General features: G+C 67.8%; 55 protein-coding genes (1 of these 55 only partly in view). 25 read left to right on the top strand and 30 right to left on the bottom strand.

Translation table 11 applies throughout. The features are described from left to right. From O3X23_RS35800 to O3X23_RS35790, 3 genes are all read right to left on the bottom strand, one after another. A protein-coding gene (locus tag O3X23_RS35800; RefSeq protein WP_269276853.1) for a hypothetical protein crosses the window boundary here: on the bottom strand, positions 1–346 show its 5' portion. It extends 254 nt beyond the left edge of the window; 346 of the gene's 600 nt are visible here — the first part of the coding sequence; its start codon is at positions 344–346; its stop codon lies off the left edge, out of view. 430 nt (positions 347–776) lie between these two features. Continuing rightward, a complete protein-coding gene (locus O3X23_RS35795) occupies positions 777–1,550 on the bottom strand; it encodes a DUF6193 family natural product biosynthesis protein (protein ID WP_269276852.1) in 774 nt (257 codons plus the stop codon). Between the two features lie 284 nt (positions 1,551–1,834). Then, positions 1,835–2,041, bottom strand: coding sequence for an Imm32 family immunity protein (locus tag O3X23_RS35790; protein ID WP_269276850.1), 207 nt, complete (start codon positions 2,039–2,041; stop codon positions 1,835–1,837). Positions 2,042–2,315: 274 nt separating this feature from the next. On the opposite strand from O3X23_RS35790, the gene O3X23_RS35785 reads away from it, so the two are divergent. The 3 genes from O3X23_RS35785 (at position 2,316) to O3X23_RS35775 (ending at position 4,254) form a co-directional block, all read left to right on the top strand. Next, complete coding sequence (locus O3X23_RS35785) at positions 2,316–2,804, top strand: hypothetical protein (RefSeq protein WP_269276849.1); 489 nt, start codon at positions 2,316–2,318, stop codon at positions 2,802–2,804. Position 2,805: 1 nt separating this feature from the next. Further along, positions 2,806–3,171: a tyrosine-type recombinase/integrase gene (locus O3X23_RS35780; RefSeq protein WP_269276847.1), complete on the top strand. Its 366-nt coding sequence runs from the start codon at positions 2,806–2,808 to the stop codon at positions 3,169–3,171. Positions 3,172–3,558: 387 nt separating this feature from the next. Next, positions 3,559–4,254 (top strand): hypothetical protein, encoded by a 696-nt coding sequence (locus tag O3X23_RS35775; RefSeq protein ID WP_269276845.1) that lies wholly within the window; start codon positions 3,559–3,561, stop codon positions 4,252–4,254. Between the two features lie 251 nt (positions 4,255–4,505). Here O3X23_RS35775 and O3X23_RS35770 read toward each other — a convergent pair whose 3' ends face one another. Both O3X23_RS35770 and O3X23_RS35765 read right to left on the bottom strand, forming a co-directional pair. Continuing rightward, positions 4,506–5,267 (bottom strand): hypothetical protein, encoded by a 762-nt coding sequence (locus O3X23_RS35770; RefSeq protein ID WP_269276843.1) that lies wholly within the window; start codon positions 5,265–5,267, stop codon positions 4,506–4,508. A 724-nt stretch (positions 5,268–5,991) separates the two neighbouring features. Continuing rightward, positions 5,992–6,866 (bottom strand): IS5 family transposase gene (locus O3X23_RS35765; RefSeq protein WP_443048079.1). Its coding sequence is split into 2 segments (ribosomal slippage): positions 5,992–6,509 and positions 6,509–6,866, totalling 876 coding nucleotides; the frame shifts between segments, so codons are not numbered across the junction. A 199-nt stretch (positions 6,867–7,065) separates the two neighbouring features. Here O3X23_RS35765 and O3X23_RS35760 point away from each other — a divergent pair. Beyond that, the gene (locus O3X23_RS35760; protein ID WP_269276838.1) at positions 7,066–7,428 is read left to right on the top strand and encodes a DoxX family protein; all 363 of its coding nucleotides are present in this window, start codon (positions 7,066–7,068) and stop codon (positions 7,426–7,428) included. Between the two features lie 308 nt (positions 7,429–7,736). Here the strand turns inward: O3X23_RS35760 and O3X23_RS35755 are convergent, their stop codons facing one another. The 3 genes from O3X23_RS35755 to O3X23_RS35745 all read right to left on the bottom strand — a co-directional run bounded on the left by O3X23_RS35755 (position 7,737) and on the right by O3X23_RS35745 (position 9,804). Beyond that, entirely contained in the window at positions 7,737–8,603 is an 867-nt protein-coding gene (locus O3X23_RS35755; RefSeq protein ID WP_269276837.1) for an SDR family oxidoreductase, read from the bottom strand. Between the two features lie 65 nt (positions 8,604–8,668). Next, a complete protein-coding gene (locus O3X23_RS35750) occupies positions 8,669–9,139 on the bottom strand; it encodes a hypothetical protein (protein WP_269276835.1) in 471 nt (156 codons plus the stop codon). Between the two features lie 146 nt (positions 9,140–9,285). Continuing rightward, the gene (locus O3X23_RS35745) at positions 9,286–9,804 is read right to left on the bottom strand and encodes a MarR family winged helix-turn-helix transcriptional regulator (protein ID WP_269276833.1); all 519 of its coding nucleotides are present in this window, start codon (positions 9,802–9,804) and stop codon (positions 9,286–9,288) included. A 352-nt stretch (positions 9,805–10,156) separates the two neighbouring features. Between O3X23_RS35745 and O3X23_RS35740 the strand changes: the two genes are divergently transcribed. Then, the gene (locus tag O3X23_RS35740) at positions 10,157–10,669 is read left to right on the top strand and encodes a GNAT family N-acetyltransferase (protein WP_269276831.1); all 513 of its coding nucleotides are present in this window, start codon (positions 10,157–10,159) and stop codon (positions 10,667–10,669) included. 73 nt (positions 10,670–10,742) lie between these two features. Here O3X23_RS35740 and O3X23_RS35735 read toward each other — a convergent pair whose 3' ends face one another. Beyond that, positions 10,743–11,087: an alpha-amylase gene (locus O3X23_RS35735; RefSeq protein WP_269276829.1), complete on the bottom strand. Its 345-nt coding sequence runs from the start codon at positions 11,085–11,087 to the stop codon at positions 10,743–10,745. 511 nt (positions 11,088–11,598) lie between these two features. Between O3X23_RS35735 and O3X23_RS35730 the strand changes: the two genes are divergently transcribed. Both O3X23_RS35730 and O3X23_RS35725 read left to right on the top strand, forming a co-directional pair. Next, the gene (locus O3X23_RS35730; protein ID WP_269276827.1) at positions 11,599–12,006 is read left to right on the top strand and encodes a carbohydrate-binding module family 20 domain-containing protein; all 408 of its coding nucleotides are present in this window, start codon (positions 11,599–11,601) and stop codon (positions 12,004–12,006) included. Then, positions 11,993–12,493: a hypothetical protein gene (locus O3X23_RS35725; RefSeq protein WP_269276826.1), complete on the top strand. Its 501-nt coding sequence runs from the start codon at positions 11,993–11,995 to the stop codon at positions 12,491–12,493. Before O3X23_RS35730 ends, O3X23_RS35725 begins: the two co-directional genes overlap by 14 nt. A gap of 167 nt (positions 12,494–12,660) precedes the next feature. Here O3X23_RS35725 and O3X23_RS35720 read toward each other — a convergent pair whose 3' ends face one another. Next, complete coding sequence (locus O3X23_RS35720; RefSeq protein ID WP_269276823.1) at positions 12,661–13,170, bottom strand: hypothetical protein; 510 nt, start codon at positions 13,168–13,170, stop codon at positions 12,661–12,663. Positions 13,171–13,414: 244 nt separating this feature from the next. On the opposite strand from O3X23_RS35720, the gene O3X23_RS35715 reads away from it, so the two are divergent. Then, a complete protein-coding gene (locus O3X23_RS35715) occupies positions 13,415–13,861 on the top strand; it encodes a hypothetical protein (RefSeq protein WP_269276821.1) in 447 nt (148 codons plus the stop codon). 138 nt (positions 13,862–13,999) lie between these two features. Here the strand turns inward: O3X23_RS35715 and O3X23_RS35710 are convergent, their stop codons facing one another. Next, on the bottom strand, positions 14,000–15,424 hold the full coding sequence (locus O3X23_RS35710; RefSeq protein WP_269276819.1) for a cellulase family glycosylhydrolase: 1,425 nt from the start codon (positions 15,422–15,424) through the stop codon (positions 14,000–14,002). A 379-nt stretch (positions 15,425–15,803) separates the two neighbouring features. On the opposite strand from O3X23_RS35710, the gene O3X23_RS35705 reads away from it, so the two are divergent. Then, the gene (locus O3X23_RS35705; protein ID WP_443048078.1) at positions 15,804–16,889 is read left to right on the top strand and encodes a lytic polysaccharide monooxygenase auxiliary activity family 9 protein; all 1,086 of its coding nucleotides are present in this window, start codon (positions 15,804–15,806) and stop codon (positions 16,887–16,889) included. A gap of 263 nt (positions 16,890–17,152) precedes the next feature. On the opposite strand, the gene O3X23_RS35700 is transcribed toward O3X23_RS35705, so the two are convergent. Further along, positions 17,153–17,857 (bottom strand): 2-phosphosulfolactate phosphatase, encoded by a 705-nt coding sequence (locus O3X23_RS35700; protein ID WP_269276817.1) that lies wholly within the window; start codon positions 17,855–17,857, stop codon positions 17,153–17,155. A 979-nt stretch (positions 17,858–18,836) separates the two neighbouring features. On the opposite strand from O3X23_RS35700, the gene O3X23_RS35695 reads away from it, so the two are divergent. Next, positions 18,837–20,021, top strand: a complete 1,185-nt coding sequence (locus O3X23_RS35695; protein WP_269276815.1) for a type III polyketide synthase — start codon at positions 18,837–18,839, stop codon at positions 20,019–20,021. Positions 20,022–20,040: 19 nt separating this feature from the next. Here the strand turns inward: O3X23_RS35695 and O3X23_RS35690 are convergent, their stop codons facing one another. From O3X23_RS35690 to O3X23_RS35680, 3 genes are all read right to left on the bottom strand, one after another. Next, positions 20,041–22,215, bottom strand: coding sequence for a SpoIIE family protein phosphatase (locus O3X23_RS35690; protein WP_269276813.1), 2,175 nt, complete (start codon positions 22,213–22,215; stop codon positions 20,041–20,043). A 171-nt stretch (positions 22,216–22,386) separates the two neighbouring features. Then, complete coding sequence (locus O3X23_RS35685; RefSeq protein WP_269276811.1) at positions 22,387–23,337, bottom strand: FAD-dependent oxidoreductase; 951 nt, start codon at positions 23,335–23,337, stop codon at positions 22,387–22,389. Between the two features lie 223 nt (positions 23,338–23,560). Beyond that, the gene (locus O3X23_RS35680) at positions 23,561–27,277 is read right to left on the bottom strand and encodes a SpoIIE family protein phosphatase (RefSeq protein ID WP_269276809.1); all 3,717 of its coding nucleotides are present in this window, start codon (positions 27,275–27,277) and stop codon (positions 23,561–23,563) included. 617 nt (positions 27,278–27,894) lie between these two features. On the opposite strand from O3X23_RS35680, the gene O3X23_RS35675 reads away from it, so the two are divergent. Next, positions 27,895–28,743 (top strand): C40 family peptidase, encoded by an 849-nt coding sequence (locus O3X23_RS35675; protein WP_269276806.1) that lies wholly within the window; start codon positions 27,895–27,897, stop codon positions 28,741–28,743. An 81-nt stretch (positions 28,744–28,824) separates the two neighbouring features. Here O3X23_RS35675 and O3X23_RS35670 read toward each other — a convergent pair whose 3' ends face one another. Both O3X23_RS35670 and O3X23_RS35665 read right to left on the bottom strand, forming a co-directional pair. Beyond that, on the bottom strand, positions 28,825–29,286 hold the full coding sequence (locus O3X23_RS35670; protein ID WP_269276804.1) for a DoxX family protein: 462 nt from the start codon (positions 29,284–29,286) through the stop codon (positions 28,825–28,827). A gap of 191 nt (positions 29,287–29,477) precedes the next feature. Further along, positions 29,478–30,269 carry an SDR family NAD(P)-dependent oxidoreductase gene (locus tag O3X23_RS35665; protein WP_269276803.1) on the bottom strand — a complete coding sequence of 264 codons (792 nt, stop codon included), beginning with the start codon at positions 30,267–30,269 and terminating at the stop codon, positions 29,478–29,480. A gap of 63 nt (positions 30,270–30,332) precedes the next feature. On the opposite strand from O3X23_RS35665, the gene O3X23_RS35660 reads away from it, so the two are divergent. The 3 genes from O3X23_RS35660 (at position 30,333) to O3X23_RS35650 (ending at position 33,161) form a co-directional block, all read left to right on the top strand. Next, positions 30,333–31,742 carry an amidase gene (locus O3X23_RS35660; RefSeq protein ID WP_269276801.1) on the top strand — a complete coding sequence of 470 codons (1,410 nt, stop codon included), beginning with the start codon at positions 30,333–30,335 and terminating at the stop codon, positions 31,740–31,742. 74 nt (positions 31,743–31,816) lie between these two features. Then, complete coding sequence (locus O3X23_RS35655; RefSeq protein WP_269276799.1) at positions 31,817–32,386, top strand: TetR/AcrR family transcriptional regulator; 570 nt, start codon at positions 31,817–31,819, stop codon at positions 32,384–32,386. A gap of 151 nt (positions 32,387–32,537) precedes the next feature. Next, positions 32,538–33,161 carry a hypothetical protein gene (locus O3X23_RS35650; RefSeq protein ID WP_269276797.1) on the top strand — a complete coding sequence of 208 codons (624 nt, stop codon included), beginning with the start codon at positions 32,538–32,540 and terminating at the stop codon, positions 33,159–33,161. Between the two features lie 109 nt (positions 33,162–33,270). On the opposite strand, the gene O3X23_RS35645 is transcribed toward O3X23_RS35650, so the two are convergent. Beyond that, complete coding sequence (locus O3X23_RS35645) at positions 33,271–33,576, bottom strand: hypothetical protein (RefSeq protein WP_269276795.1); 306 nt, start codon at positions 33,574–33,576, stop codon at positions 33,271–33,273. Positions 33,577–33,785: 209 nt separating this feature from the next. Between O3X23_RS35645 and nadE the strand changes: the two genes are divergently transcribed. Then, positions 33,786–34,625 carry an ammonia-dependent NAD(+) synthetase gene (gene nadE, locus O3X23_RS35640; RefSeq protein WP_269276794.1) on the top strand — a complete coding sequence of 280 codons (840 nt, stop codon included), beginning with the start codon at positions 33,786–33,788 and terminating at the stop codon, positions 34,623–34,625. 114 nt (positions 34,626–34,739) lie between these two features. On the opposite strand, the gene O3X23_RS35635 is transcribed toward nadE, so the two are convergent. The 3 genes from O3X23_RS35635 to O3X23_RS35625 all read right to left on the bottom strand — a co-directional run bounded on the left by O3X23_RS35635 (position 34,740) and on the right by O3X23_RS35625 (position 37,519). After that, on the bottom strand, positions 34,740–35,699 hold the full coding sequence (locus O3X23_RS35635; RefSeq protein WP_269276793.1) for a hypothetical protein: 960 nt from the start codon (positions 35,697–35,699) through the stop codon (positions 34,740–34,742). Between the two features lie 214 nt (positions 35,700–35,913). After that, positions 35,914–36,456, bottom strand: a complete 543-nt coding sequence (locus O3X23_RS35630; protein ID WP_269276792.1) for a hypothetical protein — start codon at positions 36,454–36,456, stop codon at positions 35,914–35,916. Positions 36,457–36,898: 442 nt separating this feature from the next. Continuing rightward, positions 36,899–37,519, bottom strand: a complete 621-nt coding sequence (locus tag O3X23_RS35625; protein WP_269276790.1) for an L-threonylcarbamoyladenylate synthase — start codon at positions 37,517–37,519, stop codon at positions 36,899–36,901. A gap of 229 nt (positions 37,520–37,748) precedes the next feature. On the opposite strand from O3X23_RS35625, the gene O3X23_RS35620 reads away from it, so the two are divergent. After that, positions 37,749–38,192, top strand: a complete 444-nt coding sequence (locus tag O3X23_RS35620; protein WP_269276788.1) for a hypothetical protein — start codon at positions 37,749–37,751, stop codon at positions 38,190–38,192. After that, a complete protein-coding gene (locus tag O3X23_RS35615; protein ID WP_331283988.1) occupies positions 38,189–38,527 on the top strand; it encodes a transcriptional regulator in 339 nt (112 codons plus the stop codon). Before O3X23_RS35620 ends, O3X23_RS35615 begins: the two co-directional genes overlap by 4 nt. Before the next feature lie 97 nt (positions 38,528–38,624). On the opposite strand, the gene O3X23_RS35610 is transcribed toward O3X23_RS35615, so the two are convergent. Further along, positions 38,625–39,743 (bottom strand): LysR family transcriptional regulator, encoded by a 1,119-nt coding sequence (locus tag O3X23_RS35610; RefSeq protein WP_269276786.1) that lies wholly within the window; start codon positions 39,741–39,743, stop codon positions 38,625–38,627. Here O3X23_RS35610 and O3X23_RS35605 point away from each other — a divergent pair. The 4 genes from O3X23_RS35605 to bdeA all read left to right on the top strand — a co-directional run bounded on the left by O3X23_RS35605 (position 39,705) and on the right by bdeA (position 43,517). Further along, the gene (locus tag O3X23_RS35605) at positions 39,705–41,156 is read left to right on the top strand and encodes an MFS transporter (RefSeq protein ID WP_269276784.1); all 1,452 of its coding nucleotides are present in this window, start codon (positions 39,705–39,707) and stop codon (positions 41,154–41,156) included. The two genes, O3X23_RS35610 and O3X23_RS35605, sit on opposite strands and share 39 nt — an antisense overlap. Before the next feature lie 39 nt (positions 41,157–41,195). Continuing rightward, positions 41,196–41,540 carry a hypothetical protein gene (locus O3X23_RS35600; RefSeq protein WP_269276782.1) on the top strand — a complete coding sequence of 115 codons (345 nt, stop codon included), beginning with the start codon at positions 41,196–41,198 and terminating at the stop codon, positions 41,538–41,540. Positions 41,541–41,741: 201 nt separating this feature from the next. Further along, on the top strand, positions 41,742–42,245 hold the full coding sequence (locus O3X23_RS35595; RefSeq protein ID WP_269276780.1) for a hypothetical protein: 504 nt from the start codon (positions 41,742–41,744) through the stop codon (positions 42,243–42,245). Between the two features lie 390 nt (positions 42,246–42,635). Beyond that, complete coding sequence (gene bdeA / locus O3X23_RS35590; RefSeq protein ID WP_269276778.1) at positions 42,636–43,517, top strand: bis(hydroxyethyl) terephthalate hydrolase; 882 nt, start codon at positions 42,636–42,638, stop codon at positions 43,515–43,517. 298 nt (positions 43,518–43,815) lie between these two features. On the opposite strand, the gene O3X23_RS35585 is transcribed toward bdeA, so the two are convergent. The 3 genes from O3X23_RS35585 to O3X23_RS35575 all read right to left on the bottom strand — a co-directional run bounded on the left by O3X23_RS35585 (position 43,816) and on the right by O3X23_RS35575 (position 46,806). Next, positions 43,816–44,682 carry a transporter substrate-binding domain-containing protein gene (locus O3X23_RS35585; protein WP_269276776.1) on the bottom strand — a complete coding sequence of 289 codons (867 nt, stop codon included), beginning with the start codon at positions 44,680–44,682 and terminating at the stop codon, positions 43,816–43,818. Between the two features lie 50 nt (positions 44,683–44,732). Further along, the gene (locus tag O3X23_RS35580; protein ID WP_269276774.1) at positions 44,733–45,314 is read right to left on the bottom strand and encodes a hypothetical protein; all 582 of its coding nucleotides are present in this window, start codon (positions 45,312–45,314) and stop codon (positions 44,733–44,735) included. A 367-nt stretch (positions 45,315–45,681) separates the two neighbouring features. Continuing rightward, a complete protein-coding gene (locus O3X23_RS35575) occupies positions 45,682–46,806 on the bottom strand; it encodes an NADH:flavin oxidoreductase (RefSeq protein ID WP_269276772.1) in 1,125 nt (374 codons plus the stop codon). Between the two features lie 382 nt (positions 46,807–47,188). On the opposite strand from O3X23_RS35575, the gene O3X23_RS35570 reads away from it, so the two are divergent. After that, on the top strand, positions 47,189–48,064 hold the full coding sequence (locus O3X23_RS35570; RefSeq protein WP_269276770.1) for a class I SAM-dependent methyltransferase: 876 nt from the start codon (positions 47,189–47,191) through the stop codon (positions 48,062–48,064). A gap of 187 nt (positions 48,065–48,251) precedes the next feature. Continuing rightward, complete coding sequence (locus O3X23_RS35565) at positions 48,252–49,883, top strand: hypothetical protein (protein ID WP_269276768.1); 1,632 nt, start codon at positions 48,252–48,254, stop codon at positions 49,881–49,883. 105 nt (positions 49,884–49,988) lie between these two features. On the opposite strand, the gene O3X23_RS35560 is transcribed toward O3X23_RS35565, so the two are convergent. The 3 genes from O3X23_RS35560 to O3X23_RS35550 form a co-directional block, all read right to left on the bottom strand. Further along, complete coding sequence (locus O3X23_RS35560) at positions 49,989–50,504, bottom strand: hypothetical protein (RefSeq protein WP_269276766.1); 516 nt, start codon at positions 50,502–50,504, stop codon at positions 49,989–49,991. A 102-nt stretch (positions 50,505–50,606) separates the two neighbouring features. Beyond that, complete coding sequence (locus O3X23_RS35555; protein WP_331283987.1) at positions 50,607–51,152, bottom strand: GNAT family N-acetyltransferase; 546 nt, start codon at positions 51,150–51,152, stop codon at positions 50,607–50,609. A 155-nt stretch (positions 51,153–51,307) separates the two neighbouring features. Next, complete coding sequence (locus O3X23_RS35550) at positions 51,308–53,020, bottom strand: NlpC/P60 family protein (RefSeq protein ID WP_269276762.1); 1,713 nt, start codon at positions 53,018–53,020, stop codon at positions 51,308–51,310. 697 nt (positions 53,021–53,717) lie between these two features. Here O3X23_RS35550 and O3X23_RS35545 point away from each other — a divergent pair. Further along, complete coding sequence (locus O3X23_RS35545; RefSeq protein ID WP_269276760.1) at positions 53,718–54,239, top strand: hypothetical protein; 522 nt, start codon at positions 53,718–53,720, stop codon at positions 54,237–54,239. A 176-nt stretch (positions 54,240–54,415) separates the two neighbouring features. Here the strand turns inward: O3X23_RS35545 and O3X23_RS35540 are convergent, their stop codons facing one another. Then, positions 54,416–55,162, bottom strand: coding sequence for a class I SAM-dependent methyltransferase (locus O3X23_RS35540; RefSeq protein ID WP_269276758.1), 747 nt, complete (start codon positions 55,160–55,162; stop codon positions 54,416–54,418). 109 nt (positions 55,163–55,271) lie between these two features. Continuing rightward, entirely contained in the window at positions 55,272–55,700 is a 429-nt protein-coding gene (gene tnpA, locus O3X23_RS35535; RefSeq protein ID WP_269276756.1) for an IS200/IS605 family transposase, read from the bottom strand. Between the two features lie 54 nt (positions 55,701–55,754). On the opposite strand from tnpA, the gene O3X23_RS35530 reads away from it, so the two are divergent. Then, a partial coding sequence (locus O3X23_RS35530) for a helix-turn-helix domain-containing protein (protein WP_269276855.1) occupies positions 55,755–55,923 on the top strand: 169 nt, incomplete at its 3' end.

The following is a 55,923-nucleotide window of genomic DNA, read 5'->3' as shown; positions in this document are numbered from 1 at the left end:
GAAGCATTCGGCGGCGCGTGGGGGAAGCGTTCGAGGCTAATCGGGCACGATCGAGGGGGCGCGGCCGGTCGGAGTACTTGAAGGGGAAAAGCGCGTGATCGTTGATAACTGCGTACTCATACCCGCGCACGTCCCGCACGGCTTCACCCAGCTCCCGTGCTGCGTCCGCAAGGTTCTCGCGTACTGCCTCCGCCAGAGTGGCACCGTAAGGGCTTCGCTTCTTCAGCCGGGCCGTTAGGTGCACAGCGTGAGCCCTCGCGTGGGCCCTGGCCAACTGCATGGGAACGGCCGCGGAGAGCTGGGCGGCTTGTTCTCCGAATCGTTCCGCCGCCCACGTCGTGGGCACGACCTGATCGTCACCTAACGCGGACATCTAGCGTCTCCCTCCCCGGGCTGTTCACCTCTCAACTGTGTGACACGTAGGCGAAGTGCACACAAGGGAGCGATCCGGCCACAGAGGGGAGAAATGTATAGAGAGACCGGCCAGAAGGGCGCGGCCCTGGAAGACGAGCGCGGCAACCCCGTGGCGACCTCGTACGGCCCTCACCAGTTGAAGTCACTCTTTGCCCGTGGTGGACCTGAGGGGGTTCGAACTACGGGTGGGGGTCGATCCGGTGCCGTCTCGTGGCTACGGCCCTCTACCCAAGGGGGCTCATTCCGTCGATGAGTTACCCCGAATATTCAGGGGCAGTGTTCGCTTGGCAAGGCTTTCTTGCCACCCGCACGCCGCACGTACGCTCGGATCGGGTGCGCCTGGTTGGGCCATGCCGTTGATGTCACTGATATCCGGGGGCAGGGTGCGGCCAGCCTCCCTCGGTCGCCGGACCACTGCCAGCGGGAACGTTCGCGGCCACCAACGCTGCGGCCTCGCGAGCGCTCAGGCCGGAACCAAGCACGCGTGACGGTATGTGCGGCGACCACCGCGACCAGTGAAGAACCACGTTCCACAGACCGCCTCCGCCTGGCACAACACCCGGCACCTCCGCGTAGAACGGATCCTTGGTACTGCTGAGAAGGCTGAACTCACCGTGCGACGGAAAGGGGAAGAAGACGCGCAGGGTCGGCTGCGCATACAGGGCCTCGGCCACTTCGGCGTCGCCCAGCCTGATCAACGGCGAGCGCTCAAGATTCAGCCTCCAAGCGGTCGACACCACCCTCCCAGGAGGCGCCGCATCCAGAGGATTGGTCGCTAGCAACATCCACTCACGGCGTAGTTGACCGGGCGTTGCCCCATCACGCCAGGCGTGCAGGATGGCGTCCACCACCGCGAGGTCATCGGTGCTGCCGAATGCACACCAAGGCATTCCGGAGTCCGTGGAAATCTCGATGCGGAACTCGCGTTCGTTGGCATTGGTGGCGTATACGGCGAACCGTGCCTCACCACGTGTGGTGCATGCGGCAACCGCGGGGTCGTACCCCTCGACGGGATCCATAGGACCGGCACCGTGCCCGCGGCGAGCCGCCTCGCCAGCCAGCGCTTCCCGCAGACTTCCTGACGCCGCTAGCTCTGGATAAAGGTCGGACAGCGCTTCGTTTGAATGTTCGTTCATGCGCTTACCGTATGCCGCAGGAACGACGCCGGCCGCGAGTGCGGGAGCTGGCGCATCCTCGCCGTGGCCAGCGGCTAATCACCCACGTGAAGCGGCAACGGGGATCGAACGCACGTAGCTAGTTTGGAAGACCAGGGATACGGATGTCGGCCGACCTGGGAAGCGTCTGACCTGGCCCGGAGCGGAACCGTCGCCGTGATTCCCCGTGAGTCCCCGCCGGATCCCGTTAGACCGGGCACGGATCGGGCACGAGGCCCACCCAGACACGCTCGACCGAAAGCGCTCTACAACGTCTCGTCTCGGGCCAGGATCAGACTGATTGATCCCTCTTCGAGGTTGATGCCGCCTTCTAGGTGCTCGTGGTACCCATCACGGAGATCGGGTTCCGCAAGGCCATGAAGTCGCTCGGCAAGGTCCCGTAGCCCGGCCGCGTTGGCCGCAATGGTGATCTCCGTGGCAGAGCCGTACACCGTGATCCGAGGTTCATCCATGGCGTCACGCTACAGCCGGGGCGGTGGACTCTTGTCGGGCAAGGCAAGGTCGCCATGAGTCCACGAACCCCTCGATGCGAACTACCGGCGCGACGGTCGCTGAGGTCTGCGGGGCTGGTCAGTCAAGGGCCTGGGGTCGCTGAGGGTTGGCCACGGTCGCGATGGTTGCTGTACTTCGCTGCGGTACAGCGCGTGCTCGCCAGCTGCGGACTGGAACAGTGGTCAAGTGGGGAGGATTCGTTGACTATCCACGGTGTCGCATGGGGGCAGGCGCATGGACGCAGGCACAGTCATAGCTGTTGCAGCAACAGTCATAGCCCTCGGCTCGTTCTGGGTCAGCTATACACAGGCCAGGGACAGCAGGCGCCACAGCCGCCAGTCAGTAAGGCCCGCGCTTCAGATGCGTCGTGTCAGGCACTACAAGGGCACCGAAGCAGGGCTTAACGTCGTCAACGCCGGTCTTGGTCCTGCCGTCGTGACGAGGTCTGTGGTGCGGTTGGACGGGGAATTCCTCGGAGAGTGGGACTATCACACTCATCAACTCCTACGGGACTCGCTTCCCGCGCGACCCAAGGCGCACTCCATGCGCTCAGGTGCCATGATGCTGCCGGGGCAGTCCACCTGGTTGCTGTCTCTTGACGTGTTCCACGATGACCAGCATGAGTGGTTCTGGGATCTCATCACTAGACGCCTTGTGATCGAGATCTGCTACGAATCCCTCTACGGCGGCGAAGATTTCAGTGTGACGCCACCGGAGCTTTGAAATGGTCCTCGGCGGCCACTCGCCCCAGCTCCCATCCCGTCTGCCGTCGACCCACACACCGTGGAGCGGGCGTGCTTCAGGGCCTCAAGCCGTGGCGCACTCACTGCCATCTCTCCGGCTTGCATATTTGCGGCGTCCCGGGCTCACGTGGATGGCCGATGCCGGGGTTCCGCTGCACGTGCTCCGCAAGATCGCTGGGCACGGTTCGCTGACCACTACACAGCGGTACCTGCACCCCGACAAGCGGTGCATCGAGATGGCCGGCGCCGCCCTCGGCGCGCACCTGGCGGTCGGTCGTTCGGAGGCTCCTGGTCCCAAAGTGGCCCCGGAGGAGGTGCCTCAGCGGCATCTGCGGATCGTCCGGTAGCGCCCGATCGGGGTAACGCAAAAGCCCGCTGACCTGGAGGAATCCTCCAACTCAGCGGGCTTTCAGCACCGTCGGGACGACAGGATCTGAACCTGCGACCCGGACCCCCAGCTCATAGGTTCAAGGGTTTCCGCAGATCAGAGGCACTTTGGGTCCCGTCCAACCGTTCACTTGAGCTGGCTCTGTTCGCTCACGCGCACAACGTGTGGGTCCGAAAGTGGTCCCACTCCAGGCTCAAACCTGAACGGGCCTCGCAGGACCTTGACGAACCCTAGGGCTCATTTGTGTCCCGACATCGCCAACCCTCGGTCGCCGCAGAGGGCTCGGTGGGAAGATGGCGCCATGCTCGCGAGCCTACTACCCGGATTGCGCGACCTAAGGACCCCCTTGAGCGTCGGCTATTCATGGATCATACTTCTCTGGATATCATTCCATGATAAAATTCCAAGAAAAGGCGAGGCGAGTGGAATTTGGGCATCCTTGTATCAATTGATTGACACCTTCGGGAAGGCGTCAGCAATTGCCGCCCTGAGCTTCATTGCTTACATCTTGGGCAGCATGACCGAAGTGAAAACTCCACGGATATTCGGCTATGCCCAGAAGATCGTAATCCGAGTGCGGCCTACGTACGACTTCGATTGGGTAACCAAGCAGGCGCTTCTAGACCTCGCAATGAAGGTCTCAATCCAGGCGCGTAAGCGGTGGGAACGGGCGGGCAAGAGCCCCGCCGAGGTCAGGGAGTTGATTACCAGCTCCATGAGCTCCCTAAATAAACTGGAACGTGAGCGGGAGCAGCTAGCCACGCGTCTCCACGCTAAGAATGCCGAGCTATTCGGCGATCATGACAGAAAAGCGGCCGAGGCGGGGTTCCGAATAAATATGGGAATCTCAATCCTGGCGGGTTCCATCCTCGTGGGAGCGACACAACAAGCACTTGCCTTCCTTTTCGTACCGATTTCAATCTGGCTCCTATGGCGAGGATGCGACCACTACCGACAGTCAAATGATGTTCTGATCCAGGCGATAATGGTTGATGAGATTCACTCATCAACGGTCGTACAGAACATGTACCCTCCGGAGTGAGGGCAATTTGTCTACCCTACGCCGCCTCCTTTCTCCCATCCCGTCTGCCGTCGGCCCGCACGTATGTGGACCGGGCGTGGTTCCTGGCGTCCAGGTGGAGCGCGCCGCTGTAGGAACGACCTGGACGCCAGGGGCCACTACTCTCAGCCGGCATCACTCGCACATATTGGCCCCGTAGCCCCCCAAATTCCTCAGGAATAGGCGTCATCAAAGCCCCGCGACGCGAGAGGAAGCCCCACTCTCCATGGTCTTCACTGATCAGCCATGCGGCTCAGAGCGGATCGCAGCACCTCGTCGTCTTGTTCATGGCGCCAAAAGACGAAGTCTACTGAAACCCCTGCCGCGCGCGCCTCTTCAATCGCCGTGCGAGCAGGCTGGGTAAGGGGCCTATTGGCGACCAAGATGACTCTTCTATCGGCCGCAGCTATGCCAATGCACTGTTGGACATCCTTGGCCAAGATCAACCTCTGGTTGGATCTGAACTTGATAACGACACCCACATACTTATCACCGGGAAGCCTCAGCCCCAAGTCAAAGCCGTCATCGTAGACCGGGTGCTGCACAGCTGCCGTGGGCAGCAAGGCACGAATCCTCTGTTCGATCAAACGCTCGTAGACTTGTGCACTGAGAGCAATTACCCACGGGTCTCTGCGTGCCCCCGGGTCCACGGTAGTCAGGACCTCTAGCGCTCGGTTGGCCACCTCCGGCGGCTCCTCTCTAATGTCATCAAGGGCGTCCTTCCTTCTCGCCGATGCGAACTTCACCTGCGTTTCGCCATGCCCTAGGGAATGAAGCGGATTTCCGCTCAGTAGCATGGAGAGAAATACGGCCCCAATCAAGATGAGCGTTGCGCAGCCAGCCTGATTCTCGGTGGTGAAAACTGCTACTGATCCAGAACTAATAAGCGCAATCCCAATAACCCCAGCGAAGGCTCTCGCCCATTCTGGCAAGGGTTCAAAACTCTCCGAATCATCAGCAGTTACGTCTGGCTCTGGCTCTGATGGTTCAGGCATAGATGTACCCTACGGCTGGCGTTCGCGTTGTGGGAGCGTTTGCTGGACGTGGCGGCGGGGCGGGAGGACTTTCAGTACAAGCACAAAGGGCAACGACCTGACTGTCCGTCCATCACAGGTGGGAAGAGCACGTTCCACTGACCACACCGATCAACCCACCGCGCACGCAGCTGCGCAACCCACAACTCAGGTGCCCTTGCTACGACGCTCCTGGCTGCCATCCCGTCTGCCGTCGTCCCACACTTTGTGGAGCGGGCGTGGTTCAGGGCGTCAAGGTGGAGCGCGCCACTGTACGAACGACCTTGACGCCCTGGGCCGCGGCTGCTCGGCTCTGCCTGGGACGTCGGCAGGCGGGATGGCAGCACCCCACCCCGACCGCGAACTGCCTGCGGTCGCCGTCCGGGTTGTCGCTATCCCAGAGTCGGAGCGCCCCCGCCGGAGGCTGTCTGTGCCTGCTCGGCTGGCAATCCGCGTTACCGCCCCTGACCGTTGCCCGGACCTGTGTTTCCCCCACCTTGTGGGCGCGGACGGCGACCGGCGCGGCCAGCCGGTGGCGCAGACATGGAGGCGGGCCGCGCCGGGCGACGGCCGGCGCCGCCGCGCTGTGCGCGGCCCTGATCTCCCTGAGAGAAGACTGCCTTGCAGACCCTGGAGGCCCGGAGCTACGGGCCAGCGGCGAGCGCAGCGAGTCGCCTTGATCTAGGGTCTGTTGCGAAAGTGCTGGTCACAGCCACTCGTTGATGGCTGCGACCAGCACCGTTGCCTCGTAGCGGACGGCGAGTTTGTCGTATCTTGTAGCCACCGCGCGGTGCCGTTTCAATCGGTTGATGCCGCATTCGACGGCATGGCGTTGTTTGTAGTCGTCCTTGTCGAATGCCGGTGGCCGACCGCCGCGGGGACCGAGTTTCTTGCGGTTGCGGATCTGGTCGGCTTTCTCCGGGATCGTGCACACGATCCGGCGTTTCCGCAGGTAGGCGCGGTTGGCCCGGGAGCCGTACGCCTTGTCACCCCGGACTTTGGCGGGTCTGGTGCGAGGCCGGCCAGGGCCCGGGCGGGCAACGCGAACCTTCTCCAGGACGGGCTGGAAGTACGGGCTGTCGTGCCGGTGCCCGGCGGTGATCAGCAGGGACATGGGTTTTTGTCCCTGCTCGGTGGCGAGGTGGATTTTTGTGGTCAGGCCACCGCGGGAGCGTCCGAGCCCATGGTCTTCGGGTTCGATGGACAGGCCGCCGGGGGGCTCTTTTTGGAGGTCCCCTTTTTACGCGCACCTGCGGCATGCTGGTGCGCGCGGCAGACGGTGGAGTCGACGCTGAGATCCCAGGTGATCAGGCCCTTCGCGTCAGCATCCGCCTGGAGCTGTTCGAAGATGAACTGCCATGTGCCGTCGCGCTGCCACCGGCGGAACAGGTCGTAGACCCGGTCCCACGGCCCGTACCGTTCCGGCACGTCCCGCCACGGCGTCCCGGCCCGGGTCCGCCACCGTATGCCGTCTATCAGTTGCCGCCGAGTCCATAGCCGCGGGCGCCCCGGTTTGCCGCCTATCGGCAGCAACGGCTCAAGCCTCGCCCACTGTGCATCCGTCAGATCTCCACGCGCCACACCATGATCATCACCGATCAAGATCCACTTTCGCAACAGACCCTAGCCGGCCGCCGACCTCACCTGAAGCCGGCGCGACGACCCGCCCGGCCGTCCCGCACTGCCTGCGCCGGCCAAGGCGCTGCCACCTTTCACCCACGGGCCGCCCTGGCCCAGGAATCGACCGGTCACCCGCAATTGGTGACCGTGGATGGGAACTATGAACATCGCCTATTGGGCCGTCGCTGGACTGCTCGCCGCTTTCTACCTCTATGCCGGCGCGATGAAATCCATCCGCAGCCGCGAGCAACTACGCCCGATGATGGCCTGGGTCGACCGCATGCCTCTGCCCGCGGTCAGGGCGCTGGGGATGGTCGAGATTCTCGGCGCGGCCGGGCTGATCCTGCCGCCACTGACCGGTATCGCGCCCTGGCTGGCACTGGCTGCGGCCATCGGGTTCGTGCTCCTGCAGATCGGGGCGATCGCCGTCCACCTGACCGGCGAAGACCGCCAGATCACCCTCAACATCGGGCTCATCACGACGTCGGCGGTGGTGATCTGGCTGGCCACGACCTGGCTGTGATCGAGCAGACCCCGACGGGTGAGAGCCATGGGGACGCATGCCGGCGGGGCGCTGAGGGAGCGACCAGGGCCGATCGGCGGAGAGGACACCAGGGCGAGTGGTGCGGTCGGCAGCCGGGCTTCCCAGGCCCCTCGTCAAGGCCCAACGCGTACTCGATGCAGCACCCACATTGCGGGGCGAGCGAAACGAGTGATCGCTCCTCAACGGTTTCGACTGCACCCGCTACGCCCGCCGCCGAGCAGATGACGGATCATCTGCCCTACGCGGCGGGCGGTTCGCAAGGTGGTGACCGGGCTTGGGAGGGCGTCCTATCGGCGGAAGTGAGCGTGGTGTTCGTGCAGGAAGGCGTCAAGGGTGCGCGGCGGGCGGCCGAGGACGTCGAGGACGGTGGTGGTGGGAGTTTCGGGTCGGGACACGGCGAGTTGCTGGATCTCCGCTACGTGGTCGGCGAGCCAGATGGGCATGTGGGCATTGCGGATGAGGTTGTCGCGCAGCTCGTCCGAGGTGAGGTTGACGTAGCGAATCTCTCTGCCGGTCAGGGTTGTCAGCCGTGCGGCGAGTGCGGGGTAGGAGACGGCTTCCGGTCCGGTCAGGGTGTAGGTCCCGCCGGCGATGTCGGGCCGGGTGAGGGCGGCGGCGGCAACCTCGCCGATGTCTCGGCAGTCGATGTAGTTGCAGGGCGCGTCGCCCGTGGTGCCGAGGATGATGCCCTGGCCGACCGTGGGGGCCAGGCGCAGGAGATTCTGCATGAACGCGTAGGGGCGCAGGATGGTGTGGGTGAGGCCGCTGGCGCGCAGGTGTTCCTCAATGAGGTGGTGCCCGCGGGAGACGGCGACCGGGGAGTCGGGCTCGGCGGCGGGTGCCGAGATCTTGACGATGTGCTCGATGCCGGTGTGGGCGGCGATGTCGATGACGCGGGTTTCGAGTTCGACCTGCGCCGGGCTGTTGGCCATGGCGAGGAAGAGCTGGTTGGCGCCCTTGAAGGCGATGCGCAGGGATTGCGGGTCGGTGGCGTCGGCGTACTGGACCTCGACGGGCGGTCGGGGTGTGCCGGATATGCCGGGGATCGGCCTGAGCGGGGCGCGGGTCAGTGCGCGAACGGGTGTGCCGAGGGTGAGGAGGCTGTGGAGCAGGGCGGTGCCGGTTGCTCCGGTCGCTCCCATGACAACGATCATCGTGTGCTCATTCCTTGGTCTTGCGGGCGGCGGGGGCTTGGTAGGGCTTGGTCTCGTGGGCTGGGCTATGTCGCGGATGCCGTGGCGCTGCGCCAGCGCAGGGTGACGATGGTGGTGGCGAGGGCTGCGGAGACGGGCAGGTCGATGCGCAGGCGTTCCAGCCACGCGGTGGTGGGGATTGCGGTGTGGGCGGGCAGCCATTGGGCGGTGAACCACCCGAGCAGGGCTGCCGTGCCGGCGGCGATGATGACGAGTGCGGCGGTCAGCGCAAGGCGCGGCATGGTGGCGGTCCACCGCCGGGGTTGACCGCCGTGCCGCAGCCAGGTGCCGACCAGGAACGCCACCACGGCGGACGTGCCGGCGATGGACGTGCAGGCGGCCACGGCCAAGTCCTGCTGCTCGGTGACAACTCCGGGGATGCCGGCCATCAACGCGGGGGCGACGTAGGCGGCCAGCACCTCGCGCCAGAGGGTGAAGGGGCGGGATGGCCGGGAGGCTGCCTGCTTTCGGCTTGTTCTGTCTTTCGTGGCGGGCATGTTGGCCTCTTTCTCGTGCGTGTGAGGGAAGCGAAAGGTGGCGGCGGGAGCGGGAGGCATGATCCGACAAGGTAATTAGGCAGCTAACTATGACCCCGTAAAAAGGGCCCTGCCCGGGGGCGGGGCCGCGCCGACTGGGAGTCGGGTCAGTCGGCGGCCAGGGCCGTGCTGCCGCGCACGACACGGGCGAGCAGATCCAGGAACACCGCACGCTCCTCGACGGACAGCCCGCTCACCATCGCCTCGAGCCGCCCGAAATGATCGGACGCCATCTCGCGCAGGCGCTGTGCCCCGCGCGCGGTGAGGCCGGTTACCGTGCCCCGGCCATCCTCCGTGGACGGGCGGCGAGTGATCAGGCCCTCACGCTCCAGGCCGTCCAGCAGGCCTGTGACCGTGGCCCTGGAGACGCCGAGGTCATCCGCGAGCCGCGAGGGGGATTTCTCCCCGCCGTGGTCTTCGAGGTCGGCGAGCAGGCGGTAGCGCCCGGTCGACAGGCCGAACCTGGCGAAGTGCGCCTCGGCCGCCCGGCCGACCCTCGCGCCCGCCGAGATCAGCCGCACCGCGACCAGCACCGCCTGCGGATCGACCTCCAGACCGTAATGCTCGACCTGTCGCCTGGCCTGATCCAGCGTGGGTACCTCGTCGTCACCACCATGCCTTGCCATGTAGATAATATGGCGGCTAACTACTTGTCCTGTCAAGGCACTCCGATCTCGGACCCTGCCGAAATTCCGTCGTCGGATCCGTGGCGAACCGGGAGGCGTCTCTGCTCGGCCGTGTGAGGGCGCGGCTCCTCGGTGGCGGATCGCCGGTCGGGCCGGCGGACTGCCGCATCCGCATCCGCATCCGCATCCGCATCCGCAATCGCGTTCGCGGGCAACGGTGGTGCCGGTGGTCGATGATCTGGCCGTTCTGCGGGACCAGCACCAGGTGTTCGGCCGGGTAGACTCCCGCGCAACCCACCGACTCCGCAGTTGACAAGGCACCAGAACGCCCGTGAACTCCACGCTGATTCGCTTGATCCATCCCTCCGACGGCCCCGCACTCGCCGGCCTGCTCTCCCGGGACCGGCAGGCGTATGCGCGTTGGCTGCCCGCGAGGTCCGCGGAGTTCTACACGCCCGACGGGCAAGCCTCGGTCATCGAGTCCCTTTTGGCCTCTCACAGCGACGGGCTCGCATGGCCCGGCGTTGTCGTGTCCGGCGAGACCGTCATCGGGCAAGTCGGCATCAGCTCGATCCTGCGCGGCCCGTTCCAGAAGGGATATCTGGGCTACTGGGTCTCGTCCCTCTACCAGGGAGTCGGGCACACGAGCCGGGCTGTCGGCCTCGCGCTGCGGATCGCCGAGGTCGAGCTGAAGCTGCATCGGCTGGAGGCGCACACCCAACTGGAGAACGTCGCGTCTCAGGCGATCCTCCGCAAGCACGGATTCAGTTCCTGGGGCATCGCCCATGACCACTTCTACGCCGACGGCGCCTGGCGCGATGAAGTCTTCTGGGAAAGGAAACTGACCGGCAGGCCCGACTCCTGATCGATGTGATCAGTACGTCTCCTGGAATCACCTGCAATCCGCTACGGCGCTCGAGCGGGACTCCGTCGTCGGCCTATCGCGCCGTATCGGGGCCGGCGCACAAGGCTATGCCCACGACCTCGTTGCCCTGGACCCCGTACCCGGGGAACGTCGCGGTGTCACCGGGCGCGACGAGGCGGCACCCGACGTCGGTGTGGTCGCGGTACAGCACGGTGAGGTTCTGCTGGTCCGTGCAGTGGTTGGCCACGAAGGTGTAGCGCCAGCTGGGAAAGAACTCGACGCACGTCGGCGCTTGCCCGTCGGCGGTGGCGGTGTCGGCGGCCGGGTCGAGCGCCTGAGCGGGCGGGGTGGGGCCCAGGGTGAACGTCAGCAGGCCCAGGGCAAGCGTCGGCGCTATCGAACGCCACGAGGTCCGCATGCGAGCTCCTTACGTGAAGAGGTGAGCAACCAGAACCCGAGCGTAGGGTCAGCGAGTTGTGGCTGCATGAGTTTTCGCCAACTTGCGCAAGGCCGCGCTGATGACGAGGAGGCCCAGCAGTGCAGGGAACCACGCCGGGGCATTGCGTTCGCCCCTTCCCATGAGAGCAGGTGGCAGGCCAGGTGCTGCGCCGTCATAGCACGAGGGCGCGTACCACGCCTCTCGTTCATCGCAAATCCCGCATCATGTTCGAGCGGGTCAATGTGGGCGAAACGCAGCGCAAGCGGCGGAGGATTCGGAGTTGTCTGAAATCTCTTTCATATTCTTGCGCAAGAGTGATCGTGAGCGGCTACGGTGCTCCCGCCGCAGTCACCGTGACGTCTCCCCGCGCCGCCACAGGCAGCGCCCCGGCAGCGGCACCCGAGAGTCATCACCCAGTCGTCCCGTCAGCTCATCGAAGGAGCTCACCGTATGAACTACCCCGCAGATCCGGCCGCTTTGCCTTCAGCTGTTGATCGCGAGCCTCATTCTCGCGGCGCTGTCCTTCGTCGCTTCGGCCGCTTCGCCGGCCACGGCCACCACCCGTTCCGCGAGCCGATCCACCGTCGTGGCCACGTTCAACGGCACGACCACCACCTACTGGGGACAGAACGTCCACGTCGTGGGCAGTACGCCCGAGCTCGGCTCACGGAATCCCGACAAGGCCGTGCCGCTGTCCTCGGCCAACTACCCCGGCTGGAACGGCACGGTCCTGCTCGCGGCCAGCACCCCGGAAGAGTTCACGTACCTCATCAAGAACCCCAATGGCACCGTGACCTGGGAACGAGGACCGAACCGCGCGACCGTTACTCCGCCCACCGGCACGTACATCACCCACGACGACTCGGGTGGGATGACCACCTATTGTGGTGCACACTGAGCCGACGCTATTGAAGTTCATCGCCGAAGTCGCGGACGATCCCCTGGTCCTGGACCCGGACGATCGAGTGGCAGAGTCGCAGAGTAATACCTGGCATCTGGGCGCCGATGCCGAGGAACGGGCGGCGCTGTCGGTGGAGCAGGTGGCGGCCGCCTTCGAAGGCGCCGCAGCGGCGTTGCGCGACCGTATCCAGGCCCTCGGCTTCCAAGGAACCGCGACGTTCTACGTCTGGCACGACGAGCAGGCCGGGCAACTGCGCTGTTCAACCTCCTCCCAGCACCCGGAATCCCTCCCGTTCGGTGGCACCTACGCGCTGACCGAGACTCTCGACCCGGTCATAGCCGGATTCCTCAACGATGACGCGCCTGGCCTGATGCCGTGGACATGCCTCTCGAATGTCGAGCCTGGCGACCCGAGCCTGTCGGAGGACGAGTACACCCCGCCCCCTTTCCCCGTCTGGACCCGCAGCGTCGGGCGCGACGCCTGAATCGCCTGGCCGCCTCCTACCTGGGCGTCAGCGTTGGATCCAGTGTCGGCGTGCGTCTTGAAGTGCTCAGCCCTGTAGCGATAAACGCACTCAGCAGCTGGTACGGAAGCCCGCCGTCGGTGGAGTGTCGGGCCCTTTGCGCCTGCTCGCGCTGAAGGGTCAGCGGCTCAGCGTTCCGCTTTGGTTGGCATCGACCGCTGGGTAGCGGACAGGCGGGACTTGGCGATGTTGCGGATGCGGCGGGTATGGCCACTCTCGGCCAGAACTTCCAGAACGGTCATAGCTGAGGACTTCTCAGCGGCGTGGAGCTGTAGCCAGTTGGAGGCCGCGAGCAGGTTCTCGGCGTCCCACGGCTCGCTCAAGGTCATCGCCCGCAGCAGAGTCCACTCATTGAGGCGCCGTGTGGAGAAGTCGTCCACTGCAACAGGGCCAGTCATCTCCAGGCACCAGGAGGGATAGCCGGGATTCGTGAGCAGTTCACCGGCTCGCCTGTCGAGGTACTCGCAGACGGCACTGCTCGCCATCCCCCTATCGGGATCGGTGAGTACTCGGGCGATCAGGGCAACAGTATCCGCCGGGGCCACCTCGTCGAACGCCCTCCGGTAACGAGCGAACCGCAGGTGCTCGTCCTGGTCCCAGTCCGCATCGTCCGCTGACACCGCGCCGCTTGACAGCATCGTCCCTCCTCTCAGTTGGTTCGGGATGGAAGCCTGCCACAACCCTGGCGCCCCTGATGCCTGTCGAAGTTCCGTGGAGACCCGCCCGGGTTCGGCGAGACTGGGCACGTTCACCTGTACGTGCCTGAGCGCGTTCACCCGTACGCCGACATCCAGTGCACTGGTTCTCGGAGAGCACCGGAATAGATGCCTGGCCACGGGGGCCTGCTTCGCAACGGCATGATGACACCATGAGATACACCGAGTGGGTCTACTGCTGCCATTCCTGCACGCAGCGCTTCACCCTGCCCGGGGCGGATCTCAGCTTCTTCCACGGAGCAGCTTCCTCGGCGTCTCGCCGAGTCGTGAAGGTGCCCTCCTGGGCGCCTTCGACCCTGCCTACTCAGCGATCTCGGCATTGGTCACCGCAGATCCGCGCGTCAAGAACCTGACCGCGCCGGAATTGGGCGAACTGGTCCGCAAGGTCGTCGTCAGGGCCTTCGACCCCGACAGCCAGGGCTCCCACTTCGCGTTCCACCATGGCCAGCAGTGCCCGGAATGCGCATCAGAGCAGACCGTACTGGTCCACGAGACACCAACTCCATGGACCGAGAGAGAGGTTCACGAAGCCACACACTCTCAGTGGGATGCCCTGACCGATGTCGAGAAGGCGGCAGCGGTTGAAGAAGCCCTCACTGGATCTCTGCGATGACCTTCGACCAGACAGGTCCAGTGGCCAGCCCAACCGGCGTCGGCGACCTCCTCGACCAGTACGAGGGTGGTAGCCCGGGCACGGTCGCGAGTGGGACGGGGCTCCGGGCCGGCCGGAGCCCCGTCGACAGGGGAGCGGTCAACTGGTGGGGAAGTTGTCCGCGGTGCTGATCCGGCTCTTGATGAGCGCTCCCGACTCGGTCAGCACACCACTGCTGCCGTAGTCGCTGCCACCGCAGGTTCCCGGCCGCAGGGCCGCGCTGCTCTCGGAGGCGTCCGAGAAGGTCCAGTTGGCATAGCTGATGTCCAACTGATCGAGCAGGTCCAGCCAGGCCGTGGTGCTCGCCCGGTCCATCGCACCGCCGCCGCTGGCACTCACGGTGCCGAACTCCGTGACGAAGAGCGGCAGATGAGATGCCGCTCGGCTCACGGCGGCACGATAGTTGTCCTTGTGGCTGGCAGCGTAGAAATGGAACGCGTACATGATGTTGGCGGCGTTCACGGGGGCGTTGATGATCTCACTTTCACTGGAGCCGTCCGAGACCCCGAGGGAGGACCAGCCGCGGGTGCCGACGATGACGACCGCGTCCGGATCGGCCGCGCGGATGACCGGGATGACCTGCTCGGCGTAGCTCTTGATGGCTGCCCAACTCACACCATTGGGCTCGTTGGCTATCTCGTAGATCACGTTCTTCTTGTTGGCGTTGCGGGCGGCGACGGAGGCGAAGAACGTCTTCGCGCGGGCCAGGTTGTAGTTCGGGTCACCCGGGGTCAGGGTGTGGAAATCGATCAGGGCGTACATACCCCGGGCCTCGGCCAGGTCCACGAGGTTGTTCACGCGACCGGTGAATCCCGCCGGATCCGTCTCGTATCCGTTCTCCTGCACGTACATGGCGATGCGCAGCAGGTCCGACTTCCAGTCCTTGGCGAGTGCGTCGAGTGACGTGGCGTTGTTGCACTGGCTGAACCACTGGAGGCCGTGCGTACTCATACCGCGCAGTTGTACGGGGCGGTTGTACTGGTTGCACAGGTGGACGCCACAGACCTGGAGTTGTCCGTTGATGCCCACAGGGGTGCCGCTGCCGCCCGGGTCGGACGCCGTCGGTGTCGGGGTTGGGGTCGGGCTTGGGGTCGGCGTGGGCGTCGGAGTCGGCTCGCCCACGGAGCCAGTGCAGGCGACCCCGTTGACGGTGAACGCCGCAGGCTTCGGGTTGGCGCCTGTGAAAGAGCCGGTGAAACCCGTGTCGGCAGTCCCGCCGGTGGCCAGCGTACGGTTCCAGTCAACGGCGGCGACGGTGACCGTGGGCCCGGACTGGGACCAGGTGGCGTTCCAGCCTTGGACGACCTTCTGGCCCGCGTCCGGCATTGCGAAACGCAACGTCCAGCCGCTGATGGGGTCACCCAGGTTGGTGACCTTCACCCCGGCTTGGAACCCTCCCGACCACTGGTTGGTGACCGTGTAATCGACCCGGCAGCCGGGGGCGGCCGACGCCTCCGGGCTGAACAACGCCATGAGTCCGAGGGCCGTCGCGCAGATGGCCAGCAAAGCTATAAGACGTCTCAACGTCTTCCTCCCGAGCCGGTGCGAAGTCTTGCATGTGGGGGAAATGAGGAATGGGAGCGCTCCCATGTCTCGGCCCGAGACGGTACACCGGCCTGGCCGACGCGGATAGAGGGCTGGCGATGTGAGCCATGGGCGACCGTATGCCCTTGGCCGACATCGAGCGTTGCCGCCGGAGCGGATCGCGAAGCGGGCCGGCCGGTGGCGGGATTATCGGGCGGGAACGGTGTCGTCCGTAGGTGTTTACAGACAGCTGATCCGCTGTTAGCTTCGCGGGCTAATGGGAGCGCTCCCACCATTGGACCGGTTTCCCCCACACCGTCCCCGGTGGCCCGGCTTCGGCAGGCCATTGCCCCGGGGACGTTTCCGGAAAGGGCACACTTTGAAGAGAATCAGGAAACTCCCCTTAGTCGCCGCCCTCGCCCTGCTGCTCTCGGCCGTGGGCCTCGTCATCCTCGGCCAGAGTTCCGCGCAGGCGCACGGCGTCGCGATGATGCCCGGCTCTCGTACGTATCTGTGCCACGAGGACGCCTTGAGCTCCACGGGCGCGCTCACCCCCACCAACCCGGCCTGTATCGCGGCGATCGCCCAGAGCGGCTCGACGTCCCTGTACAACTGGTTCGCGGTCCTCGACTCCAACGCGGGCGGCCGCGGTCAGGGATACGTGCCCGACGGGACGCTCTGCAGTGCCGGCAACAAGTCGCCGTACGATTTCGCCGCCTACAACGCGGCCCGCGACGACTGGCCCCGGACGCACCTGACGTCGGGTTCCACGATCCAGGTGCAGTACAGCAACTGGGCCGCGCACCCGGGCACCTTCAGGGTGTACGTGACCAAGCAGGGCTGGTCACCGACCACCCCGCTGGCCTGGGCCGACCTGGAACAGGTCAGCAGCAGTACCAATCCGCCCGCGGTCGGTTCACCGGGTACCGACGGTGGCCATTACTACTGGGACCTGGCACTGCCTTCGAACCGCACGGGCAACGCGCTGGTCTTCATGCAGTGGGTCCGTTCGGACAGCAACGAGAACTTCTTCTCCTGCTCCGACATCGCCTTCGACGGCGGCCACGGCGAGGTGACCGGCATCCACGGCAGCGGCACCTCCCAGCCGCCGACCACTCCGCCGTCGACTCCGCCGTCCACGCCCCCTGGGGATCCCGGCTCCTGCATGGCCATGTACGCGGTCACCAACGCCTGGAGCGGCGGTTTCCAGGGACAGGTCACGGTGATGAACCACGGCACCTCGCCGTCGGGCCGCTACTGGAAGGCGACCTGGACACCCGGTACCGGAACGCAGATCACCAACCTGTGGAACGGCACCCAGTCCACCAGCGGCGGCACCGTAAGCGTGAGCAACGCCGCCTGGAACGGCACGATCCCACCGGACGGCATCACCACCTTCGGCTTCACGGCCAACTCGACCGGCAACAACCTCCCGATCGGGTCCATCGGCTGCACGTTCACCTGACGCGCTGACGCGCTGACGCGCTGACGCCGTCGCCCGCGCCGGACCGCCAGGCCCGGCCGGGCGAACCGCGCGGCTCCACCCCCGGCGGTGGTGGGCTTCGATGTGCACCATTCCCGCGACCCTGTGCGGGACACCGTCGGCTCGGCGGGTTCGCCGTGCAGGTGCACCGGTCACTTCGAAGTGACCGGTGCACCTGCACGTCCGGTGGCACGGACCAGCGGTCGAACGGCCACTTGAGGGTGGGAGTTCTCCCGTGCCGGCGATCAGGTCGGTGCGTCTTCGTCGTTCAGTGAGGGCATGGCGCGCGGCCGCAGGACCATGAGTGAGTCCTCCAAGGCCGCCACCATGGCGAAGGGGAACCGGTCGAGCTCCAGACAGAGGGCAACGTCATCGGGATGGACTCCTTGACGTACCCCCTGCGCCAACTCGGCGGCGGCGCGAGACGTGGCAGCGCGGCGAAGGAACCCAGCAGCATCCGTCCCGGCTCCGGTGGCTCGGCGAGCGATGTACTGAGCGCACGCCAGATCTTCCTCGGCCTGTCCGTCCTCGCCAGTGACGACGAACGTGACACTGCCGCTCTTGCGTGTCCGCAAGAGCCGAGCCGTTGCCTCCGCCACCACGAAGCCGGCGCACAGCACCAGCGGCGCCTCCTTGACCGCAAGGGCGCCGACTGTCCCCGCCGTGGTCTTCTGCACAACTGTCCGTCCGCGAAGGTCGATGGAACGCAACAGACCCGGCGAGTTGACGGCGTCGAACCCGGGCGCGGGCGGACCGTCCTTGAGTGCCACCCACTCCGGATGGCGAGCCTTGAGCGCCAGGGCCTCATCCAGCGACACAGCAAGAACGATCTTTTCTGCCCCTTGGGCAAAGGCCCAGGCGGCGACCGTGAAAGCACGCATGACGTCGACCACGACCGCCACGGACGGGGTTTCGACCAGATCGGCGATACCAAGGAATCGGGCGTCCATTCCGGTCATGATCGCGCATGCCCGACCGTAGCCACCTGGCGAGTGATGCGCATCACCTTGGCGGTCCCGGAAGGGATGTCGTCGGCGTGCAGTTGTTCTCACCGCGCTGGTGGAGGGCGGAGCGCATGGTGTGATCGCAGCTCGCGGGGGCCTTTGTTCGGGAGGGCGGACGTTCCGGCGGGGGATGCTGGTCTTCGAGCCTGAGGCTCCGGTGCCCGCGGTGTGGCGGCCGGCCCGGCTCTTCGGCCCGTCCGCCCAAGGGGTTCCGCTGACGGGTCCATTCAACGTGCACGGGGCGGGACCCGTGGTGGGGCGCGGTGGTCGGACCATCAAGCGTGACGTGTTCCGGCTGCTGTCTGTGGGAGCGGCGGATCGATACTGGGATCTCGCCCTGCCAGCCCGCGACCTCGCATTGGTACGCGCAGCGCTCAGCGACGCCAACTCCGCATGATCCGAGGGCCTCTTGTAGAGGGCCTGTGGACCTCTCATGGCGGCCGTCCCGCCGGTAGGCAGCAGTGACGGTCAGGGATCGGGGCGCCAGGAGGCGTTCGTTGTGGGTGCCGTTGACCACAGCGGTGGGCGGCTCGGCACGTTCCGCAGCAGTGCTGACGTGTCGTCACCTCACGCGGGGTAGCCGGATGTCAGGCGGCGCATCGCTGCGTGGCGCGACGGAAGAGTCGCTCTTCTGCGGCAACAAGGCTGCTGGGCCTGCCCGATGGGCCGCCCGGGACGCCGGCATCCGGGAAGCCCCGCAGAGTGGCCGGCCGGAGCCGGCGTGGTCGGTCTCTGCACTCGGGCGATCTTGAGTTCTCGAAGTGGCGTGGATCACAGAGAGGCATCTCACAGACCAATCTGTCCGAAAAAGGTATATAAATTCTGAAGTGGAGTGCAATGCCACTTACTTGACGATCAACTCACGAAGTGACCCATTTCATAGGCTTCGTAGCATTCGAACGTCCTGCGACGAAAGGTGCGTACTGTGACCGCTTATCTGTGCCCCCCTGCGGTGATCCACGGCGAACACGCGGTGGAGACCAGCCAGATCCTGGCGGAAGTGCGCGACCGACACCCCGACGCGCCATGGCTGCCGCGGATCGACGGCATCGCGGCCAGTACGGGCATCGCTTCGCGCGGATGGATGCTGCCGTTGGCCACCGCCGTCGCGGCGAGCGACGGGAGCGGCCTGCGGACTCCGGGCATCGCACCGGCTCGCGAGGCACTGATCCGCGACGGCTTCACCGAGCAGGAAGTGGACCGCGCGATCACCGCACTCGAGGCGATACCGGCGCCGCAGACCGTGCAGGAGCGCACCGCGCCCGCATGGGAGGCCGTGCAGGCGTACGGGGAGCGGGCAGCGCGCGGGGCACTGCAGATCGCAGGGCTGGACGTCTCCGACGTCGACTGCCTGATCACCAGCAACTCGACCACCCCGGCCTTGCCGGGACTGGACATAGCGCTGGCCGACCGGCTGTCCCTCCGCGATGACGTGCTGCTCCTGCCGGCCACGCAGTGGGCGTGCATCGCGGGGACCCGCTCCCTTGCGCTGGCGGCCGACCTGGTCGCCGCGGACCCCGACCGGGTGGTCCTGGTCGTGATAGCGGAGGCGCTGAGCACCACCTACCAGCCCGCGGACGACACGCTGGAGTCCTTGATCGTTCGACTGCTGTTCGCGGACACCGCCGTCGCCACGGTGGTCACCGGCCGCCCCCGGCCGCAGTCGGTGCTGCGGCTCGACGCGGCCTGGCACCACACCCTGCCCGGCACCCGGGACCTGCACCGACTGGACACCCGTGCCGACGGCACGCATTTCGTCATGGACCGGCGCGGGCCGCGGGCCGTCCAGGCCACGGTCACCGCGATGTGGGAGTGGCTTCGCCACCGCCACCAGAACGACGCCACTCCCTGGCATCCCGATCTGCTGCTCGCACACCCGGGCGGGACCCGCGTGCTGGAGTACATGGAGCAGACGATGCCCGACGGGTGGCCGACCGAGGTTCTGGCCTACAGCCGCGACAGCTACGCCAGCGGCAACCGCGGCGGTGCGGCCGTGTTCGACATCCTGCGACGCGCGCACGACGCCGGCCAGGAGGCGGGCAGCCGTACGGTGCTGTTCGCGGCGGCGCCGGGTCTCACGGCCACGGCCGTGGAGGGGGAGTGGCTGTAACCCCGCTCGTCCGGTCCGGCTAGGTGGCGACCTCCGCCCAGACGACCTTGCCGGTGTCGGTCCAGCGCACGCCCCAGCGCGTGGTGAGCTTGTGGACGACGTGCAGGCCGCGCCCGCTGTCGTCGAGCAGGCCACTGCGGCTCAGCCGCGGCCGGCCGTTGCCGGTGTCACCGACCTCACACAGCAGGCCGTGAGACGTTTTGATCAGCCGCACCGTGACGGGCCCGGTGGCGAAGTGGACGGCATTGGTGACCAGCTCACTGATCACCAGCAGCGCGTTGTCGCGCGGGTCGGTCTTGGCGTGCCATTCCCGTAGGACGGCGGAGGCCAGCGTGCGGGCCCGCGCGGCGGCGTCGTCGCGCGCCGGCAGGTGCCAGGCCGCGGTGTCCCGCTTGCGACGCCCGACCATGCGGGCGAGCAACAGGGTCACGTCGTCGCGCAGGCGGCTTCGCGAGGCGAACTGGACGACCAGACCCCGCGCGGCCTGCTGCAGATCGTCCCAAGGATGGACCTTGCCCACCGCGCCCGTCAGCCGGTCGATGCCCTCGTCGATCGAGACCGCCGGATCCTCCACCAGACCGTCGGTGTACAGGGCCAGCAATGACCCGGGAGGCGCGGCGAAGGTGTGCACGTCGAACGGCTCGCGCAGAGCGAAAGCGGTGCCCAGGCCGGGGTGGGCGTGCGTCGCGAGAGCCTTGGCGGATCCGTCGGGCAGGACGAGGATCGGCGGGAGGTGGCCCGCGCTGGAGGTGACCACCTGGTGGCTGACCGGATCGTAGACCGCGATGCAGCAGGTCGACCCGAGCGCGCTGTAACCGGCCGCCAGGCCGGCCTCCGCGTCGTCCAGGAGCGTGACGGTCTCGTCCAGATGCGCCAGCACCTCATCGGGCGCCAGCCCCGCCGACAGCAGCGCCCGCGCCTCCATGCTCAACTGGCCCATCGCGGCCGCGGCCCCCAGGCCGTGTCCGACCACGTCACCGACCACCAGTGCGGTACGGCCGTCCGGCAGGGGAAAGCTGTTCACCCAGTCACCGCCGACGCCCGCGCTGTCGGGGGTGGTGGGCTGGTAGACGCTGGCGACCTCGATGGTGTCGCTGCCGGCGCGCGGCAGCAGCCGGCGCTGCAGCGCCAGTACCTGGGCGTGCTCGCGCTGGTGCTGGCGGGCCAGATCCACGTGGTGGGCGGTTTTGGCCACCAGTTCCTGCAGGTCGAGCAATTCGCTGTCGTGGAAGGGACGGTCCGGCCGCCGCCAGACTTCCGCCACGCCCAGCACGACGGGCCGTGCGCCATCCGCAGCCTCCAGGACCAGCGGCATGCACGCCACACTCGCCGGCCGGTCGACGGGGACCAGGGCACGCACCAGACGCGGATCGCCCAGCGCCCTTTCGATCGCCGCCCGGTCGGGAATGACGAGGGCCTGCGCCGCGTCGTCACGCCTGGTCGCGAGGGACAGCAGACGGCTCGCCTCGTTGGGAAGGTTGTCGCCGGGGGTCAGATAGCCATCGGGCCACGCCCGGTCCGGCATCAGAGCCGCCCGCCGCAGCCGGATGCGTCCCTGCGCCTGCTCGGTGACGGCCTCACCCGTCCATACGGCGTAGTCGAGATCGACGGCGGCTACGTCTCCCCACACCAGCAGGGACTGGGCCAGGGACTGCGCCGTCTCGCCGATGTCCAGCGACGTCCCGATCGCGGTTTCGGAAGCGTACAGATGCAGCCTCCTGGCCATGGCGATCAGGGAGACGGTCAGGCCCTCCTGGGGCGCCGCGGCGGGCAGGATGCTCATGGAGACGACCAGTTCCGACCCGTCGTCCCGCCGCAGGCGCTGGACCCGGGCGACGTGCGCCTCTCCGGTGTCGATGACCTGCCGCAACCGGCGGGTGACCGTCGGGATGTCGCCGGGAGGCAGCAGATCGGCGAACGCCGATCCGACGGTGACGCCCAGCCCCTCGAAGGCGGGGGCGTCCAGGTTGCAGCGGGTAATTCTCAGGTCCCCGTCGAGGTTGACGGCGCCGAGGATCTGCTCGTGGCTGGTGTTCGCACGGTCACCGCTGGTGGGTCGTGGAGCGGAGCGGCCGTTCTGCGGGGCGGCAGGATCGGTTGCCGCCGCCGGTGCATCCTGCGGAATGTAGTCACCCAGGGCGCGGCTGACCTGCTCGAACGGCGACGAGGACGAGGGGGATGATGTGGAGTCCATGCGGCTCTCTCAGCTCGCTCGCCGACCCCGGCACCTGACCGGAGGCGCACTCGAGTCCCTCGTGCGGTGAAGCCACGAGATCCCCTACGCACACCCATTGAATAACACTCGCGCCCTCTTCGCCTGCACGGGCGGATCGCCCCGATGAGGACGGGCGCGCAAGCAGGTGAGTCAGATGTGCTCGGCGAGGTCCGCGACGGCCTCGGCGCAGCCCCACGACAAGGTGACACCCGCACCGCCATGGCCGTAGCAGGCGATCACGGGCACGGGGAATCCGCTGACGTGTTCCAGGCGGATGGTGTCGCGAGCCGGGCGGAGCCCCGTGGCGCGCGAGAGCACGGGCAGATCGGCCAGTGCGGGCATGAGGGAGACCACGCGGCGAAGGATCGCCTGCTCGATCTCGGCCACGGGTTCCGTGGCCCATGAGCCGACCTGCGCCACGCCGCCGCAGACGATGTCGTCACGACGGGGAACGATGTAGGTGAGGCCCTCGGGGTGGTCGGTATCGGTGATCCACTGGGTGATCCCCGGGTTGGCCAGGCGGACGATCTGCCCTTGGACGGGATACATCGAAGCGTCGTCGAGGAGGGCAGCGGAACCCATTCCGGCGGCGACGACCACCAGGTCGGCATCGCCGGAAACGTCCTCCACGGCAGTGACCTCGCGATCGAGGAACGTCACCCCGAGGCCGGTGCAGCGCTTCTGAAGCCAGGGAAGGTAGCGCGGCATGGAGATGACGGGCACGGTCGCCCGCACCCCCGCCGTCGCGCCGGGAGGCAGTTCGTCCGCCGCGGCCTCGTGGTGGTCAGGGACCGCATCGGTCCATGAGCGGTCCGCCCCGACCTGTCGCTCGACCACGAGGCCGTCCCGCAGATCGACACCGGCGGCACGGTCGGTGGAGAGCTGCTCGAAACGCTCGCGGGCCGCAAGCAACCAGCCCATGAGCGACGGGGAGGTCCCGCTGCGGTAGGGAAACCAGACGGCCGCCGCGACGCTGGACACGCTCTGTTCCGCCCGCTGATCAGCGATGACCGTGACGGCGTGGCCGCGCAGGGCCAGATCGTGCGCGACGCTCAGACCGACGATCCCCGCTCCCACGACATTGACCCGTTTCGACACCACCGCAGCACCCCCATGCCTCGACTTCGATACGGACCGCGCCTCGCGACGTTCTTGGGCGCTGCGCTCAGGTCACTGCCGCTCGCCGCAGCCCGTCGCGTGATCACGATAGCTTTCGGGCCCGGGGACACGCCGACACTTCCAGATCTTGTCGGTCCCGCTCACCGGCCGGCTTTCGCTCCCGATGCCGACACCCGTGCGCGAGAGCGTTCACCGGCGGCCGAGGTCAGGGGCCGCCGGACGTGGAGGTCCCCAGGGGCAGTTCCAACTCGATCCAGACCACCTTGCCGTGGCGGGTGGCCCGGCTGCCCCAACGGTGGGCGAGTTCATTGACCAGGTGCATACCGCGGCCGCCCTCGTCCTCCTCGGACACGGGGCGCACCCGCGGCACTTGGCTGTCGGTGTCGGCCACTTCGAGTGTGAGGACCCGGTCACGGAAGAGCCGCAGCTCGGTGGGCATGCCGGTGTGCAGCAGGGCATTGCTCACGAGCTCGCTGACCAGCAGTTCGGAAATATCGGAGAGCGACGGAAGCCCCCAGGAGAGCAGCCTGGCCCGGGTGAACTGACGGGCCTCGCCCACCACGGACATGTCGTCGGACAGCGGCAGCCTGGCGATCCAGTCGTCATGTACCGGCAGCGCCCGCGCCATGATGATGGCGATGTCGTCCTCGCTGTCCTGGGCCGACAGCGCGTCGAGCACGGCGTCGCAGCTCGCCTCCAGGGAGGGGCCGCGATCGGCCACGGCCTGCGACAGCAGCTGCATCCCCTCGTCCAGGTCCCGGTCGCGCCGTTCGATCAGTCCGTCGGTGTAGAGGACCAGGACACCGTCCTCGGGGAGGGTGAGCTCCACGTTCTCGAAGGCCACGCCGCCGACGCCGAGCGGGGCGCCGGGTGGCAGGTCGATCAGCCGCGTCGATCCGTTCGGGTCCTGCACCACGGGTGGGGGATGGCCGGCGCAGGAGATGACGCAGCTGCGGTCGACGGGGTCGAACACCGCGCACACACAGGTGGTGAACTGCCCGTCCCCGATCGCCGAGGCCGTCTCGTCCAGGCGCCGCAGTACCCGGTCCGGGGAGATGTCCAAGGTGATCAGCGTGCGGGCCGCGGTGCGCAGCTGGCCCATGGTGGCGGCGGCCCGGATGCCGTGGCCCATCACGTCGCCGACGATGAGGGCGACCCGCCCGCAGGACAGCGGCACGACGTCGAACCAGTCGCCGCCGACCTCGCTGACGACGCTGCTCGGCAGGTAGCGGTAGGCGATCTCCAGGCCCGGTGTGAGGTGGACTTCCTGCGGCAGCAGGCTGCGCTGGAGGGTGAGTGCGGTGTCACGTTCCCGCCGGTAGAGCCGCGCGTTGTCGATGCACACCGCGGCACGGGCCGCCAGCTCCTCGGCGAGTGCCACATCGGCCACCGTGAAGGGCTCCGGGTTGCGCAGGCGGATGAACTCGGCCCCGCCGAGGACCACACCGCGGGCCAGCAGCGGCACCATCAGATACGAGTGGACGCCCGCGTCGAGGCCCGGCTGGACGCGGTCGGGGTGGGCCGCGATCCGGCGCAGGGCGGCCTCGTCCACCTGCGCGACCAGGATGGAGCGACCGGTGCGCAGGCTCTCGGCGTAGAGCTTGGCCGACCAGGAGGTCCCGCCGACCTCGTCGGCCGCCCCGATCATGCCCGCGCCGTTGACCTCGCCGACCGCGACGGCACGCAGCAGGACCGTCCCGTCGGTCGGCGCCGGGGTCTGCTCACCCAGCTCCTCGCCGCCTTGGACGACGCTTTCGAGCAGGTCGACCGTGGCGAAGTCCGCGAACCGCGGGATCACCAGGTCCACCAGTTCCTCCGCGGTCCGTTTCAGGTCGAGAGTGGTCCCGATCCGGGAGCTGGCGTCATTGAGCAGGGCCAGCCGCTCCTGCGCCATGTGGGCGTCCTCCAGCGCCTGCTGGCGGGCCTTGGAGGCGTTGCGCTCACGGGTGTAGAGCAGGGCGTTGTCGATCGATACCGCGGCGCGGGCCGCCAGCTCCCCGGCCAGTGCCAGGTCGTCCTCGTCGTAGGGCTGGGCGGTGATGGTCCGGTAGAACGAGACCACGCCGACCACCGCGCCGCGTGCGATCAACGGAACCACCATGAAGCCGCGCAGACCCTGCTCGCGCGCCGCGGCGTCCCTGACGGGATCCTCGGCGAACCAGCTCCGCCCCGCTTCGTCCATTCGGGGCACCAGGACGGGCCGGCGGTGCGCCAGGCTCCAGGCGTACGGAGTGCTGGGAGGGAACCGGTGGACGTCGCCGAGCGGGGCCACCGGCACCCTGCCCGCGTCGGCGATGGTGTGGAACGCCAGGCGGCGCAGGAGCGCCGACCGGTTGGGCGGGTCGGGGACCTCCTCGCCGCGCAGCAGGGCGTCCACCACCTCGACCACGACCGTGTCGGCGAGTGTGGGAGTGGCGACCTCGGCCAGTTCACGTGCTGTCTGCGTCAGGTCCAGCGTCGTGCCGATGCGGGCGGACGCGACATTGATCAGCGCGAGCCGCTCCCGGGCCGCGTTGGCCTCGCGCAGGGCCTGCTGCCGGGCCTCTCCCGTCTCGTGCTCGCGCCGGTAGAGCAGGGCGTTGTCGACGGCCACCGCGGCCCGGGAAGTGAGTTCGTCACCCAGCGTGATGTCGTCCTTGCCGAACGCCTCCGGTCCGCCGCTCCGTGAGTACACGACCATGCCCAGGACGGTCCCGCGTACGACCAGTGGAGTGACCCGCACCGTCCGGGACACCCGGGTCTGGTAGGCGTGGACCCGTTCGGCGGACTCCGCCGGGGCGAGCGGGGGGAGATCCACCGAGGGCACGATGACCGTCCGGCGCGTCTGCATCGCCTCGGCGTAGGGCGAATCCCGCGGCACCCGGTGGACCGCGCCGACGGGCAGGTCCCGTACCGGATAGTCGGGGTCGGAGCTGGCGATCGCCAGGCGGCGGACCTGCTCCGCCCCGCCGGGTGCCGAGGATTGCGTGTCCTGGCCGGTGAGCAGGCTCTCGAGGACGAAGACGCCGCTGACATCGGCCAGCCGGGGGACCATGGTGTCGGCCAGTTCCTGCGCGGTGCGTCCCAGGTCGAGAGTGGTGCCGATCCGCGAGGTGGCGTCGACGAGCACTTCCAGCCGCTCGCGCGCCGTGACCGCCCGCGACTCCGCCTGAAAGCGCTCGGTGACCTCAATGATCGTGGAGCTGACTCCGAGGATCCGGCCGTTGCGTTCCTCCAGCCGGAAGTACGAGGCCGACCACGCGCGCTCCCTCGACGGGTCCGCGGGGGTGATGCCGTGGGATCTGGCGTCGACGACCGGTTCGCCGCTCTCCAGCACCTGCTGCATCACCGCCTCGATCTCCGCGCCGTTGAGCCCCGGCAGCACCTCGGACAGGCGCCGGCCCAGATGCTGCTCCGCGGGCAGGCCGTTGATCCGGGCGAGGGCGTCGTTGAGCCGCACGAAGCGCAGGTCCGTGTCGTAGACGGCCATGCCCACGGGTGACTGCGTGAAGAAGCTGTCGAGGACGGCCAGGTCGGACTCGATGCGGCGGATCTCCCGGACGTCCGACGCCACGGCGAGGACCAGGGGCCGACCGGACTGGGTCGGAATGGGATGGGTACGGAACTCCAGGTTCACCGAATGGCCGTCGCGGTGCTTCACGGGGAAGACCCCGGACCACGCCTCGCCGGCCAGAATCCCGGCGAACAGGTCCAGGACGTGCGGCTGCTCCTCCGCGTCCACCAGCAGGTGGGAGGCGAAGGCGCCGACGGCCTCCTGGGCGGTGTAGCCGAGCAGCACCTCGGCGTCGGCGCTCCAGTGGATGATGCGTCCGTCGTCCTGGATCAGCGCGGTGGCGATGGGGATGAACAGCAGGCCGGGCGAGAGCACCTCGCCGCCCGCGGCGCTCTGGCCCCCGTCCGCACCAGTCGTCGGCCCGTCCATTTGCCTCTCGCTGTGCATGGTCTGGAGACCGCCCGGAGGTCGATGTTCCGCTCTGCCATCCTCCCACGTCCGCCGCCGTTCGCTCGCGGAGGAACGAAGACTGCCCCTTACGGTGCCGGTCACCCCGATGGCACATGCGGGCGTGGATCGCCGCTGGTCAGCGGGGTGGTCCTGCGAGCCGGGCCGGGCCGCGTGAGGCCTGCACGGGATCTGTACGCCTCCTGCAAGCGTGGGGGACGAGCCCTTTGTCCCGAGTCCTCCGGTACCAGAACCTGGACCCCGTCGAACTCGCCGTCCGACGTCCTGCGCTCCGTCGCCCCTGCGCCGGGAGCGCCGCGCCGCTGGCCGTTCCCGGGGATTCGAGTGGCCCGGGGGCGCCCTGTTGTGCGTGTCCCGTGGGGGAGCCATGAAGCTTCCGGGTACGCACTCGAGGCTTGCGGAAAGTTCTTTCATCCAGCCTGTCGGAGACGGCGGCGCGGTGGTTCAATGTCCGCCACCAACTCCCCGTCCACCGCTGTCACTTGTGCACACGAGATGAAGGATGTCCTGCGACTACGCGCGTCGACCCTTTACCGCGCCGGGTTCTCCCGGCCCTGCGCCTGGCCGCACTCTTGGCCGTGCTGGCCTCCTGCGTCGTCTTCTTCGCCGGAGCTGAGCCGGCCCATGCGGCACCCGTCTGCGCAGTGCTGTCCTCGGGCGCCGCCCCGCAAGCCAACTCGGCGGTCAACGCCGCGTGCGGCCAGATCGGCACGCCCTACTCGTGGGGCGGGGGCCACGGCGGACAGCCGGGCCCGTCGTACGGAATCTGCGACGCTTCCAACGGCGCTCCCAACGACTGCCATGTCAAGGGCCTGGACTGCTCCGGCATGGTCCGTTACGCCTACTACCTCGCGGTGGGAGCGGACGTCATCAACGGCGTGACCACCACGCAGTGGACCTCCCCCCGCGCGGTGGCCAGGTTCTACCGGGGCGACGGAACCGGCCCCTTGCTCCCGGGCGACCTGGTGTTCTTCGGAAACACGCCGTCCACCATCCACCACGTGGCGATCTACCTAGGACAGGGATACATCGCCGAGGCACCCTACTCCGGCGGATACGTGCAGGTGTCCGCGCTGTCCTCGCACGGCGACTACTACGGCGCCATCCGCCTCTACGGGCCGGGCGGTGGCTCGCCCGTGCCGCCTCCTGGTGGCGGCCGGTTCTGGGTGGACACGTTCGCGAACGCGTCGGTGTACGGGTCGCCGACCAGTACGGCGAGTACCGGCACGCTGTATCAGGGCACGAACTATGTGTTCTGCAAGGTGTGGGGGCGTGAGATGCGGAGCGGGAGCAGCTTCAACCACTGGTGGTTGAGGACGGATCCTGATGTCGGGCCGGCGGGTCAGTGGGTCTCGGCGTACTACCTGTCGCGGTGGGGCAACGACGTGGCCAAGGACAACAACGGAACCGTCATCCCCGACTGCTGAATCGGACGGTGCGCGGCCGGGCGCCCGCCGGGGAACTGACCCGGCGGGCGCGGCTGCTGCGACGGCTTGCGTGCGGGGAGTTCACACCCGGCGGCGGACCAACTGGACCAGTTCCGCGTTGTGGTGGCGGCGGGCCCAGGCGATCAGGGCGAAGGGGATGATCAGTATCAGTGGTGTGGCCGCGAACTGGCCGTCCAGTGCGGTCACGGTGGTGATGAACGCGCCGATCATCAGGCCGATGAAGGCGGTCGCGGCGATGCTGGACAGGACCGGGATCAGCAGGGCGATCCCGCCGGCCACCTCCAGGCCGCCGACGAAGTACATGTACCAGTCGCCGAAGCCGATCTTGTCGAAGCTCTCGACGGCGGCGCTCGCAGCGAACAGCTTGGGCAGCCCGCTGGCGACGATGAAGAACAACGCGAGCACGACCTGCAGCGTCCGAAGCGCGATGCGGGCCTTACGTCCCGGAGCGGCCGCACGGGACTCGTCGGTGGCGGTAGCGGTAGCGGTAGCGGTCGTGGTGGGCAGGGCTGCCTGGGACATCGTGATCTCCTCTGGGGGAAGCACCCGTTGTGCTGTCACAGAGGTAGACGGCACCACCCCACCGAACTCATCGGTCGCCGGGAACTTTCTTGTGCCGGCGACGGAACGCGCCGCCCACCTGCGCCAACGTCCCACGCTGCGGGGCTGGTGGTCGGACGGAGTTCCGCAACAGGTCCAGGGCGCTGCGCAGTTCAGCGCTTGTGACGCTGGGCCTGAGTGATATGGCGGACGAACGACTCGGGCGCGGCCCTGCGCTGGACGGCGGCGCCCAGTGAGGGGAAGAGGCTGCCGATGGCGCTGCCCAGCCGCAGTTCGACCGGTGCGACGTTGACTTCGGCCCGGTCGCGTTCGAGCGCGCTGATCGCACCCGCGGCCACACGTTCGGGCGTGACGGTACGCACCCCGGCGGGCGGGGTGGCACCGGTGTCGGCGAACATGCCCGCGCCGCGGACGAATCCCGGCTGCACGATGGACACACCGACGCCCGTCTGGTGCAGATCCTGCCGCAGAGCGTGGGCGAAGCCGCGCAGTCCGAACTTCGCGGCGCTGTAGAGCGAGGTGGCGGGGGACGCCGTCCGTCCCGATATCGAGCCGATCAGCAGGAGGTGACCGCGGCCGGCCGCCACCATGTGCGGCGCCAGCAACCGGCAGAGCATCACGGGCGCGCGCAGGTTCACGTCCAAAGAGCGGTCGATCTCGGCGGGGGTGAAGTCGAGCAGGGCGCCACTGGCGGGCAGCGCGGCGTTGGCGATGAGGATGTCCACGGGGCCGGCCTCCTCGGCCAGGCGCACGACCGCGTCGCGGTCGCTGAGGTCCGCGACCACCACCCGTGCGCCCAGGGACGCTTCGAGCTCCTTGAGCGGTTCTGCGCGCCGGCCGGTGACGACCAGACGGGCACCCTTGGCGGCCAGGGACTTCGCCAGGGCATGGCCGATGCCGCCGCCGGCGCCGGTGAGGAGAACAGTCGATCCGTTGATGTTCATGGGGGTCATCCTCCACTACTGTTCGTTCGAACGAACGGTAGTGGAGGGCGAAGGGACACAACGATGGCCGATTCCGCACACACGAGCCTGGCGGCGCAGAGCGCAGCCCTGCACGGCGGGCACATCTCCTCCCGGGATCTCGTCGAAGAGGCCCTCGCGCGCATCGAGGCGACCCAGCCGACCCTGAACGCGTTCCGCCGGGTACGCACCAGTGCCGCTCTGGCGGAAGCCGACGCAGCCGACCGGCAACTCGCCGCCGGACACCGGCTGCCCCTGCTCGGCGTCCCGATCGCCGTCAAGGACGACACCGACGTGGCGGGCGAGCCCACCGCCTTCGGTTGCGCCGGTGACTTCCCTGCCAAGACCACCGACGCGGAGGCGGTGCGCCGCCTGCGGGCCGCAGGAGCGATCATCGTCGGCAAGACCAACAGCCCCGAGCTGGGGCAGTGGCCCTTCACCGAGGGAGCCGCGTTCGGCGCCACCCGCAACCCGTGGAATCAGGAACACACCCCGGGCGGCTCATCCGGCGGGTCGGCCGCCGCCGTCGCGGCCGGCCTGGTCGCCGCGGCCCTCGGCTCCGACGGAGCGGGCTCCGTCCGCATCCCCGCCGCATGGACCCACCTGGTCGGCATCAAACCGCAGCGCGGCCGGATCTCCACCTGGCCCGACCCCGAATCCTTCAACGGACTGACGGTGTTCGGAACACTCGCCCGCACCGTGGCCGACGCGGCACTGCTCCTGGACGCCGCCGCCGGCAACCACCCCAGCGACCGCCACCAGCCCGCGCCCACCGCGATGGCGCCCGCCGCACACCGCGACCCCGGCCGACTGCGCATCGCACTGTCGCTGCGCAGCGCCTTCGCCGCCACGCGCACCCCGCTGCATCCCGAGGCCCGCAACGCCACCCTGCGGCTGGCCGAGTCCCTGACCGCCCTGGGCCACGACGTCATCGAAGAGGAGCCGAACTTCGGTCTGATCGGATTGACCCAGGTACCGCGGGCGACGGCCGGCGTCCACGCCTGGAGCCGGCGCACCCCCGACCGCGCCCTCCTCGATCCCCGCACCCGCAGCAACGCCCGCCTCGGCCAGGTCCTCGCCGGCCCCGCACTGCGCGCGGCACGCAGCACCGAGGGACTGCTGCAGCGGAGGGTCGGTGCGATCTTCCAACGCGTGGACGTGATCCTCACCCCCACCACAGCCACCCCTCCTCCACGCATCGGCGCCAGCGCGGGCTTCTCCAACGGCCGGACCAACCGGACCATGATCGCTGCCTGCCCTTACGCCTGGCCCTGGAACGTCCTGGGCTGGCCCGCCATCAGCGTCCCGGCCGGATTCACCTCCGGCGGACTGCCGATGGGCGCCCAACTGCTCGGTCCCGCCGACAGCGAGCCGCTCCTGATCTCACTCGCCGCCCAGCTGGAAGACGACCAGCGATGGCACGAGCACTGGCCCCTTCCCTCCGGCGTCAGGTAGAAGCCCGCACGTCCCCATCGACGACACCGCAGCCGATGGCCCGGCCAACCGGCCGACCATGGGACGATGACCACATGCCGAATCCCACCCCGACGCGTGAACGCATCGTCGAGGCCACGCTGCGGATCATCGGCCAGGACGGCGTCGCCGCGGTCACCAACCGCCGTATCGCCAAGGAGGCGGGCGTCTCCCTCGGCTCGATCACGTATCACTTCGCGACCCAGCACGACCTGCTGCGCGAAAGCCTGCGCTCCTTCGTCGACCAGGAGACCCGCCGCTTCACCGACCTCGCCGCACACCACATCACCGACTGCGTCACCGCGGAACAGGCCGCCACCATCGTCGGCCAGGTGTCCGCGGACACCGTCTTCGACAGCGAGCACATCGCCCCCTTCGAGCTGTACATCCACGCCGGCCGCGACCCCCAGCTGCGCCCGGCCGCCGCGGAATGCTTCACCGCCTACGACCAACTCGCCACCTCCATCCTCGGCGGTCTCGGCGTACCGGACCCCGAACGCCTCGCCGGCCCCGTCGTCGCACTCGTCGTCGGCCTCCAACTACGCCGCCTGGCCACCGGCTCCGCCTCCGACGACCTCGTCACCGCGCTGCTACTGCTCACCGGCGCTTCCCCGCCCGGCCCCTGAGCGGCCCAGCACCGCAGGCCGGGATGCGGCCGGTGCGTGGCGGGGCCAGCCAGCCGGGTCGGCTCCCGCCGATCGCGCGTGGTGTGGCGCAGCGCCACGACCCGGGCCGCCTGCGACACTCGCGGGTACCGATCGAAACCGGGGAGGCGGCATGACAGCTGACGTAGTGGCTCTGACCAGGCGATCACTGCACGGCATCGCCGAGCTGGTGCTGGCCGGGCCGCAGCACCGGGAGGCCGGCCGCATCCGACTGCGGATCGTCGGAGGCGGCTTCGGCACCCTCAGCGAACCGTCCTTGCGCGTCGACGGCGGCGACCTCGTCACCGCAACGGCCCGCATCCCGCTGTCGGGCCAGAGCTACGCATCGCTGGCGGAAGCGGCCGGGACGGAGGCAGGCGCCCCAAGGGGGCTCTATCCGGACGGGTCCGGTGTGAGTCCGGACGAGGTGATCACGTTCGATCCAGAGGCCGGAGCGGTGATCCTCCGCGCGTTCCTCGCCGGAGACGAGGCGTTGCGCGGCTTCGCGCCCGCGAGCGAACCAGTGCTCTGGCCCGAACACTTCGACCTCGCCATCACCCTCGACGAGGTGAACTACGGCATCTCACCCGGTGATGGCCACATGCCGGAGCCCTACGCCTACGTCGGCCCGCACCGGCCACGCGAAGGCGCGTTCTGGAACGCCCCCTTCGGCGCCACACGCACCCTGCGGGAACTCGGCAACGCCGACGCGATCCAGCGCTTCTTCGAGGAAGGCAAGCGCCGCACGGACTCCTGACCTGGTGTTGCTTTCCGACAACCCCTCTCAGGGCGTGCGGAAGGTGAGTGAGAAGAAGAACGCCCCGCCGCGGCCCGTGAGGGCTGCGACGAGGCAGGGCGGGGAAGAACTACTTCTTCCACTGGATGTCGGTAGCCATCAGTGCGTACTTGCCGCACTCGCCGTCGAACTTCCAGTATCCGCGGCCGACCCACTTGCCGTAGTAGGTCTTGCCGTTGGCGCACTCGGTCACTGTGCGGGCTTTGCCGCGCGTCACGTGGCAGTCAGCGCTCCAGTTGTGGCTGCTGTCCTTCCAGTTCTTGCACGTGTAGCCGTAGTCGTTGGCGCTCGCCGCACCCGGCAGGGCGACGAGCAGGCCCCCGGCGAGAACGGCGGTGACGGCAGCGGCGCGGAGGCCGCTGGTGAGGCGCTTCATGTTCTGATCCCTCTGTGTTACCACCCGCTCGGACGTGCACGGCGCGGGACAGAGCGGGTGAGGCGTCCCCCGCCGCCGAGTAAATGATCTTACAGACCGGCCGTCGCCGGCACGGGCCTCCCTGCTCGCTGTCACCTGCAGGCCGGAGGAGGTGGCAGCAGGCGGCCAGCATAGAATCTGCACCGAGATACGAACCCCGAGGAGTAGTCGTGACCGATCCGGCGTCCATAAGCCTGCAGCAGGAGATCGCCCGGGATCTCGAAGTCGCCGCGATCTTCGACGCGGAGGCCGAGATCGAGCGCCGGGTGGCGTTCCTGGCCGAGCGGCTGACGACTACCGGACTGCGGTCCTTGGTGCTCGGCATCAGCGGAGGGGTGGATTCCACCACCGCGGGCCGGTTGTGCCAGCTGGCCGTGGAGCGGGCTCGTAGCGCCGGGCACGACGCCACCTTCTACGCCATGCGGCTGCCCTACGGGGTCCAGGCCGATGAGCAGGACGCTCAGCTCGCCCTCGGCTTCATCCAGGCCGATCACGTCCTGACCGTGAACATCAAGGCAGCGAGCGATGCCGCGCTGGAGGCATGCCTGGCCGGCGGGGCTGCCTTCCGCGACGAGCGGCACCAGGACTTCGTGCAGGGCAACATCAAGGCGCGACAGCGGATGATCGCGCAGTACACGGTGGCGGGGGCACATGACGGGCTTGTCGTGGGGACCGATCACGCGGCCGAGGCGGTCTCCGGATTCTTCACCAAGTTCGGGGACGGCGCGGCGGACGTGCTGCCCCTCGCGGGGCTGATCAAGCGCCGGGTGCGGGGCGTGGCGGAAGCCCTCGCGGCACCCGCCTCGCTGGTGTGGAAGGTACCGACGGCCGACCTGGAGACGCTCGACGAGGGCAAGGCCGATGAGGACGCGCTCGGAGTGACGTACGACGAGATCGACGACTTCCTGGAGGGCAAGCCGGTGAGCGAGCGCGCCTTCGCTTCGATCGTGGGCAGGTACCAGGCGACCGAACACAAAAGGCAGTTGCCGGTGACGCCGCCCCAGGGGTGACCTCGGGGGAGTGGGCAGGGCCGTGGGTGAAGTCGGGCCGTGCCCACTGAGGTGGTTTCCTGCTCCGCATCGCCATGGTGGTGCCCGGGGCAATGCGATAGCACGCGAAGATCATCAGTGACCGCGGATGCCGCCCAAAGGATCAAGGGACTGCCGTGCGTGGCGGCCGTATATGAGGGAGACGGCAACGACGCCGAAGGCGCCGACCAGGAACGGTGTTGTCTCGGCGGGCGCGCCAAGGTGCGCGGCAGCCACGGACATGCCGGCCACCAGGATGGCCGTGGCCACATTACGCAGTGGCTCCCGATCCCTGGCAGGGCTGAGGCCCACGAGCGGCTCCTCGTCGAGCAGCGCGCCAGTCCGGCCCGCGCAGTATCGGTCGGCAATGGTGAGGAGCATGTCTGCGACCCCGCGCAAGGCGGTGGTGCCTTCGGTGTCGAGTCGTGATTCGGCAGCGTGCAGGGCAGCGATAACCAGGCCCGCGTGTTGCCTCAAGGCATGTCGACGATGCGATCTGATCGGCAGATGGCGTCGCCGGTAGCTGGCCCTGGCGACGCAACGCTCGACAGTCCGCAACGCTGACGCGGCTCGCCTCACCTGCTTCGCGCCACCGGTCCTGTGCGCGGCCGCGCAAGCCAGCACCGCCTTGGCCACAGCGTCAACAAGCTCGAACCGGTGCATCGTTGCCGCTGGTTTCGCGAGCCATGGCATCCGGCCGTCCCAGATAGCAAAACCCACGTAGCAAACCAAGAGGAACGAGATCGTCGTAAACACCGACGACGTCCATGCACCGCTTGCGGCTGCCTCCCTGTAGTCCTCCCGCAACGCACCGGACGGGCTCACGAGCGCATACGCCGTCACGACCGCCCACCACAGGAAGAAGAGACCGCCGAGCGCAGCGATCGCTTGCCCCCAGGCATAAGCGAGTCGGTAGCGACGCAACGCCAGCCGTACACGTGCCGGAACCTGCCGCTGCACGCCGAGCCGTGACAGGGCGTCACTGAGCCCCTGTATTGCCGCGTCCGCCCGGCGTCGCTGTCTGGCCCTCATTCGCCGCCGCATCGCCGTGAACATGCGCCCGAGCATGCCATCTGGCAACCGGGCATGTAGGCCTAACAGCCAATTGCTCACGACATTACGGGCCATGGAATGGTCTGTCCCGGTCGCCGCACTACGAAGCGGGACGCCCTGGCGGGACAACGACGCGGCGAAGACGGGTAGTCGTCGGTCGGGGTGCGGGGTCACGCGGCTTTGCCTGGGGGCGGAAGGCCAGGCCCGGGGCTGATCCCTACTGCGCCGCCTGCGCCACCACGGGCGCAGGCTGGGAGTCGGCCGCGTCGTCCAGTGCCGCGAGGCGTTTGATCTTTCTGCGCACCACGTACAGCGGGATGACTCCGAAGGCGCCGAATGACATGTCGATGACCGACCACCAGAGGGGAATGCCGCGCACGGGCCCGCAGATCAGGGCCAGTGGGATGATCCCGGCGCAGGCGATCATTCCGAACTCGACGACCCAGATGTTGCGCACCGGGTCGCGGTACGGACCGTAGAACGCCAGGGCGATGACCAGGTGGGCGAAGGCCAGCCAGTCGGTTCCGTACAGCAGGAAGGGGTAGTCGGTGTCGGCTGTGTCGAGTCCGGTGCGGACGCGGGTGATCCAGCCGGCGAGTGCGGGGAACCAGTCGCCGAGGGCCGTGGACCCCAGCAGGCTGTCGGCCCAGCGCAGTTCGTGGACCAGGGGAAAGGCCGTCAACCCGCTGAGTGTGAGGCAGACGATGAAGAGGATGAGCCAGGCGCGTATCTGCCGAAGGGCGGTTCTTCGTTCGCTCATGACCGCAGCCTAGCGCATGTTTGAACATGTTCAATTCCGATGGGGACCCGGCCGCCGCGAAGCAGTGCAACAAATTGCTCGCGTCCTTCGCCGCGTGATCGCCCTCGCACGACAACAGCCGCCCTCATCGATCGCGGCGCAGCGCTGATGGTCCTACAGGTCTCCGGTTACTCCTTCGCCGGCTCGGCGCCGAGCGACCGGAGACCTGTACCCGGCGATCACCCGCGCCGGCCGCTTCGCCAAGGTGTCCCGGCTCGCCGACCACCTGCCGCCCACGGCCTGGTCCTGGAGAGCCCTTCGCCGGCGCGACCGCAGCCCCAAGTAGTTACTCGGCGCTACACGCCACCTCGCGGTAGCTGTACGAGAACGGGGCCGGCGAGTGGCGCCCGGGACGCTCGGATGACCGGGACGGGCATCTCCTCCCCTCAAGGAGGAGGGGATGTCAGTCGAACCGTGCGGGGTCACCCGCCCCGCGGCGGAGGATCTCGGTCTCGCCGCTGGAGAAGTCGATGACGGTGGTGGGTTCGGTGCCGCAGTCGCCTGAGTCGATCACTGCGTCCACCACGTGGTCGAGCAGTTCTTTGATCTCCCAGCCCTGTGTCATCGGCTCCGCCTCGCCGGGCAGCAGCAGGGTGCTGGAGACGAGCGGCTCGCCGAGTTCGGCAAGCAGAGCCTGCGTCACGACGTGGTCCGGGATGCGGACGCCGACGGTCCTCTTCTTGGGATGCTGCAGCTGGCGCGGTACTTCCTTCGTCGCCGGCAGGATGAAGGTGTAGCTGCCCGGTGTCGCCGCCTTGATCGCCCGGAACACATCGTTGTCGATCTGGACGAACTGCCCCAGTTGCGCGAAATTCTGGCAAACCAGAGTGAAGTGGTGCCGGTCATCGAGGTTCCGGATGGTCCGGATGCGGTCGATGCCCTCACGGTTGCCCAGCCGGCAGCCCAGCGCGTAACAGGAGTCCGTGGGGTACGCGACGAGCGCGCCCGAACGAATGCTGTCGGCCACACCGCTGATGATGCGTGGCTGGGGATTTTCGGGATGTACGTCGAAGTATCGTGCCATCGGCCAAGACTAGGGCGCTTCTTCGGCTCGGTGTGCCAACCGAAGGGGTGCCTCATCGGGGTCGAACCGCTGCGGAGAGGTTCCGATCAGCCCGCGGTCGGACGGCGGGACCGAGTAGCGAACCTGGTGCCCGTCCTCTCGGCGCCGTTGGCTCTCTGGACAACCAAGAGTTTCCACAATGGAAAGTTTAGACTTGACGCAGCGGAAAGTCGAAGCTTGACTTCCCGTCATGGATACCAACGCTTCGACGCCTGGCCACCGTCCCACGCCTGCCGAGGCGGTCGCCGCTCTCGACGGGATCGAACAGACCCGGTCAGCGGTGGTCCGAACGCCGATACCGACGCGCTTCGGCGCCCTGCTCGTCGGCGTCGTCGTCGCCGTTCCTCTCACGCAGATGCTGCCCGGTCCGCTTCCGGCGGTCATCTGTGTGCTGCTGGCCGCGGCGTCAGGCGCCATCGGCGCCCTCCAGGCGAACGCGCTGGGCTTCCGTGGACGGGGGACGCCGCGCGACGCCATTCTCCTGGTGACGCTCGTAGTCCTGATCATCGCCGGTCTCGCCACGGAGGCCTCCTTCGGACACGCCGTCTGGTGGGCCATCGCGGCCGTGAACGGTGTGCTGATGAGCGCCCGCGTCTTCCTCGTCGGCCGCGGGTACGCGGGCGAGGAGCGGTGAGCGGGACGGATGCCTCCACCGACGATTCCGACGGTTTCGACGTCATCATCCACGCGCCCAAGAGGTTGATGATCTGCGCGTTCCTTGACGCGGTCGCCGAGGCGGAGTTCGCCACGGTGCAGGAGCGGGTCGCGGTGAGCGCCTCCGTACTGAGCAAGCACGTGGCCGTACTCGCGGAGGCTGGTTACGTCGCCCAGCGCAAGACCGTCCGTGACACCAGGCCACGGGTCCAGCTGCGGCTGACCACCGAAGGGCGCCACGCCTACCGAGCTCATGTCGCAGCCCTGAGAGCCATCGTCGACGCTGCCCCCGGCGAGGGGCCGACACGGAAATGACCGGCTGCGTTCCACACAAGGACGGAGGTCGACACCGCGGCCGGTGCGGCGAAGGACCTGATCACGCGGAGCGGGGCCCATGCCCCCAGGTGTGCGATCAGGCGGCGGGTATCGCTTGCTCGAAATCTGCGGAAGCGGTGGCAGGAGCCATATCCCCTGCGATCTCGTGTGCTGTGCGACCGAAGAGCTCTATCGTCCGGTTGCCGTCGCCGGACCGCCACATCAGTCCGTACCCGAGGGGACTGTCTCCTTCCACCGGAATGTAGGAGATGCCGGGACGGCCGTGGTAGAGGGCGATGTGGGCCCCTGACAGCAAAGCACCCTTGCCGCCGGCGACGAGTGTCAGTGCCTCTTGGAAGTTGGTGACGGGCGGTCCCTGCTGGATCGGCCTGCCGCTGGGTGTGCGCGTCGGCAGTTGATGCTCCAGCCAGTATTCCGGGAGGTCTCCCGCGATCGTCAGCAACGGCACACGGGCCAGGTCCTCAAGGGTCAGCGTGTCCTGTCCGGCCAGGGGATGCCCGACCGCCACAGCCAGCACCCTGCCCTCGACGAGCAGGGTGGGACCCCGGGTCAAGTCGTCCTCGCGCATGGGGAAGTCCACCAGCTGAAGGTCGAACTCGCCTTTTCGCAGCATGCCGTACGGGTCGGAGAGCGGCACCTCGCATACCTCGACGGCGAGTTCGGGATGCGTGGCGCGCAGCTTCTCGATCGTCTTCATCACCATCTCTCCGGCCAGGGGAGTGGAGAAGCCCACGTGCAGGACCTGTTCGATGCCGCGTGCCGAGGTGACGGCCCGCGCGAGGGCGTTCTCGATGCCGCGGTAGTGCGGTGTGAGGTCGTCACGAAGGCGGCCGCCCAGGCTGGTGAGGGCGACCCGTCGGCTCGTGCGCGTGAACAGGGGCGCTCCGACGCGGCGCTCCAACTTCTGGATGAGCTGACTCACCCGGGCGCGTGAGAGATGCAGGCGGGCGGCGGTACGGCCGAAATGCAGTTCGTCGGCGAGTACGAGAAAGCATTCGAGTTCCTTCTGGTCCACGTATACCTCCGGAACGGGTGCGGACAGGATCGGTAAGCCTGGCTGTCCGAACGTTGCGATCATCGCTGTTGTTCCCGTCCCGGTCGGGGCGAAAGCTTGAGGCACCACCAGCACCCACCACTCCGGAAGGAGTTCATCGCCATGAGTGCCTTGAGTACTTCGAGCGGGCTGAGCGGACACAAGTGGGGCATCCTGCTCGTGCTGTGCGGCGCGATCTTCCTCGAAGGCATCGATGTCGCCATGCTCAATGTGGCGCTGCCGTCGATCCGCGCCGACCTCGGACTGTCCACCGGTGAGCTGCAGTGGGTCATGAGTGCCTACGTGCTCGGCTACGGCGGCTTCATGCTCCTCGGCGGACGGGCGGCCGATCTGTTCGGACGCCGTCAGATGTTCGTCCTCTGGCTCACCGTCTTCCTGCTGTTCTCCGGGCTCGGCGGATTCGCCACCGAGGGGTGGATGCTGATCGTCGCGCGGTTCATCACGGGCGTCGCCGCAGCCTTCATGACCCCGGCGGGTCTGTCCATCATCACCACGGGCTTCACCGAGGGCCCGGAGCGGAACAAGGCCCTGCTCATCTACTCGGGCACCGCCGCGGGAGGCTTCACGATCGGTCTGGTCGCCGGCGGGCTGCTCACCGCCGTCGGCTGGCGGTGGGTCTTCTTCGCCCCGGTCGTGCTCTCCTTCCTCATCCTCGTCGCGGCCCTCGCGTTCGTCCCCAAGTCGGCACGCCCGGACCGATCCGGTCAGCACGTCGACGTCGCCGGTGCGCTCACCGTCACCGCCGCGCTCGTGCTGACCGTGCTGGCCGTCGAGCGTGCGGCCCATGCCGGGATCGCTGCCAGCGCCGGAACTTTCCTGGCCGCGCTGGCCTTCTTCGCGGCCTTCCTCGTCATAGAACGGCGCTCCGCCGAGCCCCTGGTCCGGCTGGGGATCTTCCGCAACGGCTCCCTGGTGCGGGCGAACCTTTCGGGCATGCTGTTCGCCGCGGGGTTCTTCGGCTTCCAGTTCCTGCTCGTGCTGTACCTCCAGGAACTACGCGACTGGTCGACGCTGCGGACGAGCTTCGCGATGCTGGTCATCGGGGTCGACGCGATCCTCTCGCCGACCCTCACCCCTCGGCTGGTCAACCGTTTCGGCAACGCCAAAATGATCGTCGGTGGGCTGTTGCTCGCCGTGCTCTCCTACGGGCTGTTCCTCCCGCTGGGTGCGGACTGGAGTTACGCGGCGATGTTCCCGGGCCTGATCATCCTCGGCCTCGCGTTCTCCTTGGCGTACGGCCCGCTCACCATCGCGGCCACGGAAGGGATCGCGGAGCAGGAGCAGGGCCTCGCGGGCGGCCTGCTCTACACATCCTTCCAGTTCGGTGCCGCCCTGGGGCTCTCCGCGGTCACCGCGGTCAGTGTGGCCGCCACGCACGGGCAGACTCCTGCCGCCCTGTTGGACGGATACCGGGCCGGTCTGCTCGTTCCGTTCGCGGCGGCGGTCGCCGCAGCTGCCATCAGCGCCTTCGGCCTGCGCACCCGGCGCGGCGTCGAGCCGTCCTCCGCGGTGGTCGCTACCGGTGAGCGCGTCGAGGTTCCCGTCTCCCGCTGATCCCCCCTGCTTGTCAGTGGCAATCGCCATCATGGGGATATGACCAATCCGATCTCGACCACTGGCAATATCTGGCGGCTTCACCACGGCGACCAGGAGATGGCCCGGCTGACAGTAACCGGCGCCGATTGGCCCTGGATCCACGCCGACGTCGAGGCACTTCCCAGCTTTGAACAGTTCCGTCCCCTCTTCACTGAGCAGGAGCGCGCTGTCGACACAGAGGACTGGGAGCAGGCCGACACCTGCTACACCCGGATCCGCAGTGCACTCACCATGACGTTTCCCGACGCAAGCCCCGTCGCTGAGTTCATGCTGCACATCCATGACGACGGCACCGCAGGCTGGCGCTGGCACCGCGAACCGTTCGACGCGGCGAATCCGTGACGCGCCGGCTTCGCAACTCCAGGGACGAGGCGGGGGTCCGGTTCTACTGGTCGTGGTTCAACCGGTCACGCCGCCGGTCAACGACACCGCCACTGCAGGATCACTGAACGTGACAGCAGGTCGGAGCAGCGCTTCATGGGGTCGGCGGGGATGTTGTTATCGTCCGAGGTGCCTTGTACGCAGAGCTGAGGAGATCAGCGCGTGTCCGCTGTGGACTTTTACGCCCATGTCGCTACGCGCTGCGACGTGCTCGGGGCGGGAGTCGGTGCGCATCCGGGCAGTTGGGAAACCGCGGTGGGCACGGAATTCCTGGACGTTCCCGGCGGCGGCCTTCTGCGACGGGACTACGGGCTTGTGGAAATCAACTTCTCCCCGGACCAGCAGGGACGGATGTCCTGCTTCGGCTTCGGCATCAAAGTACAGCGGTTGCTGTACGACCAGTCGCCGAGTACGGTGCCGTCCCCGCTCTCTCGGAGGTACGGGCACTTCGTGCCCAGGGCCCCGTTCGAGGATTTGCGGTCCGCCGTCCTGGCGCTGGGTCACACGGTCGAACTCGACGACACATCACGTGACATGCACCGCTACCGCGTGTCCGAATCGGGTGCCCGCATCCACGTCATCGCCGATCCCGACCCGTACGGGTCAGGCGACCATGATCCGGACGGTCATCAGGTGGGCGACATCTGGTCCATTGACGTGTGGTGACCCAACCGCTGAGTGCACTCGACGAGCCTGCGACTCCCTGCCGATACGAGGACTCGTCGCGTGAGCGAATTTGCCCCTCGTTGATATTGATCTACTCAAAGCTTGCTTGGTTTCGACAGCCACCGCACAGTCCGTGCTCCCATATCCGGCCACACCGAGCAGTGCCCGAGCATCGCGGCCTGGCCTTCCATGGCACCTCGTGCACTGAGGCCCGGATCGGTGATGATGCGCAGGCTCCTGCACCACCGGTGATTACACCGATGCCGCCACGCCGTCGGCGCCCCACGGTGGGGGGCGACAACGAACACGGCGTCCTCCGGAAGAGCCTCGGTCCTGCCGGGCGGCGGCGCCCCCCCACAACGTGAGGATCCCTCCGTGCACCGTTACGCTTTGTCCCGCCCCGTTGTCGGAGCCGCACTGGCTGCTGTGCTGGCTGCCGGCAGTCTCCTGGGCACCGGCCTCGCCCCTCACGCCCACGCAGCTCCCGACAATCCCTACCAGCGCGGTCCCGCACCTACCGTCGCCAGCATCGAGGCCGCACGCGGCTCCTACGCCGTCTCGCAGAGCACGGTCGCCCGCTCGAGCGTGACCGGCTTCGGCGGCGGCACCATCTACTACCCGACCTCGACCGCCGACGGCACCTTCGCCGCGATCGCCATCGCTCCCGGGTTCACGGCGTACCAGTCGAGCCTCTCCTGGCTGGGTCCGCGGCTCGCCTCCCAGGGCTTCGTCGTCTTCACCATCGACACCCTGACCACTCTCGATCAGCCCGACAGCCGGGGGCGGCAACTCCTGGCTTCACTGAACTACTTGACGCGCACCAGTTCGGTGCGCAGCCGGATCGACACCGCCCGGCTCGGAGTAATGGGCCACTCGATGGGCGGTGGCGGCACTCTGGAAGCCGCCAAGGCCCGCACCTCGCTGAAGGCGGCGATCCCGCTGACCGGCTGGAACCTCGATACGACCTGGCCCGAAGTGCGGACACCGACGTTGATCGTCGGCGCGGACAACGACACCGTCGCCCCCGTCGGCACCCACTCCCAGCCGTTCTACCAGTCGTTGCCCAGCACCTTGGACAAGGCGTACCTGGAGCTGAACAACGCCGACCACCTCGCACCGAACACGCCCAACACCACGATCGCGAAGTACAGCATTTCCTGGCTGAAGCGGTTCCTCGACAACGACACCCGCTTCGAGCAGTTCCTGTGCCCGCTGCCGGCGCCGAGTTCGACCATCGATGAGTACCGGGGCAACTGCCCGCACACGTCCTGAGACCCGTCGTCCCCCGCTGCCGTACCTCCGAGGGCGTCGTCGCGCTCCGGTGGGACCTCGCCGCCGCCCGGGCGGCGGCGAGGTCCCACCGGCGGGCTACCGTCGACGGGTCATCGCTGATGGATCAGTTGACTCGGCCGTCCACGTGGATGTGCTGGAGCGGGTAGAAGCTGCCCGGAGGCCACCGACAGCCCCGCATAACTCAGCGGGTGTCCGCGCTGGGGGCCGTAACCGGCCCGTCCCAGTGCCCTCACGAGGTCGACGTCGGTGAGCGGGCTCTGTGGGGCCCGGGTGGCGTTCAGAGTTTGCAGGAGAGCCGCTGCATATCCTGCGGCGTTGGCTTGAAGAGCGATTTGTAGTCCCCGGTGGAGGTGTCGGCTCCCGAGTACTTCTGGACAGCGAGGGGGAAGTTGTTTCTGAAGGCCTGGGTCCACTGGTTGTCGAGGAAGGCGGTCAGCAGTTGGTTGAGCCTGGTGCAGGCGGCGTGATGGCCGCCGGTGAGGCCGATGCCGGTGTACTGCAGTTCGCCGAAGACGCCGGGGAGCGCAACCTGGTATTTGGTGGGGTTGGAGTTCACGTAACCGTAGAGGATGAGTGAGTCGCTGAAAACGGCGTCCGTGTCGCCGCGCGCCAGGAGGTTCAGGCAGTCCTGCGTGGTTTGGACCTGGGTGGCCATGTTCGCGCCGGGGATCGGCGTCTTGGAGCCGGTCGATCCCGCTACGGTACAGACGCTCTTGTCCTTCAGGGCGGCCTTGTGCGTGAACCGGTTGTCGTTCGCACGGACCAGGAGCGCCTGGGGGGAGACCATGTACGGTCCGGCGAAGTCGATGCCCAACTTGTTGCGCTCGGGTGTGATCGAATATGTGGCGATGACGAGTTTGAGGCTGCCGTCGAGTAGTCCGCTCTCCCGATTCGCGTAGTCGATGATCGTCGATACCGTCTTGGCGTTCAACCCGGTGCCGATGGATTTCATGACGTCGATGTCGAAGCCGGACTGGTTGATGGTGCCGGTGTCGAAGCCGGGTGCGTCGTTCACCGTGCCGACGACGATGGGACTGCTCAGCGGGCCGTTGTGTTCCGGTGCGTCGGGCACGGAGCAGTTGGTCACCAGCGCGAGAGTGAGCAGTCCAGCGAGCGTGATTGCAGTGTGGCGCGCCTGGCGCACGATGGTTCCCCCGCCTTTGTGGATGCACTGGATGGGTGTTGCAGCGTGTGCTAATTGGTGAGCGTGACCTTGGACAGGCTGAGGTTGACCGCGCAGTTGGGATCCCGGGGGTTTTCGACGCGCACGATGAGGGTGATCTGGCGCTGACCGGGCAGCAGCGGAATCCTGGCAGGCTCGCCCGGCGTCGTGGTGACGGGGGCAGTCGGGCCGGCCGCCGAGGCATTGAGCAGCGACAATCCGGTTTGTGGGCTGCAGAAGCCCTGCGTGCCGTCGGTGTCCTCGACCTCGATGGTGACGGCGATGTTCTTCCGGGGCACCGTGATGGGACTGTGGAACGTGGCAGAACCGCCGTGCAGCACACCCCTGTTGCCGGAGAGGGTCGCCTCGGCGGTCACGTTCCTGTCGGCGTTCGCCTGGTCGTAGGCCCATAGGGGCCACAGCACGGACACCAGCACGTCCACGCACAGGATCGCGAGGACCGCCCAGGTGACGGTTTGCCGGGGAATCGAGGGCAGGCGCAGCGGGGCGAACAGGCCGAGGACCGCCACGACGATAGCGACCAGGCCGCCGACGCCGGCGACGACGCGGGACAGGCCGTCGGTTGTGACCGCTACGGCGACCAGCAGGGCCACTGTCCAGATCGCGGTGACCACGCAGGTCGGTAGAAGCCAGCCGGGCGGGTCCGGAACAGTGGGGTCGGGGTCAGGGGCAGGATCAGGGTCGGCGGGGTCCGGAGTCGGGTCGGGACCGGTGGGATCAGGGGGCGTCGCCCCGTCGTCCGGGTCGTCGCCTGGTAAAGCTGGTTCGGCCATGGCAGTGCGTCCCCCGGTGAAGTGGCCGACACTATGTCAGCTGCAGCGGACCTCAACCCTGGCACCCTGTACTACTCGCCCGCAGGGATTGATCGGGTTGTTGTCTCCAGGGTCCATGTTTGAGCGAATCAGCCCTGTGCGTGCTGCCCGCCATCAGGGCGGGCCGCACCGAGCCGGCCTTCGGCTGTCAGCTGAGCGCCTTCAACGACGCCGCGTCGTACGCCCCCAGCTCTCCGAAGCGACCGTCCAGCACCTTCGCCGCCCATTCCGGGTCCTGGAGCAGTGCGCGGCCGATGGCGACCATGTCGAACTCCTCGGACTCCATGCGGTCCAGGAGGTCGTCGATGCTCTTGACGGCCGCGCCCTCACCCTTGAAGGCCTTCTGGAAGTCGCCGTCCAGGCCGACCGAGCCGACCGAGATGGTGGGCTTGCCGGTGAGCTTTTTCGTCCAGCCGGCCAGGTTCAGGTCGGCGCCGTCGAACTCCGGAAGCCAGTAGCGGCGGGTGGAGGCGTGGAAGGCGTCCACACCGGCCTCGGCCAGCGGGGTCAGGATCGCTTCCAGCCCCGCCGGGGTCTCGGCGAGGCGGGCTCGGTAGTCCTGCTGCTTCCACTGCGAGTACCGGAAGAGTATGGGGAAGGAGGGGGAGACGGTGGCGCGAACGGCGGCCACGATCTCGGCCGCGAACCTCGTGCGGGCCACCGGGTCGCCGCCGTACGCGTCGGTGCGTCGGTTGGTGCCCGCCCACAGGAACTGGTCGATCAGATAGCCGTGCGCGCCGTGCAGCTCGACCCCGTCGAAACCGAGGCGCTCGGCGTCGGCGGCGGCCGTCGCGAACGCCTCGACGACGTCGTCCAGGTCCTGCTGCGTCATCGCCTTACCGGTGACCTCGGCGCCTTCCGTGCCGATGCCCGACGGCCCCACCGCCGGGGCGTCCGGGTACGGCTGATCCCCCGCGTTGCGCACCATGCCGATGTGCCACAGCTGCGGCACGATCTTGCCGCCCGCAGCGTGCACCGCGTCGGCGACCTTCGCCCAGCCCGCCAGTTCCGCCTCGCCATGGAACCGCGGAACGCGGTCGCTCTGCCCGGCCGACTCATGACCGACGTAGGTGCCCTCGGTGACAACGAGGCCGACGCCTGCCGCGGCGCGACGGGCATAGTACGAGGCCACGTCCTCGCCGGGAACCCCGCCTGGGGAGAACATCCTGGTCATGGGAGCCATCGCGATCCGGTTCCGGACGGTCAGACCGTTGAGCGAGACCGGCCGGGACAGGATCCGGGCCGCGCGGTCGGCAGAGGCGGAGAGGGTCATACGGGCTCCTTGCGGGACGGGAAACAGCAAAAGCAATGAGAAAAGGTACGTAACGGTGGGTAGGTGAGTCCATCGACGTCCCCCATGGCAACCGGTCCGCCCGCCGCGGGATTCCGCCACCCGTCCATACGTCGTTGTGACCTTTGATACAGCCAGGTGAAGGGGTGTGGGCGGCAGGATTCCCGGACTGTTCCCAGCCCTGCTGCCCCAGGCGCGGGCCCTCAGTTGCCTCACGCCGAATGGCGACCTGGGGGCGACGACGCGATCCAGCTCCACGCCAGAACGTCCACACGCCGCGCGTGCGTGGTCCGCCCCTCGCCGTACGACCGTTTGGTGGAACCTGAACGGAGCGGCTCGTGCGGCTCACAGCTCGACCATGCCCATGGGACGGCGCATCGCCTACGATCGAAAGTGGTTGCGGCAGAACGGAGAACTGGTGGAAGCGTCCGGTTCCGATGCGGTGTTCGCAGGCTCGATTCCCGAGCTCTACGACGACTACCTCGTGCCACTGATCTTTCAGCCGTACGCCGAGGACCTCGCTCGCCGCGTCGCGGATCGTCACCCGGGCCAGGTTCTGGAGGTCGCCGCCGGCACGGGCGTCGTCACGCGGGCGGTGGCACGAGCGCTGCCCGGGGCGGTGGATCTGGTGGCCACCGATCTGAACCAGGCGATGCTCGATCATGCCGAGGCCGTCGGCGCCACGCGACCGGTGCGGTGGCAGCAGGCCGACGCCATGCGGCTGCCCTTCGCGGCCGCGAGCTTCGATGTGGTCTTCTGCCAGTTCGGCGTGATGTTCTTCCCGGACAAGGTCCGCGCCTTCGCCGAGGCCCGACGCGTATTGCGTCCCGGCGGGACCCTGCTGTTCAACGTGTGGGACCGCATCGAGGAGAACGAGTTCGCCGACATCGTCACCACCACGCTCGCCGGCGTGTACCGGGACGACCCTCCCCGCTTCCTGGCACGCACACCCCACGGACACTCCGATCTGACCGCCATCGCGGACGACCTGGCGAGCGCGGGCTTCGCCGCCGCACCGCGCTACGAGACGCTCGCCGCGCGCAGCCGCGCGGCGTCGGCGCACGTGCCGGCGATCGCGTACTGCCAGGGATCACCGCTGCGCACCGAGATCGAGGAGCGCACGGGTGCAGATCTTGCCGAGGCGACCGCGGCGTGTGCCGCGGCGATCGCGAAGCGATGCGGCTCGGGCCCGGTGGACGGCAAAATCCAGGCGCACATCGTCAGCATCGAGAACGTATAAGGCCTCTGGCTGCCTGGTCACCGGACGTTGGTCCGGAATCGGAGGTTCCGGGGCAACACGCCACATCCCGTTCGGGTGTCGGCAGTTGACCCATCGATCACCCTTGCATTGCGTGCAGGCGTCCTGAAAGCCTTCGCTCGATTCTGCTGTCGCAGCAGCAACAGCAGTAACAACGGAGGCCTTACGCATGTCCCTACGCACGTCCCCGCGCCCGTCCCGGATCCGAATGCGGCGGGCCTGGCTGACGGCCGGCACCGCACTCACGCTGGCACTCACCGGCCTGTCGGCCCCGGCCGACGCCGAGGAGGCCCCCGCGCCGCTGCCCGCATCACAGCAGCAGGATCCACAGGCAGCGTTGAGCGAGACGGCACCCATAGGCACCAGTGCGTGGACCAGCCCCGGCGGCAAGGCTGACCCCGCTGACTTCACCTTGCAGGCCGGCGCGTTGAACGGGACGACCGCCGACCGCGTCGCCCGCCTCGACGGAGTACTGCCCACGTCGGGCGTATCGAAGCTCCTTGCGAGTGCGAACCGGACCGTCAACACCACGTCCTGTAGCCGCGACCCGTTCGGCACGGCGCCCGCTCCAGCGCTCAAGTGGTGCCTGGAGAAGGACGACTCGACCTCGCGTGAGTGGATCCCGCAGGCCATGACCGGTGTTTCGGACGCCGCGGACAGTGAGCAGTACGGCGCCGACAACGACACGAACATCCAGCTCTACGCGTCCTACGACAACTGGGACCCGGGCCGCGACAGCAACGACAACGAGGTCGGCGACTGCAGCCCCGACGAGTTGCAGGCGAACGACGCTTGCAACCAGAAGGGCGTGCGGATCTCCTTCGTGCAGCGCCACCCCGACGGCACCGTGAAGTACCGGCATGTGCTGCTGGGCTGGGCCTACACGAACAACTCCGAGCACATCTCCTTCGATGGAGTGCACTCCGACGAGGGATCGACGGTTCCGAACCCGGACAAGGACATGCAGAACGGCCTGCACGCAGGCGGCATGGTCTGGTACGGCCACTATCTCTACGTCGCCGACACCCGCAACGGCATCCGGATCTTCGACATGGAGAAGATCATGGACCTGGATCCCAACGGGGACGGCAAGGCCGGTGACGCGATGGGCGCGGACACCGATGGGGTCAAGACCACGGCCGACGTCGAGGACAAGACCAAGGTCGGCCGCCAGAACAACGTCTGGTACAGCTTCGGCTACCGCTATGTGATGCCGCAGGTCGCGGCCTGGAAGTTCAAGGCCACGCAGTCCAATCCCTCGGGCTCCTTCAAGTGCGTCAGCACAGGCGCCCCGAAGGCGTCCTACCTGTCGCTCGACCGCAGCATGACGCCGGACCGGCTGATCATGGGTGAGTACTGCCGCCCGGAGAGCGGCTACCCCTCGCCCGGCCGGATCGCCTCGTTCCCCGTCAAGGACCTGGAGAAGCGTTCCGGCGAGGTGGCGGCCGAAGGCTGGGCCAACTACCTGCCGATGAGCAACGGCGGCGCGCAAGGTGCCCTGGCCCTGGGCGAGAACCTGTATGTCAACCAGAGCGCCGGTCACACCGACCCGGGCAACCTCTGGCGTTACCGGTGGAGCAACGGTGTGCTGGTGTCCAACGGCAGCGTGATCAAGACCGCCACGGGTGCCGAAGACCTCTACTACGAACGCGGCGCGCAACGTCTGTGGTCGGTCTCCGAGCACTACGGGCCGGCGGTGAACGCCGAGGCCCTCGAAGACGGCAAGTCGGCGCCCTGCCTGGGCCTCGTGTGCGAGCGCGTTCTCTACGCCCACAGCAGGGCCCAGCTCGACGCCCCGTAGTCCGCTCCGACCCATCACCGACATCGGCTCCCGCCGCGCTGATCACGCGTGGCGGGAGCCGATGTCGACGACTCGGGGCCACCTGTTCGCCCGTGGGGCGGCGGGTCAGCGGTAGTCCTCGGGGTGGCCCTGCATCCAAGTGTTGATCTTTCCGCGGGTGGCGAGAAGAAGGGTCTGATGCCGCTTCAGGTTGGCGAAGGAGCGGTCCGGCCCGACTGTGTCCCAGAGCCGGCTGGTCCAGGCGAGGGGATCCGCGAAGTGGCCGGGGCCCTGGGGGTCGGCCTTCATGGCCGCTTCCAGGCCGGTGAGTTCGTCGTTCACACGGCCCAGGAAGTACGCGCAGTTCCCGGGAGTGCAGCTGTCGTTGAGAGTGGCCTGGAGCCCCGCGAAGGCGTCGCGGACCATTTCGACCTGGGATGGTGGTGAGGTGGTGCCGGGACCAGCCGTCTCCTGAGCCGGTGAGTTCGTGGCTGTCGGGGTCGTCGGAACGCCGGCTGCGGTGCTGGCCGCTATGGGAGTGGCGGGTTTGTCCGAGTCGGAGGAGCAGGCGGCCAGGGCAAGCACACTGAGGAGCAGCATCGCCGCCGAGGCGGAGGCGCGTCGGCGCTGGTAAAAGGTCATGATGGCGTCCGTTCATGAGCGGTTCGACGATTGGTGAGAAGGAGAGATCGGACGGTCGACCACGGCGGCTGATGTTCTCCGGCGTCGTCGCGGTCATCCGGGTCAGGCCGCCCGTGGGGCCTCTCGCACGTGCAGATGTCCGTCGGCCGGAAACGGCGGCTGAGCGGGCAGCACCCTGTCGAGGCGGTAACCGCTCTTGCCGGCCACCCGGCAGGACGCGACGTTGTCCACCTGGTGGAGCAGTTCCAGCCGCTTCAGACCGTCGGCTGCAAAGGTGGCGAAGGCCCATGTAGTGAGCGCTTCCAGGGCACGGGATGCGACGCCTCGGCCGCGAGCGGACTCCACGGTCCAGTAGCCGACCTCGGCGGCCGGCTTGCCGGCCCCGGCCCCCTTGAGTACGACGTTGGCCACCAGCCGGTCCTCAGCGGTGCGCGGCGACGACTCCAGCACGGCGAAGCCGCGCCGCTCCCCGGTCTCCCAGCCGCGGTCCTGCGTCCGCAGCCACTGGGCGGCATCCGCAGGGCTGTTCAGGGGCGACAGCGTCCATCGGCGCAGCACGGGGTCCTGATGCGCCTCGTACACCGCAGTGACATCTCCGTCGTTCCAAGGACGCAGGAGCAAGCCGGGCGCGGATGCGGTGGCAGGCACGCGCAGAGCAGTCACAGAAAATCCCCCCGAACGAAACGATCACTCATTGGACCACGGCAGCGGCGAGGGTGAGGGCCGAGGCCGCCAAGAGGCCCTCCGGCGATTGGACGGTCCGGGCCCTGTCCTCCCGCCAGGAGCCGAGGACGGGTTCGGCATCAGAGGCGGTGCACGGTGTGGAGTTTCCTGGCGTAGGTGCCGGCGCCGTCGAGGAGCGAAGCGCCGCCCAGGTCTGACATGGTCGGTCCGTTGCCGGTCTTGCGGCTGGACAGAAAGCGGCGCTTGCCGGCGGTGTCCACACCGAGGTAGATGCCCACGTGGTCGACGGTGACGGTCTCGGTGTCGTCGCCGGAGTCGGCGTTGAACAGGAGCAGGTCACCCGGCTGGAGCTGCTGGGCGGCAGGCGGTTTGATCCCGTCCGTCTGGGCGATCCGTGCGCCGGGGGCGTAGTCCACCATGTGGCGGGACTTGCGCGGTAGGAGGGTCCTGGAGGTGTCCTCGCCGGCGGCCAAGGGGACGCCCATGTGGTAGCCGTAGACCATGCGGGTGTAGCCCGAGCAGTCGAGGTTGCCGACCTGCTTGCTGGAGGGACCTGTGTAGGTGCCGTCCGGGAACGTCCAGCCGAGGTTCATGTACTCGTGGAAGTCGGCGCCCTCGTAGCGGTATCCCTGCGGATCCAAGTAGCCGTATCCGGCCTTACCCATGATGTGCTTTCCCATTGCCGGGGTGGCAGCAGTGATGACTGCGGGTGCTCCCGCCAGGAACGCGGCCGCGTGCGTGAGGACGTCGGGACTCGGGGAGCCGGCCCAACCGCGGATGACCTGTTCCACCGCCGGGGTCCAGGTGCTGTCGAAGGGGTCGGACAGGACCCGTACCCACGTGGTGTGGGTGACGGCCGGCGGCTGCCAGGTCGCGGCGTCCACCTGGAAGCGGCTGACCACCAGTTTGACCGGCAGGTTCGTGCAGCCCTGGTTGGCCAGCGCCCGCAGGCCGACGCGCCCCTTGTCGAACGTGGAGTCGGTGACGTCCACAGCCCAGGCGGTCGGCTCGGCCGAGTCGGTGCGCCAGGCCTTGACCTGGATCCGTGCGGTCTCGCGGCGCACGCGGATCGTCCAGTTCGTACCCGCCGCGACACCGGTGGCGAGCGTGGTCGACGTGCTCAGTTGAGTGACGGTGTCGGCAACTTCCTTCTCCGCGCGCAGCTCGACCGCGCCGGTGGTCAGGAAGGACAGCCGGGCGCGGTAGTTGTTGTGCGTGTCCTGGTGGCCGAAGGACAGGGCGAACGAACAGGCCTGGCCGGTGGGCACCTTGTCGAACTTCGCCACCGCACGGACGTCGACATCGGTGATCTCGTCGTCGCGAAGGGTGGCGTGGCGGCTTGCGTAGTCGGTGGTCAGCGCGATGACCGCACTGCCCGGAACCACCGAGAAGTCGGTGTCGGCCGGTCCGAGCGTGGACCAGCTGCCACCGCCGGGGGAGGTGCCCCAGTACTTCCGGTCCGTAACCGGCAGCGTCTGGTCCGGAAGCGTGCGCTGGAAGTCGTCGATGAAGGGCTGCTTGTTCTCCGTGAAGGTGCGCTCCGGGCCCGTCAGGGCCACAGTGCGCGCGCCTTTGGTCAGGGTGGCCACGTGCCGGGAGCCGGAGGTGACTTCGAGGCGTTCCGGTGCGCCCGGCAGCACGCTTGTGGTGAAGGAGCCCAGTGCGACCTGCGTGAAATAGGTCGGGTCCAGCGCGCCGATCGTGACGGAGGACCGGGGCGAAGTGAGTGATGCGGGGGATGTCGGGGATGCGGTTACGGTGCCGGCCGAGAGGGAGGTCGGACGGGCAGAGGCGGCCCGGGCCATGGTTCTGGGCGAGGCGTTGGCACTCAAGGTGCCGAGTGGAACAGAAACAGCCGCAGTGGCGAGAACAGTAAGGACATTGCGTCGAGAAGTGTTTGACATGCACCAATAGTCCGCTCCTCGCACGCTCCAGTGGACACCGCCCCCGCACCTGTTTGCGGCGGCTCCACGATGGGGCCTTCAGGTCGGGCAGGACGACCGGTGCCTCGGCCGGGCGGTGGGGGCAGGGTGAGGCCGCGCTGGACCTGGTGGGTGAATGTCGTCGCCGAGGACCAGTTCGTTCTGGCAAGCCCGTCCACCGATGGGTGCCGCACGCAACGCGGTACACAGCGCGGTGCGACGAGGAAGACGCGCAGCCTGCGGTGCAGGCGAGGTAGCTCCGCCCTGGGGGCACAGCGCGCCTTACGTGCTTGCCCCGACCGGGCATCACGTCGTTCCACAGCAACGCGTTCTCGAAGGGCTCGAACCCGTCCACACCGGACCCGTTGCGCTCCGTCCTCGTGGACTTTCAGGACGAGCGTTGCACCGAGGAGACCACCCGCGGAGCCGCTTCCACGGTCAGCGCGCAGCCGACGATACTCAGCCCTGCATCCCGACATCACCCGCTGCCAAAACCTGGCCCCTGCGTATGACATCGGCTCGCCCTCACCGCAGGTTTATCCGGTACCAAGTGGCATCGCCCGGATGACACGATAGGTCCTTCCCACAGGCGGCAGAGGAGGCGATCATGACGAGGAGCGAGGCGATCCGCCGGTTGAGGATGCTCGCCAAGGAGCGCGCGTTCGGCTGCAAGATGGGACGCCAGGTCGGATCCGACCGGCTCATCCAGGCTGGTCTCGATGCTCTCCTTGCCGACATTGACTCCCCTTCGCTTCCCCTCCTCGCCGGCCTGGGACGGAGCGAGGAGCCCGAAGCACCCGAGCTGTTCGACCGGGTGTTGGACGAACTCGGACTCGCCTTCCGGTTGCCTGTTGATCCCGACGACGCCCGGTGGGCGCTCGCCCGCTGGTGGGCCGCGCTCATCGCCGACGGGGACATCGATCCGGCTACCGGTGCCGACATGATCTGGGTCGAAGCAGCGATGGAACTCGATTACCCCGAAACGCTGCAACCCATCGTCGAATGGGCCATCATCCTGACCGACTGGAACGAGGACTGGGACATCACTCTCGACGAGATCAGGCGCAACATTCTCACAGCCGCGCACGATCTCCTGACGCGCCTTCCGCAGCCACCGGCCGGGACCTGATCTCTGTCCGCGCGTCCTGTTCCGGAGGGCATGGGGTATCAGGCCCGTGGTCCGGCCCACACCGGATCTGATTGGCCGCCACTTCAGTGCACGGATCTACCTGGCCGAGATGCGGGAGGAGGCTGGCGGGCGATCAGACGCCGAGAGCGTCGTTGACGGCGGTGAGCAACCGGTGCTCATTCGCTGCTGGTGAGCCGGGTCCGGAAACAGTGCGTCACGTACGGCATCACCATCTCATCCCTCCCTGCGAGCGCGGGGTGCTCCGCCAGCAGGCAGTGGACCTCCGCGAGGAGTGCCGACCGGTCGGAGGAGGGAAGCGTGATCACGTAGCTGCGGGAGGCGACAAGGTCGAGGAGCTCAGCGGGAGTGAGGCGGTTGCGCCAGTGCACGGTGTGGTGCTCCACGGTGCCGAACGGTGCCGTGATCGCGTCGACACCAACGCCGCTGGTGGGCGGAACGCCGTGGGGGTGCAGGAGGCGGCCCAGTTGTGCGACCCAGTCCTCGCGTTCGTCACGGGTATTCCACACCAGGCTCAACTGCCCACCCGGGGTGAGAACTCGCGCGATTTCGGGGATCGCGCGGTCAGGGTCGACCCAGTGCCATGCCTGGGCGACGACAACGACGTCTACGCTGTGGTCCGTCAAGGGGATGTCCTCGGCGGATCCGGCCAGGGCGGGAATCGAGGGCAGAGCGTGGGTGAGCTGTTCGCGCATTCCGGCGGAAGGCTCGACCGCGACGACGTCCACACTGCGCTCACTCAATTGGCGGGTCAGCTTGCCGGTCCCGGCGCCCAGGTCCAGGGCCCGGCGCGCGCCGGTAGGCACCAGCCACTCGATTGCTTGGGCTGGGTAGGACGGGCGTCCGCGTTCGTAGGCGGCGGCTGCCGCGCCGAATGAACGGGCTTGCGCTGTGCGGTCGCTCATTTCCATCCCTGATCTTGCGTGGGTATCCCCGGCTTCAGCCGGGGAGGGAAACGCATCCCGAGGCTGGAGGCGCGCAGCGCCGGAGTTCTCTGTGTCTGCGTCTTGTCGATCAGAGGGGGCGCTTCTGCCCGTCAATGTACTGGTGGATCATGGTCAGCGGTGCGCCACCGCAGGAACCCGCGAAGTAGGAGCGGGACCAGAAGACGGAGCTCATGCCGATTCGGTTGATCCGGCCGGTGTACTCGGCCCGCAGGTAGTGGGAGCTGACGCTTTTGAGACTGTTGATCAGTTTGGACAGGGCGATCTTCGGCGGGTAGTGGACCAGGAGATGCACGTGGTCGGTCTCGCCGTTGAACTTGCGTAGTTCCGTCTCGAAGCCGGCGCAGACCTCGCGCATGATCTCTTCGGAGCATTCGAGCATGGCGTCATTGAAGACGTCACGCCGATACTTTGTTACGAACACCACATGTGCGTGCAGGTGGAAGGCGACGTGGCGGCCCGTGCGAATATCGGGACATTGTTCCCAGCGTGGTGACATCTACCCAGCGTCGTAGGATCGGTTGAGCCAGACCGGAAAAGGGGGGTGGGCCGGATGATCCGGGCGTATAAGTTCTTCATGCGGCCCACTGTGGGGCAGCAGGTTGCCCTGGGCGAGATGCTCCGTGATCACTGCTCGCTCTACAACGGGGCGTTGCAGGAACGTCGTGACGCCTACCGGCACATCTCGAAGACGTCCGTGAAGTACGGGCAGCAGTCGGCGC

The sequence above is a fragment of the Streptomyces sp. H39-S7 genome, assembly GCF_027158205.1.
GTDB lineage: Bacteria > Actinomycetota > Actinomycetes > Streptomycetales > Streptomycetaceae > Actinacidiphila.
The sequence above is the reverse complement of the archived record's forward strand: the minus strand, read 5'-3'. Positions and strand labels throughout refer to the sequence as shown.

What these genes read in the sequence shown, in the direction of transcription:
- O3X23_RS35620 (WP_269276788.1), top strand. Translation starts at nt 37,749, where the DNA reads ATGGATACCAACGCTTCGACGCCTGGCCACCGTCCCACGCCTGCCGAG.
- O3X23_RS35760 (WP_269276838.1), top strand. Translation starts at nt 7,066, where the DNA reads ATGAACATCGCCTATTGGGCCGTCGCTGGACTGCTCGCCGCTTTCTAC.
- O3X23_RS35645 (WP_269276795.1), bottom strand. Translation starts at nt 33,576, where the DNA reads ATGAAGCGCCTCACCAGCGGCCTCCGCGCCGCTGCCGTCACCGCCGTT.
- O3X23_RS35785 (WP_269276849.1), top strand. Translation starts at nt 2,316, where the DNA reads ATGGACGCAGGCACAGTCATAGCTGTTGCAGCAACAGTCATAGCCCTC.
- O3X23_RS35650 (WP_269276797.1), top strand. Translation starts at nt 32,538, where the DNA reads ATGACAGCTGACGTAGTGGCTCTGACCAGGCGATCACTGCACGGCATC.
- O3X23_RS35665 (WP_269276803.1), bottom strand. Translation starts at nt 30,269, where the DNA reads ATGAACATCAACGGATCGACTGTTCTCCTCACCGGCGCCGGCGGCGGC.
- tnpA (WP_269276756.1), bottom strand. Translation starts at nt 55,700, where the DNA reads ATGTCACCACGCTGGGAACAATGTCCCGATATTCGCACGGGCCGCCAC.
- O3X23_RS35790 (WP_269276850.1), bottom strand. Translation starts at nt 2,041, where the DNA reads ATGGATGAACCTCGGATCACGGTGTACGGCTCTGCCACGGAGATCACC.
- O3X23_RS35655 (WP_269276799.1), top strand. Translation starts at nt 31,817, where the DNA reads ATGCCGAATCCCACCCCGACGCGTGAACGCATCGTCGAGGCCACGCTG.
- O3X23_RS35795 (WP_269276852.1), bottom strand. Translation starts at nt 1,550, where the DNA reads ATGAACGAACATTCAAACGAAGCGCTGTCCGACCTTTATCCAGAGCTA.
- O3X23_RS35635 (WP_269276793.1), bottom strand. Translation starts at nt 35,699, where the DNA reads ATGTTCACGGCGATGCGGCGGCGAATGAGGGCCAGACAGCGACGCCGG.
- O3X23_RS35780 (WP_269276847.1), top strand. Translation starts at nt 2,806, where the DNA reads ATGGTCCTCGGCGGCCACTCGCCCCAGCTCCCATCCCGTCTGCCGTCG.
- O3X23_RS35540 (WP_269276758.1), bottom strand. Translation starts at nt 55,162, where the DNA reads ATGAGCGACCGCACAGCGCAAGCCCGTTCATTCGGCGCGGCAGCCGCC.
- O3X23_RS35680 (WP_269276809.1), bottom strand. Translation starts at nt 27,277, where the DNA reads ATGGACGGGCCGACGACTGGTGCGGACGGGGGCCAGAGCGCCGCGGGC.
- O3X23_RS35745 (WP_269276833.1), bottom strand. Translation starts at nt 9,804, where the DNA reads ATGGCAAGGCATGGTGGTGACGACGAGGTACCCACGCTGGATCAGGCC.
- O3X23_RS35735 (WP_269276829.1), bottom strand. Translation starts at nt 11,087, where the DNA reads ATGCGGACCTCGTGGCGTTCGATAGCGCCGACGCTTGCCCTGGGCCTG.
- O3X23_RS35690 (WP_269276813.1), bottom strand. Translation starts at nt 22,215, where the DNA reads ATGGACTCCACATCATCCCCCTCGTCCTCGTCGCCGTTCGAGCAGGTC.
- O3X23_RS35545 (WP_269276760.1), top strand. Translation starts at nt 53,718, where the DNA reads ATGACGAGGAGCGAGGCGATCCGCCGGTTGAGGATGCTCGCCAAGGAG.
- O3X23_RS35570 (WP_269276770.1), top strand. Translation starts at nt 47,189, where the DNA reads ATGGGACGGCGCATCGCCTACGATCGAAAGTGGTTGCGGCAGAACGGA.
- O3X23_RS35575 (WP_269276772.1), bottom strand. Translation starts at nt 46,806, where the DNA reads ATGACCCTCTCCGCCTCTGCCGACCGCGCGGCCCGGATCCTGTCCCGG.
- O3X23_RS35600 (WP_269276782.1), top strand. Translation starts at nt 41,196, where the DNA reads ATGACCAATCCGATCTCGACCACTGGCAATATCTGGCGGCTTCACCAC.
- O3X23_RS35670 (WP_269276804.1), bottom strand. Translation starts at nt 29,286, where the DNA reads ATGTCCCAGGCAGCCCTGCCCACCACGACCGCTACCGCTACCGCTACC.
- O3X23_RS35560 (WP_269276766.1), bottom strand. Translation starts at nt 50,504, where the DNA reads ATGACCTTTTACCAGCGCCGACGCGCCTCCGCCTCGGCGGCGATGCTG.
- O3X23_RS35660 (WP_269276801.1), top strand. Translation starts at nt 30,333, where the DNA reads ATGGCCGATTCCGCACACACGAGCCTGGCGGCGCAGAGCGCAGCCCTG.
- O3X23_RS35605 (WP_269276784.1), top strand. Translation starts at nt 39,705, where the DNA reads ATGAGTGCCTTGAGTACTTCGAGCGGGCTGAGCGGACACAAGTGGGGC.
- O3X23_RS35770 (WP_269276843.1), bottom strand. Translation starts at nt 5,267, where the DNA reads ATGCCTGAACCATCAGAGCCAGAGCCAGACGTAACTGCTGATGATTCG.
- O3X23_RS35565 (WP_269276768.1), top strand. Translation starts at nt 48,252, where the DNA reads ATGTCCCTACGCACGTCCCCGCGCCCGTCCCGGATCCGAATGCGGCGG.
- O3X23_RS35700 (WP_269276817.1), bottom strand. Translation starts at nt 17,857, where the DNA reads ATGGACGCCCGATTCCTTGGTATCGCCGATCTGGTCGAAACCCCGTCC.
- O3X23_RS35720 (WP_269276823.1), bottom strand. Translation starts at nt 13,170, where the DNA reads ATGCTGTCAAGCGGCGCGGTGTCAGCGGACGATGCGGACTGGGACCAG.
- O3X23_RS35630 (WP_269276792.1), bottom strand. Translation starts at nt 36,456, where the DNA reads ATGAGCGAACGAAGAACCGCCCTTCGGCAGATACGCGCCTGGCTCATC.
- O3X23_RS35750 (WP_269276835.1), bottom strand. Translation starts at nt 9,139, where the DNA reads ATGCCCGCCACGAAAGACAGAACAAGCCGAAAGCAGGCAGCCTCCCGG.
- O3X23_RS35755 (WP_269276837.1), bottom strand. Translation starts at nt 8,603, where the DNA reads ATGATCGTTGTCATGGGAGCGACCGGAGCAACCGGCACCGCCCTGCTC.
- O3X23_RS35625 (WP_269276790.1), bottom strand. Translation starts at nt 37,519, where the DNA reads ATGGCACGATACTTCGACGTACATCCCGAAAATCCCCAGCCACGCATC.